This is a genomic window from Alcanivorax sp. REN37 (assembly GCF_041102775.1).
GTDB lineage: Bacteria > Pseudomonadota > Gammaproteobacteria > Pseudomonadales > Alcanivoracaceae > Isoalcanivorax > Isoalcanivorax beigongshangi.
In genome coordinates, this window is sequence record NZ_JBGCUO010000002.1 from 154850 (window position 1) to 212520 (window position 57671).

At 65.4% G+C, this 57671-nt stretch carries 50 protein-coding genes (1 of these 50 cut by a window edge); 24 read left to right on the top strand and 26 right to left on the bottom strand.

All coding sequences use genetic code 11. The annotated features are described in order from the left end of the window. From tatB to AB5I84_RS12460, 12 genes are all read right to left on the bottom strand, one after another. A partial coding sequence (gene tatB, locus AB5I84_RS12405) for a Sec-independent protein translocase protein TatB (protein WP_369456224.1) occupies positions 1 to 406 on the bottom strand: 406 nt, incomplete at its 3' end. A 3-nt stretch (positions 407 to 409) separates the two neighbouring features. Further along, positions 410 to 631, bottom strand: coding sequence for a twin-arginine translocase TatA/TatE family subunit (gene tatA / locus AB5I84_RS12410; RefSeq protein ID WP_369456225.1), 222 nt, complete (start codon positions 629 to 631; stop codon positions 410 to 412). A gap of 423 nt (positions 632 to 1054) precedes the next feature. Continuing rightward, the gene (locus AB5I84_RS12415) at positions 1055 to 1390 is read right to left on the bottom strand and encodes a phosphoribosyl-ATP diphosphatase (RefSeq protein WP_369456226.1); all 336 of its coding nucleotides are present in this window, start codon (positions 1388 to 1390) and stop codon (positions 1055 to 1057) included. Between the two features lie 43 nt (positions 1391 to 1433). After that, positions 1434 to 3035, bottom strand: a complete 1602-nt coding sequence (locus AB5I84_RS12420) for an AarF/UbiB family protein (protein ID WP_369456227.1) — start codon at positions 3033 to 3035, stop codon at positions 1434 to 1436. Beyond that, positions 3032 to 3676 carry a ubiquinone biosynthesis accessory factor UbiJ gene (locus AB5I84_RS12425; RefSeq protein ID WP_369456228.1) on the bottom strand — a complete coding sequence of 215 codons (645 nt, stop codon included), beginning with the start codon at positions 3674 to 3676 and terminating at the stop codon, positions 3032 to 3034. Before AB5I84_RS12425 ends, AB5I84_RS12420 begins: the two co-directional genes overlap by 4 nt. A 2-nt stretch (positions 3677 to 3678) precedes the next feature. Then, positions 3679 to 4428 carry a bifunctional demethylmenaquinone methyltransferase/2-methoxy-6-polyprenyl-1,4-benzoquinol methylase UbiE gene (gene ubiE / locus AB5I84_RS12430; RefSeq protein ID WP_369456229.1) on the bottom strand — a complete coding sequence of 250 codons (750 nt, stop codon included), beginning with the start codon at positions 4426 to 4428 and terminating at the stop codon, positions 3679 to 3681. Then, on the bottom strand, positions 4421 to 5149 hold the full coding sequence (locus tag AB5I84_RS12435) for a DUF8198 family protein (protein ID WP_369456230.1): 729 nt from the start codon (positions 5147 to 5149) through the stop codon (positions 4421 to 4423). Before AB5I84_RS12435 ends, ubiE begins: the two co-directional genes overlap by 8 nt. Before the next feature lie 95 nt (positions 5150 to 5244). After that, a complete protein-coding gene (gene hslU, locus AB5I84_RS12440; RefSeq protein ID WP_369456231.1) occupies positions 5245 to 6573 on the bottom strand; it encodes an ATP-dependent protease ATPase subunit HslU in 1329 nt (442 codons plus the stop codon). 5 nt (positions 6574 to 6578) lie between these two features. Beyond that, entirely contained in the window at positions 6579 to 7118 is a 540-nt protein-coding gene (gene hslV / locus AB5I84_RS12445; protein WP_369456232.1) for an ATP-dependent protease subunit HslV, read from the bottom strand. Between the two features lie 116 nt (positions 7119 to 7234). After that, positions 7235 to 7903: an SPOR domain-containing protein gene (locus AB5I84_RS12450; protein WP_369456233.1), complete on the bottom strand. Its 669-nt coding sequence runs from the start codon at positions 7901 to 7903 to the stop codon at positions 7235 to 7237. Beyond that, complete coding sequence (argS, locus tag AB5I84_RS12455) at positions 7903 to 9654, bottom strand: arginine--tRNA ligase (RefSeq protein ID WP_369456234.1); 1752 nt, start codon at positions 9652 to 9654, stop codon at positions 7903 to 7905. The genes AB5I84_RS12450 and argS overlap by 1 nt, the downstream gene beginning before the upstream one ends. Before the next feature lie 73 nt (positions 9655 to 9727). Beyond that, positions 9728 to 11932, bottom strand: coding sequence for a primosomal protein N' (locus AB5I84_RS12460; protein WP_369456235.1), 2205 nt, complete (start codon positions 11930 to 11932; stop codon positions 9728 to 9730). A gap of 200 nt (positions 11933 to 12132) precedes the next feature. On the opposite strand from AB5I84_RS12460, the gene rpmE reads away from it, so the two are divergent. Both rpmE and AB5I84_RS12470 read left to right on the top strand, forming a co-directional pair. Next, on the top strand, positions 12133 to 12354 hold the full coding sequence (gene rpmE / locus AB5I84_RS12465) for a 50S ribosomal protein L31 (RefSeq protein WP_369456236.1): 222 nt from the start codon (positions 12133 to 12135) through the stop codon (positions 12352 to 12354). A gap of 142 nt (positions 12355 to 12496) precedes the next feature. Beyond that, positions 12497 to 13777: a malic enzyme-like NAD(P)-binding protein gene (locus AB5I84_RS12470; protein WP_369456237.1), complete on the top strand. Its 1281-nt coding sequence runs from the start codon at positions 12497 to 12499 to the stop codon at positions 13775 to 13777. A gap of 201 nt (positions 13778 to 13978) precedes the next feature. Here the strand turns inward: AB5I84_RS12470 and AB5I84_RS12475 are convergent, their stop codons facing one another. Next, positions 13979 to 16525 carry a penicillin-binding protein 1A gene (locus AB5I84_RS12475; protein ID WP_369456238.1) on the bottom strand — a complete coding sequence of 849 codons (2547 nt, stop codon included), beginning with the start codon at positions 16523 to 16525 and terminating at the stop codon, positions 13979 to 13981. A 207-nt stretch (positions 16526 to 16732) separates the two neighbouring features. Between AB5I84_RS12475 and AB5I84_RS12480 the strand changes: the two genes are divergently transcribed. The 11 genes from AB5I84_RS12480 (at position 16733) to hemE (ending at position 32421) form a co-directional block, all read left to right on the top strand. Beyond that, complete coding sequence (locus AB5I84_RS12480) at positions 16733 to 17800, top strand: pilus assembly protein PilM (RefSeq protein ID WP_369456239.1); 1068 nt, start codon at positions 16733 to 16735, stop codon at positions 17798 to 17800. Continuing rightward, positions 17797 to 18360 carry a PilN domain-containing protein gene (locus AB5I84_RS12485; protein ID WP_369456240.1) on the top strand — a complete coding sequence of 188 codons (564 nt, stop codon included), beginning with the start codon at positions 17797 to 17799 and terminating at the stop codon, positions 18358 to 18360. The genes AB5I84_RS12480 and AB5I84_RS12485 overlap by 4 nt, the downstream gene beginning before the upstream one ends. Continuing rightward, positions 18357 to 19049 (top strand): type IV pilus inner membrane component PilO, encoded by a 693-nt coding sequence (locus AB5I84_RS12490; RefSeq protein ID WP_369456241.1) that lies wholly within the window; start codon positions 18357 to 18359, stop codon positions 19047 to 19049. Before AB5I84_RS12485 ends, AB5I84_RS12490 begins: the two co-directional genes overlap by 4 nt. 11 nt (positions 19050 to 19060) lie before the next feature. After that, positions 19061 to 19591, top strand: a complete 531-nt coding sequence (locus AB5I84_RS12495; protein ID WP_369456242.1) for a pilus assembly protein PilP — start codon at positions 19061 to 19063, stop codon at positions 19589 to 19591. Positions 19592 to 19612: 21 nt separating this feature from the next. Continuing rightward, the gene (locus AB5I84_RS12500) at positions 19613 to 21724 is read left to right on the top strand and encodes a type IV pilus secretin PilQ (RefSeq protein WP_369456243.1); all 2112 of its coding nucleotides are present in this window, start codon (positions 19613 to 19615) and stop codon (positions 21722 to 21724) included. Positions 21725 to 21733: 9 nt separating this feature from the next. Beyond that, complete coding sequence (gene aroK, locus AB5I84_RS12505) at positions 21734 to 22252, top strand: shikimate kinase AroK (protein ID WP_369456244.1); 519 nt, start codon at positions 21734 to 21736, stop codon at positions 22250 to 22252. 51 nt (positions 22253 to 22303) lie between these two features. Further along, a complete protein-coding gene (aroB, locus tag AB5I84_RS12510; RefSeq protein WP_369456245.1) occupies positions 22304 to 23383 on the top strand; it encodes a 3-dehydroquinate synthase in 1080 nt (359 codons plus the stop codon). Next, on the top strand, positions 23371 to 24984 hold the full coding sequence (locus AB5I84_RS12515) for an AAA family ATPase (RefSeq protein WP_369456246.1): 1614 nt from the start codon (positions 23371 to 23373) through the stop codon (positions 24982 to 24984). The genes aroB and AB5I84_RS12515 overlap by 13 nt, the downstream gene beginning before the upstream one ends. A 363-nt stretch (positions 24985 to 25347) precedes the next feature. Continuing rightward, positions 25348 to 29811, top strand: coding sequence for a glutamate synthase large subunit (gltB, locus tag AB5I84_RS12520; RefSeq protein WP_369456247.1), 4464 nt, complete (start codon positions 25348 to 25350; stop codon positions 29809 to 29811). Between the two features lie 16 nt (positions 29812 to 29827). Beyond that, positions 29828 to 31237 carry an FAD-dependent oxidoreductase gene (locus tag AB5I84_RS12525; protein ID WP_369456248.1) on the top strand — a complete coding sequence of 470 codons (1410 nt, stop codon included), beginning with the start codon at positions 29828 to 29830 and terminating at the stop codon, positions 31235 to 31237. 122 nt (positions 31238 to 31359) lie between these two features. After that, complete coding sequence (hemE, locus tag AB5I84_RS12530) at positions 31360 to 32421, top strand: uroporphyrinogen decarboxylase (protein WP_369456249.1); 1062 nt, start codon at positions 31360 to 31362, stop codon at positions 32419 to 32421. A 30-nt stretch (positions 32422 to 32451) separates the two neighbouring features. On the opposite strand, the gene AB5I84_RS12535 is transcribed toward hemE, so the two are convergent. Continuing rightward, entirely contained in the window at positions 32452 to 32910 is a 459-nt protein-coding gene (locus AB5I84_RS12535) for a YiiD C-terminal domain-containing protein (protein WP_369456250.1), read from the bottom strand. A 95-nt stretch (positions 32911 to 33005) separates the two neighbouring features. Here AB5I84_RS12535 and AB5I84_RS12540 point away from each other — a divergent pair, with 95 nt between their 5' ends. Beyond that, positions 33006 to 34046, top strand: coding sequence for a polysaccharide deacetylase family protein (locus tag AB5I84_RS12540; protein WP_369456251.1), 1041 nt, complete (start codon positions 33006 to 33008; stop codon positions 34044 to 34046). Here AB5I84_RS12540 and AB5I84_RS12545 read toward each other — a convergent pair whose 3' ends face one another. From AB5I84_RS12545 to AB5I84_RS12555, 3 genes are all read right to left on the bottom strand, one after another. After that, positions 34047 to 34832: a glucosaminidase domain-containing protein gene (locus AB5I84_RS12545; protein WP_369456252.1), complete on the bottom strand. Its 786-nt coding sequence runs from the start codon at positions 34830 to 34832 to the stop codon at positions 34047 to 34049. It lies immediately after the preceding gene. Between the two features lie 158 nt (positions 34833 to 34990). Next, complete coding sequence (locus tag AB5I84_RS12550; RefSeq protein WP_369456253.1) at positions 34991 to 35671, bottom strand: 2-phosphosulfolactate phosphatase; 681 nt, start codon at positions 35669 to 35671, stop codon at positions 34991 to 34993. 67 nt (positions 35672 to 35738) lie between these two features. After that, complete coding sequence (locus AB5I84_RS12555) at positions 35739 to 36200, bottom strand: ComF family protein (RefSeq protein ID WP_369456254.1); 462 nt, start codon at positions 36198 to 36200, stop codon at positions 35739 to 35741. Between the two features lie 342 nt (positions 36201 to 36542). Here AB5I84_RS12555 and bioB point away from each other — a divergent pair, with 342 nt between their 5' ends. From bioB to bioD, 5 genes are read left to right on the top strand one after another with little or no spacing between them, the layout of a single operon-like run. Beyond that, on the top strand, positions 36543 to 37625 hold the full coding sequence (bioB, locus tag AB5I84_RS12560; protein WP_369456255.1) for a biotin synthase BioB: 1083 nt from the start codon (positions 36543 to 36545) through the stop codon (positions 37623 to 37625). A gap of 6 nt (positions 37626 to 37631) precedes the next feature. Next, the gene (gene bioF, locus AB5I84_RS12565; RefSeq protein ID WP_369456256.1) at positions 37632 to 38822 is read left to right on the top strand and encodes an 8-amino-7-oxononanoate synthase; all 1191 of its coding nucleotides are present in this window, start codon (positions 37632 to 37634) and stop codon (positions 38820 to 38822) included. Next, positions 38819 to 39625: a pimeloyl-ACP methyl ester esterase BioH gene (gene bioH, locus AB5I84_RS12570; protein WP_369456257.1), complete on the top strand. Its 807-nt coding sequence runs from the start codon at positions 38819 to 38821 to the stop codon at positions 39623 to 39625. Before bioF ends, bioH begins: the two co-directional genes overlap by 4 nt. Positions 39626 to 39676: 51 nt before the next feature. Then, on the top strand, positions 39677 to 40453 hold the full coding sequence (locus AB5I84_RS12575) for a methyltransferase domain-containing protein (RefSeq protein WP_369456258.1): 777 nt from the start codon (positions 39677 to 39679) through the stop codon (positions 40451 to 40453). After that, entirely contained in the window at positions 40447 to 41094 is a 648-nt protein-coding gene (gene bioD, locus AB5I84_RS12580; RefSeq protein WP_369456259.1) for a dethiobiotin synthase, read from the top strand. The genes AB5I84_RS12575 and bioD overlap by 7 nt, the downstream gene beginning before the upstream one ends. Positions 41095 to 41140: 46 nt before the next feature. Here the strand turns inward: bioD and AB5I84_RS12585 are convergent, their stop codons facing one another. From AB5I84_RS12585 to AB5I84_RS12605, 5 genes are all read right to left on the bottom strand, one after another. Further along, positions 41141 to 42289: an alpha/beta fold hydrolase gene (locus AB5I84_RS12585; protein ID WP_369456260.1), complete on the bottom strand. Its 1149-nt coding sequence runs from the start codon at positions 42287 to 42289 to the stop codon at positions 41141 to 41143. Positions 42290 to 42542: 253 nt separating this feature from the next. Next, positions 42543 to 43007, bottom strand: coding sequence for a flavodoxin family protein (locus tag AB5I84_RS12590; protein WP_369456261.1), 465 nt, complete (start codon positions 43005 to 43007; stop codon positions 42543 to 42545). Positions 43008 to 43010: 3 nt separating this feature from the next. Continuing rightward, positions 43011 to 43553, bottom strand: coding sequence for a glutathione peroxidase (locus AB5I84_RS12595; protein WP_369456262.1), 543 nt, complete (start codon positions 43551 to 43553; stop codon positions 43011 to 43013). A gap of 31 nt (positions 43554 to 43584) precedes the next feature. Then, the gene (gene cueR / locus AB5I84_RS12600; RefSeq protein ID WP_369456263.1) at positions 43585 to 44013 is read right to left on the bottom strand and encodes a Cu(I)-responsive transcriptional regulator; all 429 of its coding nucleotides are present in this window, start codon (positions 44011 to 44013) and stop codon (positions 43585 to 43587) included. Next, complete coding sequence (locus tag AB5I84_RS12605) at positions 44010 to 46454, bottom strand: heavy metal translocating P-type ATPase (protein WP_369456264.1); 2445 nt, start codon at positions 46452 to 46454, stop codon at positions 44010 to 44012. Before AB5I84_RS12605 ends, cueR begins: the two co-directional genes overlap by 4 nt. A gap of 138 nt (positions 46455 to 46592) precedes the next feature. Between AB5I84_RS12605 and AB5I84_RS12610 the strand changes: the two genes are divergently transcribed. The 3 genes from AB5I84_RS12610 to AB5I84_RS12620 are packed head-to-tail and all read left to right on the top strand — an operon-like array spanning position 46593 to position 50366. Next, positions 46593 to 46922: a hypothetical protein gene (locus tag AB5I84_RS12610; protein WP_369456265.1), complete on the top strand. Its 330-nt coding sequence runs from the start codon at positions 46593 to 46595 to the stop codon at positions 46920 to 46922. A 41-nt stretch (positions 46923 to 46963) separates the two neighbouring features. Next, positions 46964 to 49075, top strand: a complete 2112-nt coding sequence (locus AB5I84_RS12615) for a TolC family protein (RefSeq protein ID WP_369456266.1) — start codon at positions 46964 to 46966, stop codon at positions 49073 to 49075. Position 49076: 1 nt separating this feature from the next. Continuing rightward, on the top strand, positions 49077 to 50366 hold the full coding sequence (locus tag AB5I84_RS12620; protein ID WP_369456267.1) for a multicopper oxidase family protein: 1290 nt from the start codon (positions 49077 to 49079) through the stop codon (positions 50364 to 50366). A 116-nt stretch (positions 50367 to 50482) separates the two neighbouring features. On the opposite strand, the gene AB5I84_RS12625 is transcribed toward AB5I84_RS12620, so the two are convergent. From AB5I84_RS12625 to AB5I84_RS12635, 3 genes are all read right to left on the bottom strand, one after another. Next, a complete protein-coding gene (locus tag AB5I84_RS12625) occupies positions 50483 to 51769 on the bottom strand; it encodes an HmuY family protein (protein WP_369456268.1) in 1287 nt (428 codons plus the stop codon). Between the two features lie 26 nt (positions 51770 to 51795). Beyond that, entirely contained in the window at positions 51796 to 53814 is a 2019-nt protein-coding gene (locus AB5I84_RS12630; RefSeq protein WP_369456269.1) for a TonB-dependent receptor plug domain-containing protein, read from the bottom strand. Between the two features lie 86 nt (positions 53815 to 53900). Beyond that, entirely contained in the window at positions 53901 to 54389 is a 489-nt protein-coding gene (locus tag AB5I84_RS12635; RefSeq protein WP_369456270.1) for an Lrp/AsnC family transcriptional regulator, read from the bottom strand. Between the two features lie 296 nt (positions 54390 to 54685). On the opposite strand from AB5I84_RS12635, the gene AB5I84_RS12640 reads away from it, so the two are divergent. Next, positions 54686 to 56362 (top strand): 2-isopropylmalate synthase, encoded by a 1677-nt coding sequence (locus AB5I84_RS12640; protein WP_369456271.1) that lies wholly within the window; start codon positions 54686 to 54688, stop codon positions 56360 to 56362. A gap of 32 nt (positions 56363 to 56394) precedes the next feature. On the opposite strand, the gene AB5I84_RS12645 is transcribed toward AB5I84_RS12640, so the two are convergent. Further along, complete coding sequence (locus AB5I84_RS12645; protein WP_369456272.1) at positions 56395 to 57297, bottom strand: LysR family transcriptional regulator; 903 nt, start codon at positions 57295 to 57297, stop codon at positions 56395 to 56397. Positions 57298 to 57426: 129 nt separating this feature from the next. Between AB5I84_RS12645 and AB5I84_RS12650 the strand changes: the two genes are divergently transcribed. Then, on the top strand, positions 57427 to 57671 hold the beginning of the coding sequence (locus AB5I84_RS12650; protein ID WP_369456273.1) for an S-(hydroxymethyl)glutathione dehydrogenase/class III alcohol dehydrogenase. It continues 865 nt past the right edge of the window; only the first 245 of its 1110 coding nucleotides appear in the window; the start codon lies at positions 57427 to 57429; its stop codon lies beyond the right edge, outside the window.

Consider the following 57671-nt stretch of genomic DNA (forward strand, 5'->3'; position numbering starts at 1 on the left):
GAGCAGCCGGAGCAGCCGGAGCAGCCGGAGCAGCCGGAGCAGCCGGAGCAGCCGGAGCAGCCGGAGCAGCCGGAGCAGCCGGAGCAGCCGGAGCAGCCGGAGCAGCGCCTTCAACCGGGCGCGCCGGGTTCACATGGCGGCTGTCGCCAAGCACGCTCTGACGCAGCTCGTCGGCAAACTTTTCCTGGTCTTCCTGCAAGGCAGCGGCGCGCTGGCGGAATTTCTCCTCCATCTCGCGGTTCAGCACCTCGCGGTCCAGTTCCGCCTTGATGTGGTTGAAGGCCGCGCGTGCGCGGCCCATCCACTGCCCGAGGCTACGTGCCGCTTTCGGCAGGCGCTCAGGGCCGAGTACCACCAGCGCGACTACGAACACCAGCGCCAGTTCGGACAGTCCGATATCAAACATGCCTCAGACCTTGTCCTGCTCCCGGGAATTCTGGGTCTGTTCAACGCGGTTGGCGGCGTCCAGTTTGCGTGACTGTTCGTCTTCACCGTCGCGCATGGCGTCTTTGAAGCCTTTCACGGCGCCGCCCATGTCCTTGCCGAGGCCGCGCAATTTCTTGGTGCCGAACAGCAACACGATGATGGCAAGAATGATCAGAAGCTGGGGCATGGAGATGCTGGAAAGCATGGTGTGTCTCCTGGTGGAGGTGCGCCCGGTGACCAACGTAACAGTGGTTCGATCGGGACACGGTTGTAATCAATTGGCGCTTGTCGGTGAAACCACCCATTGAGCGGCACTTGCATGACTGGACAATGAAACCGGCGGCGCCGGCAGCTCGCCCGCGCCGCACCATGTTCCGCGCGACGGGGGGATGCTGTCCATCTTTCCGGTGCCGACCTGGCCAACAGCTGCGTTCGACCAGGTCTCGACAGGCGGTTTCTGTTGTTGTTCGTCAGTGCGCTGGCGAAGTTGCGCTTAGCGTTTCATCGCCCAGCGGAACAGTAGTACACCGAATGCCAGCAGGCCAATCACGATCAGCACTGGCGCGGCAATCATCAGCAGTTGCGGCAGCGAGGGGCCGGTAAGCATGCTACACCTTTAAGTTCGAGTTCAGCGGTCGTTGCCGCGCGCCGCTTTTTCGTCGAGTCCGGACAGACCGAAGCGGCGCTGCAACTCGGTCAGCACCGGCTCTGGGCCGCTGTTGAGCTGGGCCAGCATCACCAGGCTGTGGAACCAGAGGTCGGCGGTCTCGGAGACCAGCGCTTGCAGGTCTCCGCCGGCTTCGGCATCGCGGGCAGCGAGAATGGTTTCCACCGCTTCCTCGCCGACCTTTTCAAGAATCTTGTTCAGCCCTTTGTGGTACAGCGCAGCCACATAAGAGGACTCAGGGGCGGCCTGCTTGCGCTGCTCCAGCACCGCGGCCAATTGCATCAAGACATCGCTCATCGGGAGCTCCTCGGTCAGTGCGCGCAGTCTAGCAGAGTCACGCTCAGCGCCGCAGCGCCCAGGCCAGCAACAGGCCGCCGGCGATGGCTGCGATGACGCTGGCGGCGCCGCTGGTGGCGAGCGGCACCGCCAGCAGGGCTACGGCGGCCACGCCACCTACCACTTTGCGGCGGTGACGCAGTTGGGCGGTGGCCAAGCGGGCTTCCTGTTCGCGTTGCTGGGCCGGCAGAGTGCGCAGGTTTTCCAACGCATCGCGCAGCAGATCCGGCATGTCCGGCAGTCGGGCAGCCCATTCCGGCGCCCGGTCCTGCAGCTTGCGCAGCGTCGCAGCAGGGCCGTATTCCTCCATGAGCCAGGCTTCCAGCAATGGCCGGCCGGTGCTCCAAATATCCAACGCCGGGTAGATGCTGCGGCCCAAGCCTTCAATATGGACGATGGTTTTCATCAGCAAGATGTACTGCACCGGCGCTTCAATATGGAAGCTGCGGGCGGTATCGAACAGGCGCATCACCAGCGGACCGAACTCCAGCTGGTCCAGCGGTTGCGACACCAACGGTTCGAGGATGCCGCGCACCGCCATTTCGAAGTGGTGGCGGTCCACCGGGCCGGTGCTCCAGCCGGCGCGCACGATCACATCCACCAAGCCGGCGTAGTCCTTGCGCATTACTGCCAGCACCATGCGGCCGAGCAGATGCAGGTCATCGCGGCCGAGACGGCCGGCAATGGCACAGTCCACCGCCATGTACTGCGGCGAGTGGGGGTGCTCCGGATTGACGAAAATGTTGCCGGGGTGCATGTCGGCGTGGAAGAAATTGTGGCGGAACACCTGCGCGAAGAAGATTTCCACGCCACGTTCGGCCAGAGCACGCGGGTCGATGCCGGCGGCGCGGATGCGCTCAATGTCATTCACCGGGATGCCGTTGATGCGGTCCATCACCAGCATGCGCGGGGTGGTGTATTGCATGTGGATTGGCGGGATGAACAGCAGCGGGCTGAACAGGAAGTGGCGGCGCATGGTTTCGCTGTTGTGCGCTTCCGACGACAGGTCCAGCTCGGCGAGAATGATGTGGCGGTAGTCCTCCACCACCCGCTGCGGACGCAGATAGCGGGCATCGTCCCACAGCCGCTCCAGCCAGCGGGCGCCGAACGCCATCACGGCCAGGTCTTGGCGCACGGTGCGTTCCAGCCCCGGTCGGCGGATTTTGATCACCACCTCGGTGCCATCCGGCAGCGCGGCGCTGTGTACTTGGGCAATGGACGCTGATGCCATCGGCTCGGCATCAAAACGGGCGAACACCTGTTCGATCGGCTGCCCCAGCTCCGCTTCAATGCGGGCGCGGGCGGCGTCGGCGGGGAACGGCGCCACTTGGTCCTGCAGCCGGGCCAGAGTGAGGGTCCATTCCGGCGGCAGCAGGTCGCGGCGGGTGGCCAGCAGCTGACCGAACTTGATGAAGATCGGCCCCAATGCTTCCAGCGCTGCGCGCAGGCGCTCACCTTCATCCAGGCGTGGACCGAACCAGCTGCTCGGCATCAGCCATTGCAGGACCACCAGCAGGGTGCGGGCCGGGTGCGGTGGCAGCAGCGACAGCACGCGGTAATAGCACAGCACGTGCAACACATAGAGCGAACGACGAACGGGAATCACTGTGCGTTGCCCTCCGGCCGGTCAGTCAGCCGCGCTAAACGCGCTTCCAGCCGTTCGGTGGCCATTTGCAGTTCCACCACTTCGTGGCCGAACTCGCGCAGTTCATGGCGGCTCGGTACCAGACCGCTTTCAAAGCGCAGGTAGTCAGCGCCTTGGCGAGCCAGCCGGCGCAGGCCGTCGCGGGCCCAGCTGAACAGTTGGCGCGCGCCGTGGTCGAGCTGGGCGGCCAGCTCTGGACCGATCACCGGCGCCAGCAATGCGCCCCAGTCCACGTCCAGCTGCTGCGCCAGTGCGGTGAGGCGTTGCAGCAGTTCGCGGTTGCCTTCGATGCGGACCGGCCCACCGATCACCGACGGCGCACTGCGCCAGCCGAGCAATTGGGCGGCCAGATCCAGGGCGTGGCCCTCCACCCGCACATCCGGTTCGGTGACGGCACCCAAATAGCACTCGACGCCGTCCTCGACGATCAGCACGAACAGCGAACGGGCCGGGAACCGCAGGCGGATCTCCAACAGGTGGCCGCTGTCTTCGCCAAGTTGCATCAGCGTCGCCGGATCAGCGCGCAGCGCGGTGTTCAGCGCGCGCTCCAGTGATGCCACCAGGGTGGTTTCGAGCAGCCCGGGTACCGGTGTGTCATCCATGTTCAGGCCTTGAATCCGCGGTGCAGCGCAACGATGCCGCCGGTCATGTTGAAGTAGTCGCAGCGCATGAAGCCGGCCTGTTCCATCATCCCTTTCAGGGTCGGTTGGTCGGGGTGCATGCGGATCGATTCGGCCAGGTACTGGTAGCTCTCGGCATCGCCGGCCACCAGTTTGCCAATGCGTGGCAGCACCGCGAACGAGTACAGGTCGTAGAGTTTTTCCAGCGGCCGGTGCACCGGTTTGGAGAACTCCAGCACCAGCAGGCGGCCACCCGGTTTCAGCACCCGCAGCATCGACGCCAGCGCCTTGTCCTTGTCGGTGACGTTGCGCAGCCCGAAGGCGATGGTGATGGTGTTGAAGGTGTTGTCAGCGAACGGCAAGCATTCGGCGTTCACCTGCACCACCTCGGTATTGTGGGCGCAGCCGGCATCGAACAAACGGTCGCGGCCCACGGACAGCATGGCGTCGTTGATGTCCGCCAGCACCACGGCGCCTTGGTCGCCGACCATGCGCGAGAACTTGATCGCCAGGTCGCCGGTGCCGCCGGCCAGGTCGAGCACTTTATGGCCGGGACGCACCCCGGACAGCTCCAGCGTCAGCCGTTTCCAGGCGCGGTGGATGCCCATCGACATCAGGTCGTTCATGAGATCGTATTTGGGCGCCACCGAGCGGAACACGCCGGCGACGCGGCTGGCCTTGTCCTGCCAAGCCACCTGTTGGTAGCCGAAGTGGGTGGTTTTTTCATCAGCCATGGCACGTCTCCGTGAGCAAGACCGGCCCGAACGGATGCGGGTCGGCGTCAAGCAAGCGTTGCATGATAACCCGTTCGCGGGCGGTGAGGGTGGTCACCAATGCCGCCACATCGGGCACCGGTGCCAGGGCCGCAAAGGCCTGTTGCAGAAACTCGTACAGCGCCGCCAGGCCGGCATTGCGGGCCGGTCGCTCGACCCAGCGGAAGGTGGTGCGCACCACCCGGCTGTGCACCAGCCGGCCGGTGGCGAGACCGGCGCTGGCCAGCAGTTGAAACTGTTGCAGTCGCTGGGCGCGTTGGTCGAGACGGCGGTAGGCCGCAGCGTAATGGGCATCGTCGAGCGGGTCGTCGCCGAGGGCATCGAGCAACGCTTCATCCAGTTCCTGGGTCAGCACTGCGGTGTCGAGCACGTCGGCACTGGTGGCCATCACCCTTTCTGGCAGCAGGCGCAGCGCTTTCGGCAGCGCCCGGCGGATGTCCTGCGCCACCGGTTTCAGGTCGCGGCCGCCGTAGACATCGTGCAGCAGGAAGTTGGCAGCGGCGGCCAGCGCCGGGCCTTGAAACAGGTCAGCGTGACTGCGCAGCAGCCGTTGGCGTTGGTGCTGTTGCAGCTGTGCCAGGCGAGCGCGAAACCCTGCGTCCTGGTGCTGGCGCAGGGCGTCAAAGCGGGCAAGGGTGTGGTGCAGGCGCTGGCCGGCGGGTGGCATGGTGAGCCCCGTCATCGAAAGTGCGGCGATGATAGCAGGCCAACTGCGGTGGCACACGGTCACCACGCACTGCTGACCGGGCGCGTCGGCCCGGTCAGCAGTGGTGAGGATCAGAGGATGTAGCGGCTCAGGTCTTCGTCGCCGGCCAGCTCGCCGAGGTAACGATCCACCGCTTCCGCGTCCAGCACCAGCGGCTGGTCGTGGTACTGGGTGGCGAGGCTGTCGGCATCGAAGCTGATCTCTTCCAGCAGCTTTTCCAGCACCGTGTGCAGGCGCCGGGCGCCGATGTTCTCGACCCGTTCATTGACCTGCCAGGCCACCTCGGCAATGCGTTTAATGCAGGCCGGGGTGAACTCGATCTTCAGCCCTTCGGTGTCCAGCAGCGCTCGGTATTGCTCGGTGAGCGAGGCATTGGGCTCGGTGAGGATGCACTCGAAGTCCGCCACCGATAGCGCTTCCAGCTCTACCCGCAGCGGCAAACGGCCCTGCAGTTCCGGGATTAGATCCGAGGGCTTGCTGAGGTGGAAGGCGCCGGAGGCGATGAACAGGATGTGGTCGGTGTGCACCATGCCGTACTTGGTGTTGACGGTGCAACCTTCAATCAGCGGCAACAAGTCGCGTTGTACGCCCTCGCGGCTGACATCGGTGCCGCTGGTCTCACCCCGACGGGCCACCTTGTCGATTTCGTCGATGAACACGATGCCGTGGTTTTCCACCAGCTCCACCGCGCGCACTTTCAGTTCTTCGTCGTTAATCAGCTTGGCCGCTTCTTCGTCGCGCACCAGCCGGCGCGCTTCCGCCACCTTCATCTTGCGGGTGTTCTGGCGACCGCCGCCCATGCGCGAAAACATCTGCTGCAGTTGGCTGGTCATTTCTTCCATGCCCGGCGGTGCCATGATGTCCATGCCCATCGCCGGTGCCGCCACGTCGATTTCGATGTCGCGGTCGTCCAGCTCGCCCTCGCGCAGTTTCTTGCGAAACACTTGGCGGGTGCTGCTGTCGAGGTTGTTGTCGCTGCCCCGGGCCGGTGGCAGCAGCGCATCGAGGATGCGTTCCTCGGCGGCGTCCTCGGCGCGGTGGGACTGCTTCTGGATCTCTTTTTCACGCAGCAGCTTGATCGCCGTTTCCATCAGGTCGCGGATGATCGACTCTACATCGCGGCCGACATAGCCGACTTCGGTGAACTTGGTCGCTTCCACTTTCAGGAACGGCGCGTCGGCCAGACGGGCCAGGCGGCGGGCGATTTCGGTCTTGCCGACCCCGGTGGGGCCGATCATGAGGATGTTTTTCGGTGACACTTCGCGGCGCAGTTCCGGCGGCAGTTGCATGCGGCGCCAGCGGGTACGCAGCGCCAGCGCCACCGCGCGCTTGGCAGAATGTTGGCCAACGATGTGCTTGTTCAATTCGGCGACGATGTCGCGGGGCGTCAGGGCGGCCATATCGGTTACCAGCTCAGCTCTTCAAAGGAATGATTCAGGTTGGTGTAGATGCAGATGTTGCCGGCGATGGTGAGACTCTTCTCAACGATCTCGCGCGGTGGCAGCTCGGTGTTCTCCAGCAGCGCCAGCGCGGCGGACTGGGCGAAGGGGCCGCCGGAGCCGATCGCGATCAGATCATGTTCCGGTTCAATCACGTCGCCGTTGCCGGTGATGATCAGCGAGGCTTCTTTGTCCGCCACCGCCAGCAGCGCTTCCAAGCGGCGCAGGGCGCGATCGGTGCGCCAGTCCTTAGCCAGCGCCACGGCGGCGCGCACTAAGTGGCCTTGGTGTTGGTCGAGTTTGGCTTCGAAGCGCTCGAACAGGGTGAAGGCGTCGGCGGTGCCGCCGGCGAAACCGGCAATCACCTTGCCGTTGTGCAGGCGGCGCACCTTGCGTGCGTTGCCCTTCATGATGGTATTGCCCAGGCTGACCTGGCCATCGCCACCGATCACCACACTGTTGCCGCGTCGAACCGAGACAATGGTGGTGCCGCGATACTGTTCCATGGAGGCTCCTTGCGCCGTGACTGATGGATGGCGAAGGAATATGGGGGGTGCTGCCGCGAACTCAAGGCGCGGCGGCAAAAACAATCGGCCGGCACCGAACGGTGCCGGCCTCGGGATCAGCCGCCGCGCACGCGGATCGGCAGCGTTTCGATGCCGACGCCGACCAGTTTGTCCTGGGCGCTGTGCATGGCGTTGACGTTGTTGAACGGGCCAATCATGACCCGGTACCAGGTGTCACCGGAATCCAGCGCCACCGGCTGTACGCGCGCCTCGAAGCCCTGCATCGCCAGTTCCGCGCGGCGGCGGTCGGCATCCTGGCTGCGGCGGAACGAGCCGGCCTGCAGCTGGAACTGCTCATTGGAAGCAGCATTGCCCGCCGGCGTGGAGGTGCGGTTGTTGGCGGTGTTATTGGTGCCGGCAGCGGGGGCGGTCGGCCGCGCCGGAATCGCCGGTTCTTCCTTCGGCACGATCACTTCCATCTGCGGCAGCACCGCATAGAAGTCGAAGCGTGGCGCCTGTTCCGCGGGTTTGTCCGCCGGTTTGGCAGGCTGGGTGGTTGCCGGCGGTGGCGCGGTGGCCGGGCGCTGCTGACCGGCTGGCGGCAGCGGTGCGTTGACCACCTGCTCCTTGCGCAGGTTGCCGAGCCCGAACAGGAAGGCAATGAACAAGCCGGCGGCGAGGCCGGCCACCAGCCACACCCAGCCGGGCACGCCGCGGCGCTGGGGGCGACGGGCAGCGGGCTTGCGGCTGGCGCCGCGACGGGGGGCGGCGGGTTTTTTGGCCATTACATGCGCTCCAAGGTCGGAATGCCGAGCAAGTCGAGACCGGTGTGCAACGTGCGTGCGGTGAGTGCCGCCAGTTGCAGGCGGCTGGTGCGCAGCGCGGCATCATCACCGGCCAGGACTGGGCAATTCTCATAGAACGACGAGAACGCCCCGGCCAGATCATAAAGGTAGCTGCACAGCACATGCGGCGTACCTTTATCGGCCACCTGTTGCAGTACTTCCTCGAACCGCACCAGTAGGTTGGCCAGCGTCAGCTCTTGCTCGGCGGACAGCTGCGGCGGGGTATCCGGCAGTTGCTCCGGGCGCAGGCCGGCGCGGCGGAACAGGCTGGCGACGCGGGTATAGGCATACAGCAGGTAGGGCGCGGTATTGCCTTCGAAGCTCAGCATCTGCTCGAAATTGAAGATGTAGTCACTGCTGCGGTGCTTGGACAGGTCGGCGTACTTCACCGCGCTGATGCCCACCACATGGCCGATGTGCAGCAGCTCTTCGGAGTCCAGCTCCGGGTTCTTGTCGCGCACCAGCGCCAGTGCCCGATCTTCTGCTTCAGTGAGCAGATCCACCAGCTTCACGGTGCCGCCGGTGCGGGTCTTGAACGGCTTACCGTCGGCGCCGTTCATGGTGCCAAAGCCCATGTGGCCGAGGTCGGTGTCAGCGCCGACAAAACCAGCTTTACGCGCCACTTCGAATACTTGTTGGAAGTGCAGTGCTTGGCGTTGGTCGACGAAGTAAAGAATACGGTCGGCGCCGAGAGTGCCAGCACGGTAGCGCAGCGCAGCCAGATCGCTGGTGGCGTACAGGTAGCCGCCATCAGCCTTCTGCACGATCACCGGTAGCGGTTCGCCTTCTTTGTTCTTGAAGTCGTCGAGGAACACGCAGCGGGCGCCGTCGCTGTCTTGCAGCAGGCCGGCGTCATCCAGCGCTGCCACCACTTTCGGCAGCTCCGGGTTGTAGGCGCTTTCGCCGCGCACGTCCTGCGGGGTGAGGCTGACGCCGAGTCGTTGGTAGACATCAAAGCAGTGACGCAGCGAGACGTGGTTAAAGTCCTGCCACATCTTCAGGCAGTGCGGGTCGCCGGATTGCAGCGCCACCACCAGCTCGCGGGCGCGCTGAGCGAACTCCGGACTGTCGTCAAACCGCAGTTTGGCGGCGCGATAGAAGGCTTCCAGGTCGGCCAGCTCAGCGGCCAGTTCCGCTTGGTCCTGGTTCTGTTCTTCCAGGTAGGCCAGCAACATGCCGAATTGAGTGCCCCAGTCGCCGACGTGGTTCTGGCGGATCACACGGTGGCCGAGGAATGCCAGCGTGCGCGCCACAGCGTCGCCGATGATGGTGGAACGCAGGTGACCGACGTGCATTTCCTTGGCCAGGTTGGGACCGGAATAGTCCACCACCACGGTGCGTGCCGGGTCCGCCTTACGCACGCCGAGGTGCGCGTCCTGCAGTGCGTGCTGCAGGCGCGTGGCGAGGTAATCGTCGGCCTGAAAAAAGTTGATAAATCCGGGCCCGGCGATGTCCACCTGGCGGATCGCCGGGTGGGCCGGCAGCGCCTCGACGATGGCGGTGGCCAGGTCGCGCGGCTTTAGACCGGCGGGCTTGGCCAGCATCATGGCGATGTTGGTGGCGAAGTCGCCGTGGCTCTTATCGCGGGTGTGTTCCAGCTGCACCGGCGGTTGGGGCTGTTCCGGCAGCACGCCGCGTTGACGCAGCGTGGCCAGGGCGTCTTCGACGCAGGCAATGATCAGGTCTTTCATGGCTCGCTGAGTGTGAGTCCCTGTGAGAGGGCGCGATTGTACGGGAAAACGATGACCACTGCTGCAACGCCCCTTAGAGCATGTCCACCGGGTCCACATCCAGGTGCCAGCGGCATTGGCGGCTGTGGGGGTGTTCTTGCAGTGCCGTGAGCAAGGCCGGCAGCGCACCGTGTAGCGCGGCGCGGGCCGGCGCCAATAGCAGTAATTGAGCGCGGTGGCGGCCCTGGCGACGCTCCATCGGCGCCGGGATCGGTCCCAGGCAGAGCACGCTGCCGTCCGCCGGCAACACCGTGGTGCTGTCTTGCAGCAGCTGCAGAGCCGTCTGAGGCGCCATTGATTCCGCGCGCACCAGCGCCAGGTGACCATAGGGCGGCAGCCCGGTTTGCTGGCGCTCCACCAGCAGGTGTTCGGCAAAGCGGTGGTAGTCGCCGGCGGTCAGCAGTTGCAGCAGCGGGTTGTCAGGCTGGCGGGTCTGGATCAGCAGGGTGCCGGGGTGGCTGCCGCGACCGGTGCGACCCGCCACTTGCAGGATCAATTGCGCGGCGTGCTCCGGGCCACGGAAGTCGGCGCTAAGGAAGCCGCTGTCGGCGTCCAGCATCACCGCCAAGTCGAGACCGCTGAAGTGGTGCCCTTTGGCCAGCATCTGGGTCCCCACCAGCAGCAGCGGGCCGCCTTTTTGGATAGTGGCCAGGGAAGCATCGAGGCTGCCCTTGCGGCGGGTGGTGTCGCGGTCGATACGCAACAGAGGTGTGTCCGGGAACGCCTGGCGCAGCACCTGCTCGAGCTTTTCGGTGCCGGCGCCCATATCACGCAGGTGCTGGGAGCCGCACGACGGGCAGCGCGGGGGCACTGGTTGCTGGTGGTCGCAGTGGTGACAGCGCAGGCTGCGGTCGCTGCGGTGCCAGGTCATATTGGCGTCGCAGCGCGGGCATTCCGACTGCCAATCGCAATCTTGGCACAGCAACATAGGCGCGTAGCCGCGCCGGTTGATGAACACCAACGCCTGGCGGCCCCGTTGCAAGGTGGTGCCGAGTGCCTCCAGGCTGCGCGGGCTAAGCGGCTGATCTGGCCCCAACTGGCGGCAGTCCTCCAGCACAATACGGGGCGGACGGGCGTCGCCGGTGCGCTGGGTCAAACGCAAGGTATCAAAGCGGCCGCTGCGGGTGTTGTGCAGGGTTTCCAGTGACGGCGTGGCGGAGCCGAGCACCACCGGCACGTTCATCAGCTGGGCGCGCCACACCGCCAGATCGCGCGCGGAGTAACGGAAACCGTCCTGCTGTTTAAAGGAGCCATCGTGGGCTTCGTCCACCACCACCAGTCCAGGTTTAGCCAGCGGCGTAAAAATGGCGGAGCGGGTGCCAAGCACAATGCGCGCGCTGCCTTCACGGGCTGCCAACCAAGCGTCCAGACGTTCAGTATCGGTGAGGCCGGAGTGCAGTACCGTCACCGGCACGCTGAAACGGGCGCGGAAGCGGCGGATGGTTTGCGGCGTCAGGCCGATTTCCGGCACCAGCACCAAGACCTGCTCGCCCGCTTCCAGCGCGGCGGCCATGGCCTGTAAGTAGACCTCGGTCTTGCCGCTGCCAGTGATGCCGTCCAGCAGGAACGGCGCGAAGCGGCCGCGCGCGGCTAATAAGGCATCAATGGCGGCGTGCTGTTCGGCGGTGGCAGCCAGCGCCGGCTCCGCCAGCACCGCTGGTCCGGTGAGCGGTGGCGACAGCGGTACGTCGGTGAGTACCAGTTCCGCCCAGCCGCGTTCAGCCAGTGCTTTCAGGGGCGGGTTGCTGAGTCCGAGCGAGGCCAGCATGGCGCGGCTGAGGCCGCCCGGATGTTCGGCCAGTACCGCCAGCGCCTGCTGCTGGCGCGGTGCCCGTTGTAGGGCGGCGGGGTCGGCATGGCGACCGCGGGCGGTCAAACGCCACAGTGGCTCGCCGGGACGTTCCGCCGCGCGCCCCTGGCGCAGCAGCGTCGGCAGCGCGGTATGCAGCACTTCGCCAAGCGGATGGTGGTAGTACTGGGCGGCGCGCTGGCACAGGGCCATCAGGTCGGCATCAAGCACCGGATCGGTGTCGAGCAGTTGCCGCAGCGGGCGCAGTTTATGTGCGCCCGGTTCTGCCTCGCCTACTTCCCAAACAATGCCAATCAGCCGGCGGCGACCGAAATCCACTTCGCAGCGGGTGCCCGGGCGCGGCAGGGGGCTGCCTGCCAGTGGCAGATAGTCGAACAATTGACGCAGCGGCACGGGAACCGCCACCCGGATCACGGTTTGCAGCGCCAAGAAGGAAGGCCTCGATCGATGGGGGATCACCGGAAACGGTGGAAATTAGCTCAGTTCTATCTTGCGCAACGCGCGCAAGCTGGTAGTATTCGCGTTCCCTTTTGCCCGGCGCAAGCCATATGTGTGGTGCCTGACTGTTTCACTGGCCAGGTAAGTCCAGTGAAAACAAGGCTGCGGGTAGCGACACACGGAGTCGAGCCATGAAATCAGACATTCATCCGAATTACCAGAACGTAAGCATCACCTGCTCCTGCGGCAATGTGATTGAGACCCGCTCCACCCGCGCGGAAGATTTCCTGGTGGACGTGTGCTCCAAATGCCACCCGTTCTACACCGGCACCCAGAAAGTGGCTGACACCGGTGGCCAGATCGACAAATTCAAGCAGCGCTTTGGTGTCATCAGCTCGCGTAAGAAGAGCTGAACCGCCCGCTAGCATTTTTAAAGTTAGCTGCAGCTCAAAAAGCACCCTGGCGGGTGCTTTTTGTGTTTAAGGCTTTTGAAATTTTCAAACTTTGGGTCAGAGAGAGTCGTCCGGCCAGTCGGCCGGGTACCAGGAGAGCATGATGTCGGATGAGTTCAAGCAGGCAGCGCTGGATTACCACGCCAAGCCCCGTCCGGGCAAAATCAGCGTGGAAATCACCAAACCCGCCAACACCGGGGCGGACCTGACGCTGGCATACAGCCCGGGGGTCGCCGAACCGGTCCGCGAGATTGCCCGTGAGCCCGAGCTCGCGTACCGCTACACCTCCAAGGGCAACCTGGTGGCGGTGATCAGCGATGGCTCCGCGATCCTGGGCCTGGGTGACCTGGGCGCCTTGGCGTCGAAGCCGGTGATGGAAGGCAAAGGCATTCTGTTCAAGCGCTTCGCCGGCATCGATGTGTTCGACATCGAAGTGGAAGCGGAAGACCCGCAGGCGTTCATCGACACCGTGACCCGTATCCATTGCACCTTCGGTGGCATCAACCTTGAGGACATCAAGGCGCCGGAGTGCTTTGAAATCGAACGTGTGCTGAAGAGCACCTGCGACGTGCCGGTGTTCCACGACGATCAGCACGGTACCGCGATCGTGATCGGCGCCGGTATTTACAACGCGCTGAAGCTGCAGAAAAAGAATATCGAAGACATCGTGGTGGTGTGCGTCGGTGCCGGTGCTGCTGGGGTTGCCTCCGCCAAGTTGCTGATCGAAATGGGCGTGCGCCGCGAAAACGTACTGATGCTGGACCGCAAGGGCGTGATTCACAGCCGCCGCGATGACCTGAACCAGTACAAAGCCGCGTTTGCGGTGAACACGGAAAAACGCACCTTGGCGGATGCCATGGAAGGCGCTGACGTGTTTATCGGCGTATCTGGCCCCGACACCGTGACCCCGGAAATGGTGGCCAGCATGGCGCCCAACCCGGTGATCTTCGCGCTGGCCAACCCGGACCCGGAAATCCGCCCGGAACTGGCTCGCTCGGTGCGCCAGGACATGATCATTGCCACCGGCCGTTCGGATTACCCGAACCAGGTGAACAACGTGCTGTGCTTCCCGTACATCTTCCGTGGTGCGTTGGATGTGCGCGCCACCGCCATCAATGAGCAGATGAAGATTGCGGCGGTGCGTGCCATTGCTTCACTGGTGCACGAGCCGGTACCGGAAGAAGTGGCCCGCGCCTATGGCGGCACCAGCCTCAAGTTCGGCCCGGACTACATTATTCCTAAGCCCACCGATCCGCGCCTGCTCGGTGTGGTGTCGGCGGCGGTGGCGCAGACCGCGGTGGACACCGGTGTGGCCCGCAAGGGTTACCCGTCGCACTACCCGCTGAAAACCGTGGACGACATCTTCCCGGCTGAGCTGGGTTGATCGCCATGCGGTCATAAAAAAGCCGGCCTTGGGCCGGCTTTTTTGTGCCTGAAAATGGGTGGCAGCAACCAGTGGTGCCGCTGTAACGGCCAGCGTCGTCGCGGGTGGTGCAGCGAGGGTGGGCGTTCCGCATCTATGAAAAAGCCGGCGTAGGGCCGGATTTTGCGGTGCTACACCCCGGCGCGGGCGCCGGGGCAGCAATCAGAACAGTTCTTCCGGCAGCACCTGCTCTTCATCACCGCTGTAGCCGGGGATCAGGTCACGGGTGTCCTCGTCCGGCAGGTTTTCTTCGCGGAAATATTCGAAAATCGCGTCGCTGGCACCGGGGGCGGCGCGCAGGCCGGTGGCCGGGTTGATGCGCGCGGAGACGATACCCGGTGGCTGCGGTAGCGGTTTCTCTGGCACCTCTTTGAGCGCGCGGCTCATAAAGTCGATCCAGATCGGCAGCGCCACTTTGCCGCCGTATTCGCCCCAGCCAAGCGTGGACGGTTGATCGAAGCCGACCCAGGAAATCGCCACTAGGCCGCCGGTACTGTAGCCGGAGAACCAAGCGTCAAGGTGATCGTTGGTGCTGCCGGTTTTTCCGGCCAGATCGCGGCGCTGGAGGCTGCGGGCGCCGGCGGCGGTGCCACGATTAACCACGTCTTGCAGCATCGAGTCCATTAGCCAAGCAGTGCGGCCATCCAGCGTGCGCGGGCGCCACACTTCACCGCTGTCACTGCCGCTGAGTCGGGCCGGTGGCTCGGCGTGCGCGTCGGTGGCGATCGGTGAGGAGCTGGGTTCGCGACGTGGGGCAATGTCGGCGCTGAAGTTCATCACATGGCGTTCGCTGCCGCACTCCTGTTCCTCACACAGCACCACCTGTGGCGCCTGCCACAGTAGTTCGCCGTCTTTGTCCTCGATGCGTTGGATGAACCACGGCTCTACCAGATAGCCGCCATTGGCAAACACCGCATAGCCCACCGCCATATCCATCGGGGTTACGGTGGCGCTGCCCAGCGCCAGCGACAGATCGCGGGCGAAACGCTCGGTGGGTAGACCGAACTGACGCAGCGTGGCGAAAGCCTGGTTGAGGCCGATTTGCTGCAGCAGCCGTACTGAGACCAGGTTCAGCGAACGGTAGAGCGCTTCGCGCACCCGCGTGGGGCCGTAGAAACGGCTGCTGGCGCCGGTCGGACGCCAGGCGTTTTCCATATCGGCGCTTTGGAACACTACCGGTGCGTCATTAAAGATGGTGGCCGGGGTAATGCCGGTTTCCAGCCCGGCGGCATAAACAAATGGCTTGAACACCGAGCCGGCCTGGCGGTGGGCTTGAGTGACGCGGTTGTAGTGCGACAGCGAGAAGCTGTAGCCGCCCTGCAGCGCCAGAATGGCGCCGCTGTGCGGGTCGATGCCCACCAGCGCGCCCTGCGCGGCCGGCACTTGCGCCAGCCGCCATACGCTGTGATCGCCGTCTTTGACCGGCCGCAGGCGTACCACATCGCCGACGCTAAGTAGCTGGTTGAGCTGCTCTGGCGCGTTACCGACGCGGCTGGCGGTCTGGTAGGGCCGTGCCCAGCTGGCTTGTTTGAGGTTGAGTACTGCCAAGCGACCGCCGGACAGCACCAGTTGCGCCTGTTCGGCGCCGACCTGCGCCACCACTGCGGCGTCCAGATCGCCAATGCGTGGTCGACCGCGCAGCGCAGCGCGAGCCCAGGTTATTGCCGCTTCGTTAGGCAGTCCGTCGTCAGCGATGCCGCTGCCGAGCGGCGGCAGATCGTCCACGGCAACTTTGGCTTCGGCGCCGCGCCAGCCGTGGCGCTCGTCATAATTTTGCAGGCCATGCTGCAGGCTGCTCACCGCGGCGCGTTGCATGTCGGCGCGCAGAGTGGTGATCACGCGTATGCCGTCGGTATAGATACGCTCGCCAAGCGCGTTGAACAGTTGCTGGCGGGCCATTTCGGCGACGTAGGCGCCGTCGATGTCGAGCTGCGGAGAGTGCACGCTGGCGGTGTTGGGGGCGGCAGTGGCGGCATCGAACTCAGCCTGAGTAATGCGCTCGTGGCGCAGCATGCGACCAAGAATCCAGTTGCGGCGCTCCAACGCCCGGCGCGGGTTGGCAATCGGGTTGAAGGCCGACGGTGCTTTCGGCAAGCCGGCGATCATCACCAGCTCCGGCAGCGTCAGCTCGTCAATGCTGCGGCCGTAGTAGACCTGGGCGGCAGCTTCGATGCCGTAGGCGCGGTGGCCGAGGAAAATCTTGTTGGCGTACAGCTCGAAGATCTCTTCCTTGGTGAGCAAGTCTTCGATTTGCAGCGCCAGCATGATCTCGTTGAATTTGCGCAGGAAAGTCTGATCGGCACTGAGGAAGAAGTTGCGCGCTACCTGCATGGTGATGGTGGAGCCGCCGGAGCGGATTTGGCGGTAGCGCAGCAGCTCGGTGGCGGCACGGGTGAGGCCCTTGAAGTCGACGCCGCCGTGTTCGAAGAAGCGATCGTCTTCCGCCGAGATCAGTGCATTGACGAACGCCGGCGGGATGTCCTCATAACGCACCGGGGTGCGGCGTTGTTCCCCGTATTCCGCCATCAGCTCACCGTCGGCGGTGTAAATACGCAACGGCACCTGGAAGGTCACTTCCCGCAGTTGGTCGGCGGGCGGCAAATGCGGACCCAGATAAAGGTAGCTGGCGGACAGCAGCATCACCACGGCACTGGCGCCGAGTAGAGCGGCGGCACAGAGCAGGGGGAGCCAGAATTTTAAGAGCCTCATGACATCTCGCGAGTCTAAGATGGAATGCTTAGATGATGACTGGGATTAAATTCCCGTGAAGCGGGTCATCATACCGGGGGGATGCGGTTGTGATCCAACAGGACATCTGTTATTACTGCCGCCTAAAGTGGCCGCCAATGAAGCCACTATGCGCCTCTTGAAGGTCGGGGAATATCATTACAATCACCATCATTCGGGACGACGAACGTGCTGCCTTTGCTACGAAAAAAGGCCCATAGGGTCCTGGGGGTCGACATCAGTACCACGGCCGTCAAGCTGCTGGAACTGAGCAAAAACGGGGACCGGTATCGGGTCGACAGTTACGGCGTCGAACCACTTCCTGCCCACGCCGTGGTCGAGAAGACAGTCCACGACGAAGTCGCTGTGGGCGAAACTCTCTCACGGCTGGTTTCGCGTGCCAAGCCGAGTACCAAGCTGTCTGCAGTGGCGGTGCCGGCGTCTGCGGTGACGGCCAAAGTGCTGGAAATGGACGCCTCCTTGTCGGAAGGCGAGATGGAAGACCAGATCCGTCTGGAAGCGGACCAATACATCCCATTCCCGCTGGACGAGGTGCGGTTGGATTTCAGCGTGCTGGGGCCGCTGGAGAATAACCCCGCCCGCGTCGAAGTGCTGCTGGTGGCGTCACGCACCGAGAACGTGCAGCGGCGGGTGGACTGCATCGAGATCGGCACCCTCAAGGCTGGCGGCGTGGATGTGGAAGCCTACGCCATCGAGCGGGTGTTCCAGCTGCTGCTGCCGCAATTGCCGCATGCCGCCGAGCTGGAAACCGTGGCTATCATCGACATCGGCGCCACCATGACCACGCTGTCGGTATTGCACCGCGGCCGCACCGTCTATACCCGCGAGCAAGTGTTCGGCGGCAAACAGCTGACCGAAGACATCCAGCGCCGCTACGGGCTGTCGGTGGAAGAAGCCGGATTGGCGAAGAAAACTGGCGAACTGCCCGACGATTATGGCCCGGAGGTGCTGCAGCCGTTCATGGACGCGGTGGTGCAGCAAGTGAACCGCTCGCTGCAATTTTTCTATGGCTCCACCCAATTCAACCACGTCGATTACATCCTGCTGGCCGGTGGCACGGCGTCCATTGCCGGTCTTGCTGAGCGGGTGCAGGAGCGGGTCGGCACCAGTTGCTCGGTGGCCAATCCGTTCGCCGGCATGACGCTCTCCAACAAGGTCAGTGCAGCCAGCATCGCCAATGATGCGCCGGCACTGCTGATCGCCTGTGGGCTGGCCTTGAGGAGCTTCGACGCATGAAGACCACCATCATTAACTTGCTGCCGTGGCGTGAGGAACGGCGCAAGAAGCGCCAGCAGGAGTTCATCTTGCTGCTGCTGCTGGCGGCCGGCCTCGGCGCTGCCATTTGGTTCGTCTGGAGTTCGGCGGTGGATGGGCAGATTGCTCACCAAGGCCAGCGCAACCAGATCATCGAAGGCCAAATCCGTGAGCTGAACCAGCAGATCGCTGAAATCGACGAGCTGGAGAAAACCCGCAACGACTTGGTCGAGCGGATGAAGGTGATCCAGGAACTGCAGGGTAACCGCCCCAGTGTGGTGTACGTGTTCGACCAGTTGGTGCGCACACTGCCGGAAGGCGTGTTTTACACCGAGGTCACCCGCCAAGGCAGCCAGTTCACGCTCAAGGGCACCGCTGATTCGCACAGCCACGTGTCGCGCTTGATGCGCAACTTGGATGCGTCGGACTGGTTCAAGAACGCCACCCTGGTGCATATCGCCGCCGAGCGTGAAGGCGAGCGTGGCAACTTCGTACTGCGGGTCAGCCAGAGCACGCCCAAGGCCGAGGAGGACGCCAAATGAAAGCCTCGGAATTGAAGAACATCGATATCGGCGAACTGTTCCAGAAACTGCAGGAACTGGATTTCGAGAACGTTGGCAGCTGGCCGGTGGCGGCCAAGGCCGCGGCTGCGGTGCTGGTGTTGGCGGCAGTGGTATTCCTCGGCTACATGCTGTCGATCACGTCGCTCTATGAAGACTTGGAGCGGGCACAGGACCAAGAGCAGTCGCTGATGACGCAGCTGCGTCAGAAGGCCCACCGCGCCCATTTCCTGCCGCAGTACCGTGAGCAGCTCACCGAAATGAGCGCGTCATTGGAAAGCTTGGTGCAACAGCTACCGAAGGACACCGAGGTGCCGGGCCTGCTGGAAGACATCACCCACACCGGTCTCGGCAGCAGCTTGGAATTCGAGCGCATTGCGCTGGCCGCGGAAGTGGAGAAGGAGTTCTACGTTGAGCTACCGATCCAGATCGAGGTGACCGGCTCCTATCACGGCATGGGCGCGTTCGTCAGCGGTGTGGCGGCGCTGCCGCGCATCGTGACGCTGCACGACTTCAGCATCCTGCCGCAGCCGGCTAGAGGCCGCGACAAGGACGCCCGTGACGCCGCCAGTCAGCCGCTGGTGATGAAAATCACCGCCAAGACCTACCGCTACGCGGAGCGTCCGCCGGCACCGCCGCGCAACACATCGCGCAATAACCGGCGCCGCTGAGGGGGAAAACCATGAATGTGACAACTCTCAAACATGGCGCCGCTGTGGTGCTGCTGGCGACGCTGCTCAGCGGTTGTTCCGAGTCGGCGGACCTTGGCACTTTGCGTGACGAGATCCAACGCATCCGCGCGGATGTGCGGGGGCGCATCGAGCCGCCGCCGGAGTTCAAACCGATCGCCCTCTACACTTACAGCGCCCACTTGCTGCGTGAGCCATTTCGGCTGGCGGTGGAGCCTGAGAAAGAGCAGCAGGACGGCATAGCAGTGGAGCCGGATCTGAACCGGCTGCGCGAGCCGCTGGAGGATTTCAACTTCGACGTGCTGCGTATGGTGGGGTCGATGAACCCGCAGGGCAAACCGATGCAGGCACTGATTCGCGATGGCCTCGGCAATATCAGTCGGGTGCAGGTGGGACATTTTCTGGGGAAAAACCACGGCCGCATTACAGCGCTGGATGAAGGCCATGTGGCGGTGACGGAAATCATACCCGACGGGCGGGGCGGCTGGGTGGAGCGGCCCCGCGTGATCATGCTGTCGGAATAAAACAGGCTGGGGAAGGCAGAGATGAAAAGCATGCGCGAGAACAACGGGGTGCGCCGGGCCGCCTTGGCCTGGCTGCTGGGGATCGTCGGCGGTATGCAGGTGATGGCGGCGTCCGCCGTGACCCTGCAGGACGTGCGGCATGTGGAGCTGCCGGGGGGCAAGCTGGAACTGCGACTGCGCTTTGATGAGACGCCGCCGGAAGTGCGCGGTTACACCATTGAGCGGCCGGCGCGCATTGCGCTGGATCTGGTCGGCGCCAAGAGCGAAGTGCGTCAGCGCCATATCAACCTTGGTCAGGGCAATGCCCGCAGCCTGACGGTGGTGGAAGCGGCCGATCGTACCCGCATGATTGTTAGCTTGGCGCAGCCCGGTGGTTACGACACCCGCGCTGATGGCAAGGAATTGGTGGTGACACTGGGCGGGGAGAGCCGACCGGCGTTCTCCGGCGCCGAGACTCCGGCCGCGCCGGCGGCCCGTGGCGATCAAGTGCGTGATGTGGACTTCCGCCGTGGTAATGAAGGCGAAGGCCGCGTGGTGGTACAGCTGGGCAACAGCGCCACCCCGGTGGATGTGCGTGAAGAAGGTGGCCGTATCCAGGTGCGCTTCGTTGGCGCCAAGCTGCCGGACAACCTGCGCCGGCGTTTGGATGTCACCGACTTCGGCACCCCGGTGCGCTTCGTCGACGCCCGCCGCGACGGTGACGGCACGCTGGTAGTGATCGAGCCCACCGGCACCTGGGAATATCTGGCCTACCAAGCCGATAACGAATTCAGCATCAGCGTTAAACCGCTGACCAAGCACGAAGCGGAAACCCGCCGGCGGGAAGCGAACCTGTACACCGGTGATCGCATCTCGATGAACTTCCAGCAAGTGGAAGTGCGTGCGGTGCTGCAGCTGATTGCTGAAGTGACCGATCTCAACGTGGTGGTATCTGACACCGTGGTGGGCAATATCACCCTGCGGCTGGAAAACGTGCCGTGGGACCAAGCGCTTGACCTGATTCTCAAAACCAAAGGCTTGGACAAGCGCCAGGCAGGCAACGTGCTGCTGGTGGCACCGGCCAATGAAATTGCTGCCCAAGAGAAGCTGGAAGCGGAAAACAAAGCGCAATTGGAAACGTTGGCGCCGCTGCGCACCGAGTATGTGCGCATCAACTACGCGCGGGCGACGGACCTGGAGCGCCTGATCCGCAACCAGGGTGGCAGCCAAGCTGATGCCTCGCTGCTGTCGCCGCGCGGCTCGGTGAGCGTTGATGAGCGTACGAACACCCTCATCATTCAGGACACCGAGCGTAAATTGGAAAGCATCCGCGACGTGGTGGAAAAGCTGGATGTGGCGGTGCAGCAGGTGCTGATCGAAGCGCGCATCGTGATCGCCTCCAACGACCTCACCGACGAACTCGGCATCCGCTGGGGGGGGATGGCGTTCACCAACCGTGCGCCCACCAGTGGCCGTGGCTTCGGCTTCACCGGCGGCGCCAGCAACGCGCTTAACTTCGGCACCGGCGTCATGAACGGCGACAAAATCGAAGTGGAAAGCCCCGGCGATATGGTGGTGGACCTGGGCGCCAAGGATGCCCGTGCTACCCGCTTCTCGCTCGGGTTCGTGGATATTTCCAGCGGCATTCTGGAGCTGGAATTGTCGGCGCTGGCGGCGGAAGGGCAGGGCGAGGTAGTGGCCACGCCGAAGGTGCTGACCGCAGACCAGCAGCCGGCGGTGATCGCTTCCGGTACGCAGATTGGCTACCAGGAAGCCTCGTCCAGTGGCGCCACCTCGGTATCGTTCGTGGAAGCTGAGCTGCGTCTGGAAGTGACGCCGCGCATTACTCCAGAAGGCCGCATCATCATGGAGCTGAAGATCAACAATGACTCAGTGGGCAACATCATTGCCGGGGTGCCGAGCATCGACACCAACCGCGTGGAGACCACGGTGCTGGTCAATGATGGAGAAACACTGGTGCTTGGTGGTATCTTCCAGCACGCGCAGACCAAAGGGGTGGACAAGACGCCGTTCCTGGGTGATCTGCCGTGGATCGGACGCCTGTTCCGCCGCGACTACGCGACGGACAAGAAGCAAGAGCTGTTGATCTTCATCACGCCGCGTCTGCTGAAAGAGACCTACGCACAACAGTAACAGGACCGAATGAGCCGCTTGCCCTCGATATTTCTGGTCGGCCCCATGGGAGCCGGAAAAAGCACACTGGGAAAATATCTGGGGCAGCAGCTCGGCTGGCCGTTTCTGGATGCCGACAAGGTGATTGTCGAGCGCACTGGCGCGGACATCCCTTGGATCTTCGACATGGAAGGCGAAGAAGGCTTCCGCCGCCGTGAGGAAGAGGTCATCGACGACCTCACCCAAGAGCCCGGCATCGTGCTGGCCACCGGCGGCGGTGCCGTGCTGCGGGACAGCAATCGGCGCCATTTGCATGAACGCGGGCGGGTGTTCTATCTGTGGACACCGGTGGACGTGCAGCTGGCCCGCACCCGTCATGACCGCAACCGTCCGCTGTTGCAGACCGCCGATCCTGCGGCGGTACTCGAAGCGCTGATGACGGTGCGCGATCCGCTCTATCGCGACGTGGCCCATCACATCATTCCCACCACCTCCGGCAACCTGCGCAAGGTGGCTGAACAGGTATTGGCCTGCCTCGAACCGGCCTGAGCTTTCTTCCGTCTGCCCGGCCATTGATAATGGCCGCTTGCAGGAGGAGCTATGCACACCTTGACCGTGGCGCTCGGCGAGCGCAGTTACCCCATCTATATCGGCCCGGGCCTGCTCGACTCCGGGTTGCTCAAACAGCATGTGCGCGCTAGCCAAGTACTGGTGGTGACCAACGAAACCGTGGCGCCGCTGTATTTGCAGCGGGTGGTGGACAGCCTGTCCGGCCTGCGGGTGGACACGCTGGTGCTGCCGGACGGTGAGCAGCACAAGACACTGGACACTTTGGAACGCATCTTCGACACCCTGATGGCCAAGCGCCATAGCCGCACCACCACCTTGATCGCCCTCGGCGGTGGCGTGGTCGGTGACATGGTTGGCTTCGCTGCCGCCTGTTACCAGCGCGGGGTGGAGTTCCTGCAGGTACCTACTACGCTGCTGGCGCAGGTGGATTCTTCGGTGGGCGGCAAGACCGCCGTCAACCATCCGCGCGGCAAGAACATGATCGGCGCCTTCCACCAGCCGCGTGCGGTATTGATCGATACCGATGTGCTCAGCACCTTGCCAGAACGCGAACTCAGCGCCGGCCTGGCGGAGGTGATCAAGTACGGTCTGATCCGCGATCGGGAATTTTTCCGCTGGTTGCAGTCCAACATCACGGCGTTGATGGCGCGTGATCCGCGCGCGCTGTCGAAAGCGATTCTGGAAAGCTGCCGCAACAAGGCGGACGTGGTGGCAGAAGACGAAACCGAACAAGGCAATCGCGCGCTGCTCAATCTCGGCCACACCTTCGGCCATGCCATTGAGACCGCGACCGGTTATCGTCTGTGGCTGCATGGGGAAGCGGTCGGCGCCGGCATGATGATGGCGGCGCAGATGTCGGAGATGCTGGGTTGGATGCCAGCGGAGCAATTGGCCCCGATTCGGGCACTGCTGGAGCAGGCGCGGCTACCGCTGACGCCGCCCGGGAGCATGACCGCCGCAGACTTCCGCAGTCTGATGGCGCTCGACAAGAAAGTCCTCGATGGACAACTGCGGCTGGTGCTGCTGCAGGGTATTGGTGCAGCGGTGGTGACGGATCAATTCGACGTACAGGTGCTGGAGCGCCTGTTGGAGCAATCGTGTCAGCATTGAAAGCAGATCAGTTCACGTTCTACACCGGCGCTGGCCGCCTTGAGCATTTGGATGCGCTCACTGAGGCCGGACTCAAAGGCGGTCTGGTGCTGGTCACCGGGCCGGAAGGCGCCGGGGTGTCCCGCTTACTGGGCGAAGCCGCCATGGCGCTGGTGGACAATGCCGCAGTGGTGCGCGTGGACGGTGACGAAGTCACCAGCCGCGCGGTGATCATGCGCGCGCTGCTGACCTACTTCGATGTCAGCAAGGAAGATTTCGCCGCCACGCTGGAGCGGACGCTGGCTACCGAGCCGCTGGCGCTGATCATCGATAACGCCCATGCCATGGCGGATGACGCGCTGGACGCCATCACCACTCTGCGTGAGCACCTGGGCAAACACTTTGCGGTGCTGCTGGGCGGTGAGCCGCCGCTGCTGGACCAGGCCGCCGCTGCCAATCTGGCGGTCACTGAACAACTGGCGCTGGCGCCGCTGGATGCCACTGAATGCGCTGATTTTCTCGCCATCGTCACCGGCGAAACCCTGTCTGACGAAGACGCGGAAGCGCGCTGCGCTGCCGCCGAAGGCTGGCCGGGGCGTTTGCTTGAAGACAGTCCGACGGAGGCCGCAGCGGCGCCGTTCGGCTTTGAGGGCGCCTTGGCGGATCGCGCCAAAGCCGGCGCCCTGTGGCTGCGTGGCCGGCGCTGGCCGTGGAAACACTTGGCGGCAGTGGCGGGGTTGGTGGTGCTGGTGGCACTGTTTTGGCCCCGAGGCGGAGACGATGACGCCAGCGGTCCGCGTAGCCAACAACTGACGCTGCCGGAGCGCAACGTGGCCGCCACCGTTGATGCGGCGTCCGCCGACGGCCAGGAGGTGGACGAAGCCGGCCCGGAGCAGCCGCGGGTGGACTTGAACGAGTGGCGCCACCAATCGGATCACCGCACCCGTGAACCGGGCAGTAGTGCCGGCAGCAACAGTACCGGCGCCAGTTCAGCCGCGGCTGCGCGTGAACCGGCCACGACGTCCCCGGCCGCGTCGCCTCGCACTCCGACGCCCGCGCCGACCCAGTCTGCCCCGGACCCGACGCCGGCGCAGCCCGCTCCCGCGCCCGCCCCACGCCAGCCGGCAGCACCCGCCCCTACGCCCGCTCCGGTGACACCGGCGCCGGCCCCGCGTGCGCCTGCAACGCCGGCTCCGACCCCGGCTCCAGCGACGCCGGCACCGGCCGCACCTGAGCGAGCGCCCAGTGCTGCGGCCGAGAGCAGCAGCGAAGACAGCAGCGTGCTGCGGGTGGCGGAGCCGCCCAAGCTCACCGGTCTGGAAGCCGACCTTGGCTACCGTCGCGCCGACTGGCTGATGGCCGTGCCGGCCGACCAGTGGATGCTGCAAGTGTCGTTGGCCGCCACCGAAGACGCGGCCCGCGCGGTGGTCGATCAACTGGGTCTGAAACAGGGCGCTTACTATCGCACCGAGCGTAACGGTCGCACCGTGTTCTTGGTCATGGCCGGGCCCTATGCTGATCGCGCCGCTGCTCTCGATGGTCGTGCCGCGCTGCCAGCGCCGCTGCGTGCCGCCGGGCCGTTCCCGCGTCCGGTGCGTTCCATTCACAGCGAGCTGCGCTGAGATCTCCGGGCCGGACGCCTTGGGTTGCCTGAATCAGGGCGGCCGGGGTGATCCGGCCCGGCCTTTCCTTCAGGTTGTCACCTTCCTGCCCGATGCTGGGCGGCCGCCGTCACCGGCTGCACGCTTTTTTTTGGGGCATGAGCCCGAATCAGGCCCGATATTTGCACCACCCTGGCGTGCCCCCGCAACCGTCGCGGGACTGGGGGCGCCGGCGCGGGCCTGTCTCGGGCGGCTGTCACAGCGCTCGGGGCAGTGTCCGCTCCGCCTCGGCAACGTCAGGTGCACCATCGTGGTGCACGCTGGAGGCCGGGATGCACCGCATTGGCGCATCGGCCCGCCGTACTTTCAAGCGAGGATGGATTCATGCAGCACAGCAACTATGCAGCGGGTCTGGTCGGCCCGCACAGCCAACGGGATAACTGCGGTTTCGGCCTGATCGCCCATTTGCGTGGGGAAGCCAGCCACGAGGTGCTGACCAGCGCGATGGCCGCGTTGGGCTGCATGACCCACCGCGGCGGCATCAATGCCGATGGTCGCACCGGCGATGGTTGTGGGCTGTTGTTGCAGAAACCGGATGCGTTCCTACGCGCTTGTGCCGATGAGCAGGGTATTGCGTTGGGTGACGCCTACGGCGTCGGCATGTTGTTTCTGGATCCGCAGCCGCTGCGGCAGCAACAGCAGCGGCAGGCGGTGTCCGCCGCGCTTGAGCGCGCTGGGCTGCAGCTGCTGGGCTGGCGCGAAGTGCCCACCGATCCAGACTGCCTAGGCCCGATCGCACGCCAAAGTCTGCCAGCATTTGCACAGCTGTGGGCGGCTGCTGATGGCCTCAGTGGGGTGGCGCTGGAGCGCGCGCTGCTGGTGGCACGTCGCTACATGGAGCAAGCGCTGACGGGTGACGAGACCTTCTATGTGTGCTCGCTGTCGAGCCGTGTGCTGAGCTACAAAGGGCTGATGATGCCCGCCGACCTGGCGCGCTTCTACCCGGATCTCGGCGATCCGCGCATGGCTACGGCCATCGTGGTGTTTCACCAGCGCTTTTCCACCAACACCCTGCCGCGCTGGCCGCTGGCGCAGCCGTTCCGGTTGCTGGCCCACAACGGTGAGATCAACACCATCTCTGCCAACCGCAACTGGGCGCGGGCGCGCACGCCGAAACTGGCCAGCGAACTGTTGCCGCCGGTGGCTGAGATGGCGCCGCTGGTGAACCTGGGCGGTTCTGATTCGTCCAGCCTCGACAACATGCTGGAATGGTTGCTGCTGGGCGGCATGGACCTGTTCCGGGCGGCGCGCATGTTGGTGCCGCCGGCGTGGCAGAACGTGGAAACCATGGACGCCGACCTGCGCGCGTTCTACGAATTCAACTCAATGCACATGGAAAGCTGGGACGGCCCGGCCGGGCTGGTGTTCACCGACGGCCGCCACGCGGTGTGCATGCTTGATCGCAACGGTTTGCGTCCGGCGCGTTGGATGATCACCGACGATGATCTGATCACGCTGTCGTCGGAGATTGGCGTGCATCGGGTGGCGCCGGAGCGGGTACGCAGCAAAGGCCGGGTCGGCCCCGGCGAAATGCTGGTGGTGGATACCCTCACCGGCGAACTGCTCGGCACCGAGGCCATCGACAACCGGCTGAAGGCGGCGCAGCCCTACCGCCACTGGCTCAATGATCATGCGCTGCGCATCGAGGCTGACTACGAGCACAGCGGCGTTGCGCGTCCAGACGCCTTGGTTGGCGCCGAGCTGGCGGTGTACCAAAAGCTGTTCCAAGTCAGCCATGAAGAGCGCGACCAGTTGCTGCGGGCGCTGGCGGAAGGCGGCCAAGAAGCGGTGGGGTCGATGGGCGATGACACGCCGATGGCGGTGCTGTCACGCAAACAGCGCCCGCTCACCGACTACCTGCGCCAGCAATTTGCCCAAGTCACCAACCCGCCCATTGATCCCCTGCGTGAAGCGGTGGTGATGTCGCTGGAAACCTGTGTCGGTGCCGAGCGCAATGTGTTCGAGCAAAGCGCCGAACATGCCGATCGCGCGATCCTGTCCACGCCGGTGCTGTCGCAGGCCAAGTTCGCCGCGCTGCTGAGCATTCAGCGGCCCGGCTACCGCCACCAGCGGCTGTCGTTGCATTACTCGCCGTCACTGGGCATGGCGGCCGCGCTGGACGCACTGTGCCAGCAGGCCGAGCAAGCAGTGCGCAGCGGCGAGGTGCTGATGGTGCTGTCTGATCGGGGTGTCAGCCCGGACAAGTACACGCTGCCGGCGGCGCTGGCCACCGGCGCGCTGCACCATCATCTGATCAACGCCGGACTGCGCTGCGATGCCAACCTGATCGTGGAAACCGCCAGCGCCCGCGACCCGCACCACTTCGCGGTGCTGCTCGGCGTTGGTGCCACCGCCATCCATCCGTACCTGGCCTACGACCTGATCGACGACATGCTCGCGCGCGGTGAACTGCTTGGCGACAGCGTGGATTTGCAGCGCAATTTCCGTAAAGGCATCAACAAAGGGCTGCTGAAAATTATGTCCAAGATGGGCATTGCCACTATCGCTTCCTACCGTGGCTCGCAGCTGTTCGAAGCCATCGGTTTGGATGCGGAATTGGTGGCGCGCTGCTTCCCCGGTCTACCGAGCCGTATCGGCGGTGCCGGATTCGAGGATTTCGAAGCGGACTTTGCCGCGCTGCAGCAGCGCGCTTACCGCCCGCGCCAGCCGGTGGCGCCGGGCGGGCTGCTCAAATACATGCCGGGGCAGGAGTATCACGCCTTCAACCCGGACGTCGTCGTGGCCTTGCACCAGGCCGTGAACAGTGGGGATTACCTCGCTTATCAACGCTTCGCGACGTTGGTGAACGAGCGGCCGGTGGCGACCCTGCGCGATTTGCTGGCGGTGCAGCCGGCCCAGCAGCCGCTGCCGCTGGAACAGGTGGAGCCGGAGCGCGACATCCTGTTGCGGTTCGATTCCGCCGGCATGTCGCTGGGTGCGCTGTCGCCGGAAGCCCACGAGGCGATTGCCATCGCCATGAACCAGCTCGGCGGCCGCTCCAACTCTGGCGAGGGCGGCGAAGACCCGGCCCGCCATGGCACCGAGCGCAGTTCCAAGATCAAGCAGATTGCCTCCGGCCGCTTCGGTGTCACGCCGGAGTACCTGGTCAATGCCGAGGTGCTGCAGATCAAGGTGGCGCAGGGCGCCAAGCCCGGCGAGGGCGGTCAGTTGCCGGGCGGCAAGGTCAACGGCTTGATCGCGCGGCTGCGCTACGCGGTGCCGGGGGTGACCTTGATCTCGCCGCCGCCGCACCACGACATCTATTCGATCGAAGACCTGGCGCAGTTGATCTTCGACTTAAAGGAAATCAATCCGCAGGCGTTGGTGTCCGTGAAGTTGGTATCTGAGCCCGGTGTCGGCACCATCGCTGCCGGAGTGGTGAAGGCCTATGCCGACTTGATCACCATCTCCGGCTATGACGGCGGCACCGCGGCATCACCGATCACCTCGATCCGCCATGCCGGTTCGCCGTGGGAGCTGGGGCTGGCCGAGGCGCAGCAGGCGTTGCGTTTGAATGGTTTGCGTCATCGCGTGCGGCTGCAAACCGACGGCGGCCTGAAAACCGGCCTCGATGTGATCAAAGCCGCCATTCTCGGTGCCGAGTCGTTCGGTTTCGGCACCGTGCCGATGATCGTGCTGGGCTGCAAATATCTGCGTATTTGCCATCTGAACAACTGCGCCACCGGCGTCGCCACCCAGCGCGAGGACCTGCGTAGCCAGCACTTCCATGGCGGCCCGGAAGCACTGATGAACTACTTCCGCTTTGTCGCCCGCGACGTGCGTGAGTGGTTGGCGCGGCTGGGTGTGCCGTCGTTGGCGGCGCTGATCGGCCGCACCGATCTGCTGCGGCAACTGCCCGGCGATACGCCGCGCCAAGGCCGCATCGACCTGTCGCCGCTACTCGCCAACGACCACATCCCGCTGGACGCGCCGCAATACTGCCAGACGCCGCGCAACCCGCCGTTCGATGAAGGGCTGCTGGCGGCGCAAATGGTGCAGGAGATGCTGCCGGCGCTGGAGAGCGGCAGCGGCGGCGTGTTCCATTACCGCGTCAGCAACTGTGACCGTTCCATCGGGGCACGGGTGTCCGGCCAGATCGCGCGCCGCTACGGCAATCTGGGTATGGAGTCAGCACCGATCACGGTGCGCTGCGTCGGCACCGCCGGCCAGAGCTTCGGCGTGTTCAACGCCGGCGGCTTGCACCTGTATCTGGAGGGCGACGCCAACGATTACGTCGGCAAAGGCATGGCGGGCGGTAAATTGGTGATCCGGCCGCCGCAGCACAGCGCTTGGCGCAGCAACGAGGCGCCGATTGTTGGCAACACCTGTCTGTACGGTGCCACCGGTGGCCGGCTGTTAGCGGCCGGCCGCGCTGGCGAGCGTTTCGCGGTGCGCAACTCCGGCGCGTTGGCGGTGGTGGAAGGCGCTGGTGATCACTGCTGCGAATACATGACCGGCGGCTGCGTCACCGTGCTGGGGCCCACCGGCTACAACTTCGGTGCCGGCATGACCGGCGGCTTCGCCTACGTGCTGGATTTGGACAACAGCTTCTTCAACCGCATCAACCCGGAGCTGATCGAGTTGCACCGCATCAGCACCGAACCGATGGAAGGTTATCGCTCGCACCTGCGCACCATCCTGCGCGAGTTCGTGGCGGAAACCGACAGCAGCTGGGGCCGCCAACTGCTGGGCGACTTCGACGCCATGAGCCGCAAAGTGTGGCTGGTGACACCGAAAGCCGCGCAGCTGGCGCAACTGCTGAAAAGCACCCACGCCAACCCGGCCTGACAGGAGGACAACGGCGATGCAACGACTCAATAACCCGTTCCAGTTCCTCGACCTGCCGCGGCAGGACCCGGCCAAGCAAAGCGCTGACACCCGGCGCCAGGTGTACGCGGAAATCTACGCGCCGCTGGCGCCGCAGCAGGCCGCGGGCCAGGCCCACCGCTGTCTGGCCTGCGGTAATCCGTATTGCGAGTGGAAGTGCCCGGTGCACAACTACATTCCCGACTGGCTGAAGTTGGTGGCAGAGGGCAGCTTGCTGGCGGCGGTGGAGCTGTCGCACCAGACCAACTCGCTGCCGGAAGTGTGCGGCCGCGTGTGCCCGCAAGACCGGCTGTGCGAAGGCGCCTGCACCCTCAACAGTGGTTTCGGCGCGGTCACCATCGGTGCGGTGGAGAAGTACATCACCGACACCGCGCTGGCGATGGGTTGGGCGCCGGACTTGTCCAACGTGGTGTGGACCGACAAACGTGTGGCGGTGGTGGGCGCCGGCCCGGCCGGTCTCGCCTGCGCCGATGTGCTGATCCGCAATGGCGTGCGGCCGACGGTATTTGATCGCCAGCCGGAAATCGGCGGCCTGCTGACCTTTGGCATCCCCGAATTCAAGCTGGAAAAAGGCGTCATGCGCCGCCGCCGCGAGTTGTTTGAAGGCATGGGCGTGCGTTTCGAGTTGGGCGTGGAGATCGGCACCGACCGCAGTTTTGCCAGCCTGCTGGAGGAATTTGATGCGGTGTTCCTCGGCCTTGGGACCTACCGCTCCATGACCGGCGGTTTTCCCGGTGAGGACGCCGAGGGCGTGCATTTGGCGTTGCCTTACTTGGTGTCCAATGTGCGCCGTAACCTCGGCTTCGACCAGCGTTGCACCGATCTGGCCGGTCAGCGCGTGGTGGTACTGGGTGGCGGTGACACCGCCATGGACTGCACCCGTACCGCGATCCGCCAGGGCGCTGACAGCGTGCTGTGTGCCTACCGTCGTGATGCCGACAACATGCCGGGGTCGCGCCGTGAAGTGGCCAATGCCCGCGAGGAAGGCGTCGAGTTTCTGTTCAACCGCCAGCCGGTGGAAGTGGTCACTGAAAGCGGTCGAGTGGTCGGCGTCAAGGTGGTGCAAACCCAGCTGGGCGCGCCGGACGCGGCCGGTCGCCGGCGGCCTGAACCGGTGCCCGGCTCCGAGGAGATCCTGCCGGCAGATGCGGTGATTCTGGCATTTGGTTTCCGTCCCAGCCCAGCGCCGTGGTGGACCGAACATGGTCTGTCTCTGACCGACGACGGTCGCGTGCTGGCGCCGGCGGAGCAGGCGTTCCCGTTCCAGACCAGCGCCGCCAAGGTGTTTGCCGGCGGCGACATGGTGCGCGGTTCCGACTTGGTGGTGACCGCCATCGACGAGGGCCGGCGTGCGGCGCAGGGCATTCTCGACTTTCTCGACGTCTGACCGATGATCGGCAAGGCCCGCTCTGGCGGGCCTTGTTGTATCATGCCGGGTCCGTACGCCGCAGCGCCCGCCGCTGCGCCCAAGGTGGCCCCCCGACGGGCCCTTGCTTGAGGAATCGATGCATGAGTTTTCCCGAGTTGAAGAACGACCGCTTTCTGCGCGCATTGGCCCGCGAACCGGTGGACATGACCCCGGTGTGGATGATGCGCCAAGCAGGCCGTTACCTGCCGGAATACCGTGCCACCCGTGCCCGCGCCGGCTCCTTCTTGGACCTGTGCAAGAACACCGAGCTGGCCTGTGAGGTCACGCTGCAGCCGCTGGAACGGTTCCCGCTGGATGCGTCCATCCTGTTCTCCGACATCCTTACGGTGCCGGATGCCATGGGGCTGGGGCTGTACTTCGAAGAGGGCGAAGGCCCGCGCTTCCGCAAAGTGGTGCGCACCGAAGCGGACATCGCCGCACTGCCGTCACCGAAGGTGGAGAGCGATCTCGACTACGTGATGCGGGCAGTGTCCACCATCCGCCGCGAGCTGAACGGCCGCGTGCCGCTGATCGGCTTCTCCGGCAGCCCGTGGACGTTGGCCACCTACATGGTGGAAGGCGGTTCCTCCAAGGACTTCCGCCACCTCAAGGACATGATCTACAGCACCCCGGAGCTGGCCCACGCGCTGCTCGGCAAGCTGGCGGATACCGTCACCGAGTACCTCAATGCACAAATCCGTGCTGGTGCCCAGGCGGTGCAGATCTTCGACAGCTGGGGCGGTGCGCTCGGCTGGCGCGCCTATGAAGAGTTCTCGCTGCGTTACATGCAGCAGATCGTCGACGGTCTGATCCGCGAGCACGACGGGCGCCGGGTGCCGGTGATTCTGTTCACCAAAGGCGGCGGCCTGTGGCTGGAATCCATGGCTGCCACCGGTTGTGACGCGCTCGGGCTGGACTGGACCCAGTCGCTGGACCAAGCGCGCCGCCGCGTCGGTGACAAGGTGGCGCTGCAGGGCAACATGGACCCGGCGGTGCTGTACGCCTCGCCGTCTGCCATCCGCGCAGAAGTGAAGCGCATCCTCGATGAGTTTGGCCCGCACCCGGGCCACGTGTTCAACCTCGGCCATGGCATCACCCCGCATGTGAAGCCGGAGCACGCCGGGGCCTTCATCGAAGCCGTGCACGAGTTCAGCGCCCGCTGAACCGGATGCCCGCGCCGTCCGGCGCGGGCGTCAACTGCCGATGCGGCGCAGCTGGTAGAGGTTGCGGGTCAGCGCCACCACTTCGCCGTCGGCATCCTTGAGTTCACATTCCCATTCGTAGTCGCATTTTCCGTCCGCATCAGCGGCGGTTTGGATGCGTGCGATCTCGTCCGCTGCCATGTTCACCTCTACCGTTACATCGCTGCGTGCCGGGCGGCGGAAGCGGATCTGCAGATCCTTGACGATCGGGTAGAAACGCTGAGTATCGAAGCTGGCCAGATAGAGCACGCCACCGGGCAGCTCCGCCAGCGTGAACAAGGCGCCGGCATACATGGTGCCGATGTGGTTGATGTTGGGTGCCAGCGGCATGCGCATGCGGCAATGGCCGAATGCCAGGCTTTCGGTCACCACTTCGCAGCGCGACACAAACGGGAAGAAATTGCCGGCGGCGGCTTTCAGGTGTTCCAGTTGTTCGGGGCTCATCGCCATTGGGGGACTCCTCGGCAAACCATTACAGAAACACCCGATGCTAGCAGCCGTGACGGCGCAGTCGGGTGACCGAAAACGACAAGGGAGACACAACAATGGGACGCGGGTTGGCGGCAGTGCTGGGGTGCGCACTTTGGATTTGGAGCGGTAGCGCTACGGCGGCAGTGATCCTGCTGTATCACCATGTGGCGGAGGACACGCCAGCTGCCACGTCGGTGACGGTGGAGCAGTTCGCCGGGCATCTGGCACAGCTCAAGGCCGAAGGGTTCGACGTGCTGCGGCTGGACCAGCTGGTGGCGGCGGTGCAAGACGGCGCCCCGGCCAGCCGCAAATTGGCGGCCATCACCTTTGATGACGCCTACCAAAGCATCTTTCGTAACGCGCGGCCGCTGCTGGCGGAATACGGCTGGCCGGCGACCGTGTTCGTGGCCACTGATGCGGTGGGTCAGGGGCGGCAGATGATGACGGTAGCCCAACTGCAGCAGCTGCACCGCGAAGGCCACCTGTTGGTCAATCACACCGCCAGCCATCGCCATCTGATTCGCCGCCCGCAGCAGGTCACCGAGGCGGACTGGCGCGCTCTGGTGTGGGCAGACATTGAGCAAGGCCAAGCACAGTTGACGGCGTGGCTCGGCAGCGCGCCGCCACGCTACCTGGCCTATCCCTATGGCGAGCACGACGGCATGGTGCGTGAATTGCTGGCCGAGCACGGCTACCTCGGCTTCGCCCAGCGCAGCGGTGCACTGGATGCCGGTGTCGATTGGCAGGATGTGCCGCGTATCCCGGTCAACCGCCACTACGCCGGTTGGTCATCGCTGGGGGACAAGGTGCGAGCGCTGCCGTGGATGGTGTCGGTGGTTGCGCCGGCATCGCCGGTCACTGACGTGGCGCGGCCAGAACTGGTGCTGACGTTGCCGCGTGCGTGGCAGGGCCGAGTGCAGTGCTTCGCCGGCAACGCCATGGAGCAGCGCTGGCAGTTAGACGGCGAGCGGGTGCAGCTGCGGGCCACGCCGGCTGCTGATCTGCCGGCCGGCCGCACTTTGGTCAACTGCACCGCGGCGGCCGGTGGCGGCCGCTTCCACTGGCACTCGCACCTGTGGCTGCGCCGCAGCGGCGGCCAGTGGCCGGCGGAGTGATCAGAAGTCTGGGTAGTCTTCGAAATGGTTGGCGCGGATCACCAGGCGAATCTGGGTGACATAGTCGGCGCCGATTTCGGCATAACGTGACAGCCCTTCTGCCAGCTGCCGGCCCGACAGTGGTTCGCCGGCGGCCCGCAGCGCCGCGCGTTGAGCGCGCAATTCGGCGTACCCCGGGTGGCTATTGAGGTTGAGCATGTAACGCCGCACCGCTTCATCACGCGATGGGAATCGCTCCACCTCGTAATGCGCCCCCGCCGGACGCTGGGCCGGCACCATGCCGCAGCCGGGGCTGAAGCACCATTGGCCGAAGAAGTTGTTGCCCTCCAGCGCAAACCGCGACTGGCCCCAGCCGGATTCCAGCGCGCTCTGTGCCAACGCCAGTGAGGCGGGGATGATATCCAACCGTTGCAGCAGGGCGGCAAACCACTCTGAGTTGGGGCCACTGTCTGGCAGTTCCAGCCGATAGGCTTCGCCCCATTGTTGCAGCTGCGTCAGTTCGTGACGGCGCAGGCGCTTGCCGCGTGCGTGGCGAGCAGCGAGCGCTTCAAGTTGGCTACGTTGGTGGTGGAGGGCGGCGTTATTGGCCTGGATCGCTGGCAGCATCTGCTCGATGAATTGGCTTTTGCGTAGCGCCACCGCATCAGTGGGCGGGGCGACCGGCTCGGTGGCCGGGGGCGGCGGTGCTAAACTGGCGCGATGCAACACAATCGGCAGCAACGCCCAGGTCAGCACCAGCGCAGCCGCCAGCAGCAGCGCCAGCGCGCGGGACAGCAACAGGGTCATGGTGGACAGCCTCAAATCAACAAACCGGCAGCGCCGGCAAGCGCAAGATGCGCGGTGGCCCTTGGGGCCTGTTTTACTGCATGGCGCCATCCCCCGACGGCGCCATGGCAGGCATCATAACACCGCTCCGGCGGGCGCCGGGAGCGGGGGGCGACGGTTCAAGCGGAGCGTGGCTCCGGCAGAATCTGCAGCGGATCGCCGCTGTGCACACGCAGCGCAAAGGCGGTCTCCACCGGGGTTGCGGCCAGCTCGATGTCGGCCGCCCGCAAACGCGGGTGGTCGCCAGACAGGAATTTGCGTGCGGCGCGGGCGTCGCGGGTGCGCTGCACCGCTTCATCGAGGCTGATGCCGTCACCGCCGAGGCGGCCGCGCAGGTACTGGGCGCAGGCCAGATCCTCATCACCGGTCGGGTGGGATGCCACCAGCACCACTTGATCGACACCGAGCGCGGCGATGGCCTCCGCGGTGGCATCGGCGTTCACCAGCCCGGCCACAAACAGGTGGGCGCAAGGGAACGCATTGAGCGTGGCGATCACGCCGTTGGTGGTGCGCAGGATCAGCGGCCGGCCGGCCAGGTCGGCGTGCTGCATTTCCCACGGTGAGTTGCCGAAATCAAAACCAGCAATTGGCAATGCGTCGATTTCGCCGGCCAGCAGGGCGTCGGGATGGTCGGCCTTGAGATCAAAGGCGGCTTCCGGGGTGGCCACCGGGTAGATGGTGCGTACGCCGTTGCAGAACGCGTAGTAGCTGGTGGTGAACGCGCGGATTACGTCGATGACTACGGTGGCGCCGTCAGGGTTGGGCGGGGGGAAGTGCCCTTGCACGATGTCGATGTTCACAGACTCAAACTCGCGGAGTGGCTGTCGATAGCGGGCCATCTTCGCCGGTTACGGCGATGGCTGCCACTCACAGTGTGCGCGCCAGGCACCAGATTGTGACGCTGGTGGCGCCGCCGCGACGTAGCACTTCGGCGCCCGCCCGAGCACTGGCGCCGGTGGTGACCACGTCATCGACCAGGATCACCGGGCCCGACAGTGATCGTCGCAGTGCCAGTGCGCCGGCTAGATTCTGCTGGCGGCGAGCGCGATTGAGGCGGTGTTGGATGGCCAAAGGCCGCCGCAGTAGCAGCGCTGCGCACACCGGCAGGTCATGCTCCGCGGCCGCCCACGCCGCCAACCGCGCCGCCGGGTGGAAGCCCCGGCGCACACTGCGGCGCCAATGTTGCGGCATGGGTACCAGCTGCGCGCCGCAGGGCACCGGCCAGCGCCGCAGCGCTTCCCGCCATGCCTGCTCCAGCGCTGGCTCGGCCGACAGCTGTTGGTGCTGCTTATAACGCTGTAACAGTCGGTCGAGAGGGAAGCGGTACACCAATGCGCTGCGCACCACGGTGAAAGGCGGTGAGGGGCAGCGTTGGCACCAAGGCGCTGACTGCCGGCTGGGCGCTGGCGCCGGGGCCGCCGTCAGTGCCCAGCCGCCGCGGTGAGGCAGGCCGCAGCGACACAGCGCATCCGGTGCCAGTGCCGCCAGTCGCTGACGGCAACTGCGGCACAGGCCCGTGGACCCGGCCAGCGGCTGGCGACAGCTGGGACAGCGCGCGGCAAATAGATCAAATAATATCCTTGTGTAAACTTTTGACATGAGTGCGGCGTTGACAGTGGTTGGGCGGCAGTTTTAGGCTGCGGGCATTCTAGTTGTCCCGGAGAGACCCCGATGTCCGCTTCTGCCGCCGCTGCCCCGGCGTCTTCTGCCCTGCGCCACGACTGGACGCGGGCGCAAATCCAAGCGTTGTTCGAGCTGCCGTTCAACGACCTGCTGTTCCAGGCCGCCAGTGTGCACCGCACCTGGTTCGATCCCAATGCGGTGCAAGTTTCGACGCTGCTGTCGATCAAGACCGGCGCCTGTCCGGAAGACTGCAAGTACTGCTCCCAATCCGGCCACCACAACACGGCGCTGGAGAAAGAAAAGCTGCTGGCGATCGAAAAGGTGCTGGAAGAAGCGCGCGCCGCCCGTGACAAGGGCGCGTCCCGTTTCTGCATGGGCGCCGCTTGGCGCAGCCCGCGTGAGAAGGACATGCCCTATGTGCTGGAGATGGTGCGCCAGGTGAAAGCGCTGGGGCTGGAAACCTGCATGACGCTGGGCATGCTCAGCGGCGATCAGGCCAGCGCGCTGGCCGATGCCGGGCTCGACTACTACAACCACAACCTCGACACCTCGCCGGAATATTATGGCCAGATCATCAGCACCCGCAGCTACGATCAGCGCCTGGACACGCTGGCCCACGTGCGCGATGCCGGCATGAAAATCTGCGCCGGCGGCATCGTTGGCCTCGGTGAGCAGCGCGCCGACCGCATCGGGCTGCTGCAACAGCTGGCCAACCTGCCGCAGCACCCGGAATCGGTGCCGATCAACATGCTGGTGAAGATCGAGGGCACGCCGCTGGCGGACACTGAAGACCTCGACCCATTTGAATTCGTGCGCACCATCGCGGTGGCGCGCATTCTGATGCCGGCGTCCTATGTGCGCCTGTCCGCCGGCCGCCAGGAAATGAACGACCAAACCCAGGCGCTGTGCTTCATGGCCGGAGCCAACTCGATCTTCTACGGCGATCGGTTGCTGACCACCGACAACCCGGAAGCGGACCACGATCAGCGACTGTTCGAACGTCTCGGCATTCACCCGCTCGATCCGCGTGCTGACAGCGAATCGGCGCGCCAGCAACCGGCGCCGGCGCCGCTGTTCTACGATGCGCTGGACAAGCGTCCCGCCAAAGCGGTGATGTCGCCTCGGGCCTAAGTCACGATGGCTGACTTTTCGGAACTGCGCGCCGCCTTGGTGGCGCGCCAGCAGGCGCAGCGCTACCGCACCCGGCTGACGCAGGCGGCGCCCTGCGGCCGCTGGGCCGACGTGGACGGCGAGCGGCTGCTGAACTTCTCCTCCAACGACTACCTCGGCCTCGCCAGCGATGCGCGGGTGCGCACGGCCTTCCAGCGCGGCGTGGCCTGCCACGGTGTCGGCAGCGGTGCCTCGCACCTAGTGTGTGGCCACAGCAGCGTGCACCAAGCGCTAGAGGACGCGTTGGCGGATGCCGTGGGGCAGCCGCGCGCACTGCTGTTTTCGTCCGGCTATATGGCCAACTATGGCGTGCTTACCGCGCTGCTGCGCAGCGGCGATGCGGTGTTCCAGGATCGACTCAACCACGCCTCGCTGCTGGACGGCGGGCTGGCCAGCGGCGCCCGGTTTCGCCGTTACCCGCACAACGACGCCGCCACGCTGGGCGAATGGCTGGCGACATCGTCGGCGCCGCGCCGGCTGGTGGTGACCGACGGCGTATTCAGCATGGATGGCGATGTGGCGCCGCTGGCTGCATTGGCGGCGGCGTCGGAACGCCACAATGCGTGGCTAATGGTGGATGACGCCCACGGTTTCGGTGTGCTCGGCAGCGACGGTGCTGGCAGTGTCGCTGCCGCCGGGGTGGCGCCGCAGCAGGTGGCCGTGCATATGGCCACACTCGGCAAAGCGCTGGGCGTTTATGGGGCGTTCGTGGCCGGTGACGAGGCGCTGATCGATTACCTGATCCAGTTTAGTCGCCCTTATATCTACACCACTGCGCTGCCGCCGGCGCTGGCCAGTGCGGCGTTGACCGCGCTGACGTTGATGCAAACCGAGCCGTGGCGGCGTGATAAGCTGCGCGCCCTCGGTGCGGAGTTCCAGCGCGGACTGGCCGACCTCGGTTTGCCGCCAACCGGTTCCGACACCGCCATCCAGCCCATTGTGCTGGGGGATGATCGGCGCACTTTGCAGGTGGCGCAGCGGCTACGAGCGGCCGGCCTGTTGGTCGGTGCGATTCGGCCGCCAACGGTGCCCGATGGCGCCGCGCGCCTGCGGGTGACACTGAGCGCCAGCCATGAGCTGGCCGACGTGCGGTTATTGCTGACCGCACTGGAGCGCGCACTGGCATCCCCCGGCCCCGCAGCGAGCGAGAGCCGATGACACTGCAGCCATTCCACAACATCTACCGCAGCACCGGCGGCGCCCCCGGCGGCGACTTGGTGCTGCTGCACGGCTGGGGCCTGCATTCGATCGTCTGGGACGAGGTGATGCCGGCGCTGCTGGAGCACTTCCAAGTCACCGTGATCGACCTGCCCGGCATGGGACAAAGCCCGCTGCCGTCCGCACCTTACACGCTGGAATTGCTGGTCGAGCAGGTCAGCGCTGTGATGCCGGCGCAGGCCCATGTGCTGGGCTGGTCGCTGGGCGGCCTGCTGGCGCTGGCGTTGGCGCAGCAGCGGCCGCAGCAGGTGCGCTCGGTACTGACGGTGGGTACTTCAGCGCGCTTCACCGCCGCCGAGCACTGGCCGCACGCCATGGCGCCGGCGTTGCTGGAGCGCTTTGGCGCGCTGCTGGCGGAGGATGAAAATGGCACTCTGATCCGCTTCCTGGCGCTCAACTGCAAAGGCAGTCCGACGGTGCAGGACGATGTGCGCAAGCTGAAAGACATTCTCTACTTCTGTGGACTGCCGGCCGGGCGGGCACTGCGCGGCGGGCTGGAAATTCTCGCTGGCACCGACCTGCGCGCTGTTGTGCCGGCAGTGTCGCAGCCGCTGGGCATGTTGTTTGGCGAGCACGATCATCTGGTGCCGGCCAGCGCTCTGGCGGCGCACCAGACGCTGCGGCCGGATGGCTTCCATGCGCTGTTGGCTGATACCGCCCACGTTCCATTCCTATCCCACCCGACGCTGTTCATGGATGCGGTGTGGGACTTCTATCGCCACGCCGGGGTACGGCTCGACTGAGCCTGCTGGCGGTATGGCGCCGCCCCTGCGTTTGTAGTTCGGGAGAGCCTCATGACCGCCGCCCGCATTGCGGCCCATTTCGGCCGCGCTGCTGCCGATTACGATCACCACGCCCAGGTTCAGCTGGCGGCAGCGCGTACTTTGCTGTCGCTGCTGCCGGAGCAGGCCGCCGGCATCGGCGTCGATCTGGGCGCCGCCACTGGACCCGTGGCAGAGCGGTTGCAGCGGCAGTGCCCGCGCCTGCGCTGGCTGGCGCTGGATCTGTCGTTGCCGATGCTGGAGGAAGGCCGCCAACGCGGCCGTTTCGACGCCGCCTTCACGCCGCTGTGCGCTGATGCTCGCGCGCTGCCACTGGCGGCCGGCTCGGTGCAGCTGCTGTACTCGTCTTTCGCGTTGCAATGGTGCCCGCAGCTGCCGGCGTTGCTGGCGGAGTTGCGCCGGGTGCTGGCGCCGGACGGCTTGTTGGCGCTGTGCGTGCCGGTGGCGGGCAGCCTCGCGGAACTGCAGCAGGCGTGGGCCGCGGTGGATGACGATGTGCATGTGAACCCGCTGCCGAGCCGGGACGATTGGGCCGCGGCGGCTGCCGCCGGCGGCTGGGCGCCGGAACATTGGCATCAGGCGCAGGTGCGCGAGTTCTATCCGTCGGTAGCCGCGGTGGGCCAGCGCCAGCGCGCCACCGGCGCCCACTATGTGCCCGGTCGTGCCCGCGCCGGGCTGCTGCCGCCGTCGCGCTATCGCGCCATGGTAGCGGCCTACGAACAACAGCGTCAGCCACAAGGGCTGCCGCTGACCTGGGAACTGCTCTACACGGTACTGACACCATGCTGACTGCTCGCCCGCTGCCGCTGCACGGCCGTTTTTTTGTCACCGGCACCGACACCGAGGTCGGCAAGACCTGGGTCTGCAGCCAGTGGTTGCAGCGCGCCCGCGCCGCCGGCCAACCGGCGCGTGGCTTCAAGCCGGTGGCGGCCGGTGCTGATGTGGAGGTGGCGCCGGGCCAATGGCGCAACAGTGATGCGCTGGCGCTGCAACAGGCGGCCGGCAATGTGCTCGCTTACGACAGCGTCAATCCGGTGCTGTTGCCGGCGCCGCTGTCGCCCCACCTCGCCGCGGCCGCGATCGGCCGCACTGTGACGGTGGCGCAATTACAGCAGCACTTGGCGGGCCACTTAGCGGTCACCGAGGGGCTGACGCTGGTGGAGGGGGCCGGTGGCTGGCGGGTGCCGCTCAACGACAGCGAGACACTGGCCGATCTCGCGCGGGTGTTGGCGCTGCCGGTGGTGTTGGTGGTGCGGTTGCAGTTGGGCTGCATCAACCATGCGCTGCTCACCGCCGAGGCGATCGCGGCCGATGGGTTAATACTGGCCGGTTGGGTGGCGAACCAAATGCCGGGCACCGCCATGGCGGCGTCGGCGGACAACATCGCCACGCTGCGCGCGCGGCTACCGGCGCCGCAGTGGCATTGGTGAAGAGAGCTTAGTGGGCGAGCGCTCGGTTAGCGCCCGCCCACCCGTGTCAGACCACCTGATTGCTGGCTGGAACGACTTGTTCCGGCAACTGGCTGTGGGCCGCCAGCCAATCGGCCACCGCCGGCCAGATCTGCTGCGGTGCACTGCTGCCGCCGAGAATCCCCATGTGCCCGCCGGGCACCTCCAGCACTTCGACATCGTCACTGCCGACTCGATCGCGGATCGGCAGCGTGCAGTCACGGGTGATGATCACATCGTCCCGACCGATCACCAGCAGTAGCGGCGTCCGCACCTTGCTGAGCCGCTCCGGTTCGCCGCGTACCGGCATGCGGCCGGCCGCCATCACGTTGTCGGTCCATAGGTAGCGCACCACGTCCTGCATGATGCCGCCGGGGTAGGCCACCATGTCGTCCAGAAACGCTGCGTTGGTGGCGTGGGTGCTGACAAACTCCCGGTCGCTGAGGTTGCGCAGCAGCTCCAGGTAGCTCTGCGCGGTGGCCACCGGCGCGGTGAGTTTGAATGCCAGCGCATTGGCCCAGCCCGGTGAGCGCAGCAGCCGGCGTGGGGCGCGGTGGATGTGCCAGCCGGTGCGCTGCTGCAACCAGCGCAGGGTGCGGCTGAGGCGCTGATAGTGCTGCCCCAGCGGGCCGTTGGCGTGGTAATCGCACGGCGCACCAAGCAGTGCCAGTCCCCGCAAGTCCGGGTCGCCGCTGAGGGCAGCGTAAGCGAGCGAGAACATGGCGCCGAAGCTCCAGCCGTGCAGCGACAGCTGTTGCTGGCCGCTGTGGGCGCGCACCGCGGCCAGCATCTCTGGCATCAGCTCAGACAGATAGGTATCGAAGTGCCAATGGTTCTCGGCGCTGCCGGGACGGCCCCAGTCGATCAGGTACAGCTCGAAGCCGCGGGCGCGCAAGTAGCGTACCAGACTGCGGTGCGGGAACAGGTCGTACAGGCGCATGTTCACGGCCAGCGGCGCCACCAACACCAGCGGGACTGGCAGCGGCTGTTCGGCCACCGCCACCTGAATACCGTCGACATCGATGTGGCGCTCGGCCAGCGGCGGGTAATAGCGCAGGGTGACGCATTGGTGTTGGTGGATGACCTGCCACGGCGTGCGTTCGGCCTGGATCAGGTCCGGGTCGCGGCGCCACCAGGCGCGGCCGTTGTCCCAAGCGTGTCGAAGTGAAGCGGTCATGCTGCGGTCCCCCGAATGAGCAAGCTCGGCAGTGTAGGGTGGCTCTCGGGTGCGACCCTTGGCAGCGGCGACGCCCGTGCGCGCCGGCGTGCCGATGGCAAACCGCCTAACGGCGATGTGGCGGAACCGCGATGGCAGTCGGCTAGGTATGTGGGCGGGGCCGCTGCAATGTCACGCAGCAAAGTAGGGTGCGGTGCGGCGGCACCTGGATGGGGCTTCGGGCAGGGAGGGATCAAGTGCTGCGCGGCGGCGTTCAGTAAATGCCGGCGTCGAGTCCGGCGGCCAGCGTCAGGCCAAGTTCTTCACATTGACTGAGGAATTGGTCGTCCCAGTCGCCGCGGCACAGCAGCGGGGGCTGCACCAATTTCCAGCGTAGCCCGGTAAGGATGCTGTCCAGCGCCCGGCGGGTGCCGGTGCCGTCATGGCCGGCGCGGATGTAGAGCGCGCAGGGCAGCCCTTGGGTGCGTTCCAGCAGCGGGTAATAGCTGCGGTCAAAGAAGTCTTTCAGGGCGCCGCTCATGTAACCGAGGTTCTCGGGGGTGCCGAGCAAAATGCCGTCGGCGGCGAGCACGTCGTCAGGGCCGGCCTCCAGCGGGGACAGCGTGCGCACCTGCACGCTGCCTGCCAGATCCGGGTGGGCCGCGCCGCGCGCGGCGGCGTCACGCAACCGCCGGGTGTTGTCCGACGGCGCGTGGGCGACCACCAGCAGGGTCTTCATGGCTCAGTGGGCGAGCGCACCGTCGATGGCAGCGCGCAGCGCGGCATCGTCGGCAGCGATGTTGGGACCGAAGCGGGCCACCACATCCCCCTGCTTGCCGATCAGGAATTTCTCGAAGTTCCACAGCACGTTGGGGGCCGGCAGGGTGGCAATGCCCATGCCTTCCAAGCGCTCGCGGAACGGTGCCGAACCCTGTGCCTCCGGCAGTGCCGCGGTCAGTGCCTGGTACAGCGGGTGCTGGTCGTCCCCGGCCACTGAGAGCTTGCTGAACAGCGGGAAGCTGACGTCGTACTGGGTTTGGCAGAACGTCTGGATCTCGGCATCGGTGCCGGGTTCCTGTTCCTTGAAGTTGTTGGCCGGGAAGCCCAGCACCACCAAGCCTTGGTCTTTCTTTTCCCGGTACAGCGCTTCGAGGCCTTCGTATTGCGGGGTCAGGCCGCATTTGGAGGCGACGTTGACGATCAGCAGCACCTTGCCGGCGTATTCATTCAAGCGGGTGTCGCGGCCGTCGATGGTGACCAGCGGGATGTCATACAGAGAAGCCATTGCAACCTACTCCTAGCAATGAAGGGGGCGGTCATGGTGACAGCTTTTCGTTGCGGTCGCGAGGCGCCGCAGCGGGCGTCTCCAGCGCGTTCAGGATCGGGCAGCTGGGCGCGTCATTGCCGCTGCAGGCGCGCACCAGCAGGTCCAGCTCGCCGGCCATTTCTTGCAGCTGGCGGATACGTTCGTTCAGTGCCGACAGGTGATCGGCGGCGATGCGACGCACATCGGCACTGGCCCGGTGACGGTCGCGCCACAGCGTCAGCAGTGCCCCGGTTTCCTCCAGCGAGAACCCCAGCGTGCGGCAGCGGCGGATGAAACGCAGCTGCTGCACGTCTTGCTCGGTGTAGTGGCGGTAGCCGGCGCTGCTGCGGGCGGCCGGCGGGATCAGCCCAGCTTGCTCGTAGTAGCGGATCATCTTCGCCGACAGCCCGGCGGCGGCCGCTGCCGCGCCGATGTTCACAGCACAGGCTCCAGCCGCCGCAGCCGCAGCGCGTTGGTGAGTACAAACACGCTCGACAATGCCATAGCACCGGCGGCGAACATCGGTGACAACAGCGTGCCGGTGAGCGGGTACAGCGCCCCGGCCGCCACCGGAATCAACGCAATGTTGTAGGCGAACGCCCAGAACAGGTTCTGGCTGATGTTGCGCAGCGTGGCGCGGGACAGCGCGATGGCGCGGGTGACGCCGGACAATTGCTCTGACAGCAGCACCGCATCAGCACTTTCGATGGCAATGTCGGTGCCGCTGCCGATCGCCAGGCCCACATCCGCCTCGGCCAAGGCCGGGGCATCGTTGATGCCATCGCCGACGAAGATCACCGGACCGTGCTCGGCGCGCAGCTGTTGGATCAGGTCGCGCTTGCCCTCCGGCAGCACGCCGGCGTGCACCTGGTCGATGCCAAGTTGGCGCGCAATGGCCGCAGCGGTGGTCGGGTTGTCGCCGGAAATCATCACTGTGGTCAGTCCCGCACGGTGCAGCGCGGCGATGGTGTCGGCGGCATCGGGCTTAGCGGTGTCGGCCACTGCCACCACGCCGGCGGCGCGGCCGTCTACCGCGATATAGAGCGGCGACTTGCCGTCGTTGGCCCAGCGTTCACCGGTGTCAGCCAAGCTGCCCAACTCGATGCCGTCGGCGGCCATCAAGCGTGGGTTGCCCAGTGTCAGCCGGCGGCCGTCCACGGTGGCGCGGATGCCGTGGCCGCTGAGGGCTTCAAAGTCGGTGGCCGCTGCCAGCGTCAACCCGCGCGCCTGGGCCGCATCGGCGAGCGCTTTCGCCACCGGATGCTCGGACCCCTGCTCGGCGCTGGCGGCCCAGCCCAGCAGCGTGTCGGCGTCAATATCGCCTAGCGGTTGCAGGTCGGTGAGTACCGGGTGCCCTTGGGTCAGGGTGCCGGTTTTGTCGAACGCCACCACTTTGGCGTCGCGCAGCGTTTGCAAGGCGTCGCCCCGGCGCAGCAGCACGCCCATGCGGGCCGCGCGGCCGGTGGCCACCATCACCGATACCGGCGTCGCCAGACCCATGGCGCAGGGGCAGGCAATGATCAGCACCGCCACCGCATTCACCAGCGCGTAGCCGAGGCTCGGGGTGGGACCCAGCCACAGCCACAGGCCGAAGGTGAGCAGTGCCACCGCCAGCACTGCCGGTACGAAGTACAGCGTGACCCGGTCTACCAGCGCCTGCACTGGCAGCCGCGCACCTTGGGCGTCTTCCACCATGTCGATGATGCGTCCGAGCGCGGTGTCCGCGCCGACGTGGGTGGCGCGGTAGATCAGCGTGCCGGTCTGGTTGAGGGTGCCGGCGGCGACCTGGTCGCCGGTCTGTTTCGACACCGGCATCGGCTCGCCAGTGAGCATCGCTTCGTCCACCGTGGAGGCGCCGTCTTCCACCGTGCCATCCACTGCCAGTTTCTCGCCCGGACGCACTTGCAGCAGGTCGCCGACTTGCACCGCGTCCAGCGCCAATTCCTGCCACTGGCCATCGCGCTGAACGCGGGCGGTGGCCGGCTGCAGGTTGACCAAGGCGCGAATGGCGTCGCCGGTGCGGCCACGCGCCAGCGCTTCCAGCCAGCGGCCACAGAGCACCAGCGTCACGATCACGGCGGCGGCTTCGAAGTAAACGTTGTCGGTGCCGTGCGGCAGCCAGTGCGGCATGAAGGTGGTCACGCTGGAGTACAGCCAGGCGGCGCCGGCGCCCAGTGCCACAAGAGAGTTCATGTCCGGAGCGCGGTGCCACAGGCGTGGCAGGCCGTCGACAAAGAAGCGGCGGCCAGGGCCGACCAGCACCAGCGTGGTCAGCACAAACTGCGCCAAGTGGTAGCCGCCGAGGCCAATCTGCATGTTGATCCAGATGCCGATCGGCGGAAACACATGGCTGCCCATCTCGGTGATGAACACCGGCAGCGTCAGCAGTGCGGCAATCAGGGTGTCGCGGCCAAGTCGGCGGCGTTCGGCGCGCTGTTCGGCATCGCGGTCGTGTTTGGCGCGCGGGGTGGCCAATTCGACCCCGTACCCGAGCGGCGCCAGCAGCGCTGCCAGGGCGTCCACACGGGTACCGGGGAGGACGGTCACACGGGCCTGGTGGGTAGCGATGTTCACATCTGCCGCCAGCACGCCGGGAGCCTGTTCTAACTTGTGCTGCACTTTGGCGGCACAGCCGGCGCAGGTCATGCCGCTGATCGCCAGCAGCAGGGTTTCTTGGCGGGCGGGGAAGCCGGCCTGCTGTAGTGCCTGCACCAGGTCGGTCAACGCTGTGCTGGGGTCGTGCTGCACCCGGGCCTGCTCGGTGGCGAGGTTCACTTCCACTTGTTCGACGCCGGCCACGCCGCGCAGTGCGCGTTCCACATGGCCAACGCAGGACGCGCAGCGCATGCCTTCAATATCGAGACGGGTTTCAACGGACATCACTTAGGGCTCCTGCTGTCAACGCATGCCGGCGATGATTAACCTTCCCCTAAGGGCAAGGTCAAGTGCTGCACTGTGGGGTTGACCGCGGCCCGGTGGCGACCGTCATACTGTGCGCCGTGAATGGAGGGACGGGCATTGCTGCGTCGTTTGGGAGTGCAGTTGCTGGCGGTGATCTGGCTCGGCATGGCGCTGAGTGCGGCGGCGATGCCGTGCGCGCCGCTGTGCCTGCCCGCCGACGGCCACAGCGCCATGGCCCACTGCGACGACGGCCAGATGACCCATCACGATGGCCACGATCTGCAATGCGAATTGCAGTGCTTGATGTTGGCGCAGTTGCCGCTGCCCAGCGCGGCGCTGTGGCTGCCGCCCTCGATCCCGGTGTCGGCGCCGTTCGCGCGCCTAGCCCCGCAACCGCTTACGCCCCACCTTGATGCCCTGCTGCGTCCGCCCCGCCTGACTGCCTGATCAGCCGCTTTTTCTCATCCAATTTGATCAGGAGAATCACCATGGTGTGGTCCCACACTGTGGGGCGCCGTCCGCTTGGCGCCCTGGTGCTGGTCCTCTCGCTCGGCGGTTGCACCCTTGCACCGCCCGACGATGGTCCGGCCCGTATCGATGACTTGTTGGCACAGCGCAATGTGCCCACCGCCGCCCCGCAACCGCTGGGCGCCGCCCCGCTCAGCCGCGAGCTGGCGATCATGTATGCCTTGCACCAAGGCGCCCAGGGGCGCGAAGTCCGTGCTGCGCTGGGCAGCGCCGCCGCCGGAGTGCTGGCAGCGGCGCAATGGCAGAACCCCACACTCTCGTTGTCGTTGCTGTTCCCAGATGGCGACGCCAGTCGCGAAACCGGCGTTGGTTTGGCGATGAATGTCAGTGAACTGTTGCTGCGCCCGTCACGGCAGCGGCTGGCGGCCGGTGATTATGAGCAGGCATTGCAGCGCATCAGCCTCGGCCTGCAGGCGTTGGCGTTGGACACCGAGCGCGCGTGGTACCAGCTGGTGGCGGCGCAGCAACAGCAGGCGTTGCAGCAGGTGGCGGATGACCTGGCGGCGCTGCGGCTGACGGTGGCACAGCGCCATCGCGACGCGGGTAATCTGACGCCGCTGGAGTGGGCGCAGGTGCAGCGTGACCGTAGCCAGTCAGCGCTGGCGTTGGCGCGCAATGGGCAGCAACTGCTGCGCGCGCGGCTGCAATTGGCCGCCCTCACCGGCCTGCCGGCGCAGGGCAACTGGACGGTGCCGGAGTGGCTACCGCAACCGGCCGGTCAGCTGCCGGCCGCTGCCGAGTTGAGTGGCGCGGCATTGGTGTCACGGTTGGACCTGCTGTGGTTCCAGCAGGCACGCGTGCAGCAGCAGGAACAGTTGCAGCAAGTGCAGCGGTTCCGCTGGCTCGGCAACCTGTCGCTGGGCGCCGAACACGAGTGGACCGAAGGCGGCGGGCGTCAGTACGGGCCGTCGGTGTCGTGGGGCATTCCGCTGTTCCACCGCAACCAAGCGGCGCGCGCCCGTGCGGCAGCGGAACTGGAGCGTGCCGAGATCGCCTTGGCGGCGCGCACTGAGGCGGCTGAACGTGAGGTGCAGCTGGCTAGCGGCCTGCTGGACAGTCAGCGCACTCAGCTCGATCAATGGCAGCACACCATGCTGCCCGCACTGGCAGCGGTGACGCTGGCACGCCAACAGCGCGTCAACTTCATGCTCGATGGGGTGTTCGACCTGTTCGATGCGCGCGCAGCGGAACTGGCCGGCTGGCAGCAGTGGAGCACACTGCTGGCGGACTACTGGGACCTGCAACTTGAATTGGCCGCTGCCGTGGGCCAGCGGTTGGAGGTGGCGCAGACCGCAGGCGTGATGCCGGCGCCGGTGGCGCAAGCGCGCGGTGAAGGCAGTGCTGGTCATAGTGGCCACGGGTCTCACGGTGCTCACGGTGGCCATGGGATGGCTGCGGGGGCGGCGCATGCTGGCCACGCTGAGACCGGGCAGGCTGAAGCCGCGGCCTCCGGCGCGGGGCGCGGTGTGGGGGACCATGCGGGTCACTCGAATTCTGATCATGCGCATCACGCCGATCATTCGGACCCTTCAGATCGCTCGGCTCATTCGGACCATTCGGCCCATTCGGCTCATCCGGCTCATCCGGCTCATTCGGACCATTCGGACCATTCGGACCATTCGGATCATTCGGATCATTCGGATCATTCGGATCATTCGGACCATTCGGACCATTCGGATCATTCGGACCATTCGGATCACTCGGATCATTCGGATCATTCGGATCACTCGAACCATTCCGGGGGCTCCGAACACGTCAGCCATCCCGACCATTCGGCGCCGCTGAACTCTGGTGGCGATCCAGATCAATCCAGGCGGTCTGCTAGCCCAGGCTACCCAGCCGCTGTGATCAGCCCTGGCCGTAGCGCCGAGGCCGATGGCGGTCAGCCGACCGCGTCAGTCACCGGCAAAGCGGTCGACCACCACAGCGGTGGCGGCGCGCCACATCCTGCTGACGACGCATCCCGCTCCGGTGATGGCGTCGTCGCCGATCATGCACACCACGTAGCGCCGGCGGCGCCGGGCCAACCCGGTCACAGCCGTCCAGCTGCCCACCACCAGGGAGCACATTGAGATGAAACGTCGTGATTTTTTGTTGTCGGCGGGCGCCTGGGTGTCTGCCGGCGCCGCCTTGTCCTCGGTAACCGCAGCGGCGGTGGCTGCGCCGGCGTCCGCAGGTCGCGCGGCGCCGGGGCCGTCAGTACCGGTGATCACGCCCAACGGCTGGAGCTTGCCGTCACGCTGGGTCAAGGGCGCGCGCGAGTTCCATCTGGTGGCGGAGGAAGTGCGCCATGAGTTCGGTCCCGGCAGTGTGGCCCGCTGTTGGGGGTACAACGGCGGCACGCCGGGGCCGACGCTGGAAGCCATCCAAGGTGAAACCGTGCGCCTGTATGTCACCAACAAACTGCCGGAGCCGACCACGGTGCATTGGCACGGGCTGCGCTTGCCGTGTGGCATGGATGGCGTGGCGGGGCTGACGCAGCCGGCGATCCCGCCCGGCGCCACCTTCGTGTACGAGTTCGAGCTGAGCGATGCCGGCACCTTCATGTACCACCCGCACGCCAATGAAATGACGCAGATGGCGCTCGGGCTGATGGGCATGTTCATTGTCCATCCGCAGGGCGGCGATCCGGCGCCGGTGGACCGCGATTACGTGTTTCTGCTGCATAACTGGGCGTTGCCGCCGGGCAGTGAGCGGCCGGACCCGTCAGTGATGACCGACTTTGATCTGTGGACCATGAACGGCAAGGTGTTCCCGTCCATTGATCCAGTGGTGGCGGCCACCGGTGAGCGGGTGCGCATCCGCCTTGGCAACCTGTCGATGTGGAACCATCCGATGCACATGCACGGTGTGCACTTCGACGTGACCGGCAACGAAGCCGGGCGCTGGCCGTCGGCGCAGTGGCGGCGGGAGGTCACCGAGATCGTGGCGGTGGGGCAAACCCGTGATCTGGAGTTCGATGCGGTGGCCGGCGACTGGGCGTTCCACTGCCACATGTCGCATCACACCATGAACGCCATGGGCCACGAGATCACCAACCCGGTGGGTGTGCAGCAGCAGGACCTGCAAGGCCAGTTCGACCGCCTGCTGCCGGGACACATGGCGATGGGTGATGGCGGCATGATCGAGCACCAGCAGCACGTGGAGGCCGGACACATGCCAGGGCCACCCAATACGCTGGCAATGATGGCCGGTCACGGCCAGTTCGGCGCCATTGGTATGGGCGGCATGATGACGGTGGTGAAGGTGCGTGATGGGTTGCCGAAAGGCAGCACCGCCGATCCTGGACACTACCGCCATCCGGCTGGGACGGTGGCGCGGGCGGTGCAGCAGGCGCCGCCGTTGGTGCGCCGCCCGCAGTGACGGTTCGGCGCACTGTGTGGCGTCAGAACGCGCACTAACAGTGTTGGGTTTGGTGCCATCAAAAAACCCGCAGCGGTAGACCGCTGCGGGCTTTTTTTAGTGTGAGGCGCGGTGACTTACTCGGCCGGCTGCACCTCGAATTGCAGCGTCCAGGTTTGCGCACTGGTGGCCACCTGCGGGTCGCTGTAGGCCACCTCGGTGAGGTGGAAGCGCGCGTAGCTGCTGCCGTCGGCACCGCGAATCAAGGCCGCGCCGTCCGGGTTGGCTTTGATCATGTGCTTGACGACGCCCGCTTCTGCCGCGGCAGCGTCGGTGGAGTAGTAGGTGAACCAGCCGAAGTTGAGCGGTGCCGGGTAGGTGCCGCGGTAAGGACTGTTGAGGCGGGATTCGGCGCTGTCTTTGATCCAGCCACTGGCGTTGGTCGGCACCGCGAACTGGTTGTTGGTCAAGTCGGCGCGGGTCAGGTCGGCGTTGTTCGGGCGACGGAAGACGCTCGCCACCGGTTTGCCGTTGGCGTCATAGAAACCTGCCGGCGTGGCGCCAATGAAGCCGCCGGCGTTGCCGGTGCCAGAGATGCCGGCGTTCAGCTTGATGCTGTTGCGGCGCAATGCCACGTGCCAGTCGGCTTGCTCGGGAGCATCCACCACGGCGCCGGTGTCGAGGTTGAAATGCACCCACTGGGTCTCGCTGGACGCGTCGATGGTTTCTTCGCGCAGGGTTTGGTTGCCCTGGTCAGAGCTGCGCTCGAACCAGCGCAGCGTTGGCCAGCCGGACGCGGTGCCGCTGGGGCCGCCGTAATAGCCCACCACCTGCAGCGCGAACACTTTGTTGTCGTTGCCGGACAGCGCGTCGGCGTTGGAGGCGTTGTCGGTGATCAGGAACACGCGGTAGTTGGGGTACAGGTTGTGGTCGCTGCTACCGCCGAGCCCGTACTCGAACACGGAACTCTGGATCATGTTGTCGCCGACGAACACGCTCTTGGCGAAATCCGCCACATACAGGGTGCTGGGCAGCTGACCGACTTTGGGGTCGGTGGTGGCGTTCTGCCACTGGCTGAGTTCGCTCCAGCTGTAATCGAAGGGACCATTGAAGGCGCCGCCTTGGCCGTCGGCGGTGACGCCGCTATGGGTCCAGAAGCTGGCGTAGCTGCCGGTGCTGAGTACTTTCAAATCCCAGTCGTTGCCGCTGCAGTCGGGTACTTCGCGGTTGGCATTGAAATCGAAGCACAGGCTGTCGCCTTTGGCTGGCAGCTCAAAGCGCCATTCGGCTGAGCCGGAAAAGCGATTGCCATCACCGGGGCCTGGGCCTGGGTTCGGGGTGGAGTTGGAACTGGAGCTGCTGCCGCAGCCGGCCAGCAGCGCGGCGCTGAGGCCGAGGGTCAGAGTCAGGATCGACGATCGCATGGGGGTGTGCTCCTTGCTGGGTGGGGTCAGCGCTGCCATTGGTAGCGGGCGCCGAGGTAAACGTAACGACCGGCCACGGGGCCGAAGTCCGGGATTTCAGATGGGTCGGTGCTGTCGATGAACTTGCGCTGCCGGTCGAACAGGTTGTCGATGCCGGCAAACAGACGCAGGGCCGGGGTGGCATCGTGGTTCAGGCGCACATCCCAGGTGTACCAAGACGGCGAGTAGTCGCCTTGGCCGGTGTCGGTCAGTTCCCGCGACTGGCCGCGGGCGCGCAGGCTCAGGGTGGTGCGCTGGTTGGGCAGGGTCAGATCGCTGTTGAGGCGCAGAATGTGGCGCGGTCGGCGGGTCAGGCGCGCGCCGGTGTCGAGGTCTTCGGTGTGGGTCCAGGTCCAAGAGCCGCCCACGGTCAGCGGTGTCAGCGGCTTCCACTGCACGCCGGTTTCCACGCCCCAAGTGGCGGCGCGAGCGATGTTCTCGTAGGTGTAGGTGGTCACGCCCCCGCCACCAGTGACCGGCTGGCTCATGTCGATTTGGATCAGGTCGGTGATGCGGTTGTAGAAGGCGTTCACATCCAGCGTCAGCTGGTCCTGCCAGCGCAGGCTGGTGCCGAGCTGCACGCTGTTGGATGACTCCGGCTTCAGGTCGGGGCGGCCGATGACTTTGTAGCCAAGCGCGGAATGGTCGAACAGGAAATGGCGTTCTTTGAGGTTCGGCACCCGGTAACCCTGACCGACACTGGCGCGCATTTCGCCTTGCCAAGCGTCACCCTGCAGGTAGTCGTAGCGCAACGCGGCCTTGGGGGCGGTATGGCTGCCGAAGTCGGAGTCGTACTGGTAGCGGGCGCCGAGCACCAATTCCAAGCGCTCACTCAGGAACACATCGTTTTGCAGGAACAGCTCCTGGCTGTCGCGCTGGGCGCGGCCGACGCTGAGCTCGGAATGGCCGTTGGCGCTTTGCCACAGCTGCTCATCATGCAGGTCGACGCCCACTTGCCACAGCTGGCCGGCCCAGGGCGGCAGGTCCAGTTGCAGAGTCAGGTGGCTTTGCTCCACCTTCGCATCGCGCTGGGTGACCAAGCTGTGCTGCGACAGTGCCAGTGAGTCGCTGCGGTAGCGCTCAGTGACGCCTTTGGCTTCCAGCGACAGGCCGTTGTCGGCGCTCCAGCGGGCGCCGCCACTGAGCCGGTCACGGCGAATGTGTTCGTCTTTTTGCTGGGGCACCAGCACCGACGGCACGTAGCGTAAATAGCGTTGGCGGGCGTCTTCTTCGTAGCGCTGCACCTCGCCCCAGGCGCGCAGCGGGCCGTCCGGTTGCCAGCGCGCCATGGCGCTGTACTGGCTGCGCTCAACGGCGTCCCCGCGTCGGGTCCATGCCAGCGGTTTATCGGAGAAGCCGTCGTCCTGCTGCTGGTCGGCACCGAGGCTCCAGCGCCAATCTTGATTGCCGCCGTCCACCTGCAACTGTCCGTGGCGCTTGTTGGCGTCGATGCGGCGGGCGCTGTCGTTGCGGGTGCCGTAGCTGCCCACATCGCCCAGCGCGGTGATGCGCAGGCCAGATTCCGGCACCCGCGTAATGACGTTAATGACACCGCCCATGGCGGCGCTGCCGTACTGTGCTGACGCCGCGCCTTTGATCACCTCAATGCGATCGACTTCGGTGAGTGCGTATTGGCTCAGGTCTACGGTGGAGCCGGTGCTGGCACTGATCGGCAAGCCGTCGATGAGGATCAGCAACTGGTCGGAGGTTAGCCCTTGCAGCGAGGCTTCGAAGCCAGATTTGCCATGGATCTCGCGCAACTGCACGCCGGGCACGTTCTCCATCGCTTCTTTGAGAGTGCGGGCATGGGTGCGATCCAGTTCGGCACGGGTCACCACTTCGGTGCGGATCGGTGCGTCCTGCTGGGTGCGTTCGGTGCGGGTCGCCGTCACCACCACCGGTGACAGGTCGGTGGGCGTAGCGGGGGTGTCAGCGGAGGCCGCTGCCGACAGCAGTACCAAACCGGTGACCGCGAACGACCACCGGGGCGAAAAAAGAGAGGACATCGAAGGGGCTCCGCGCGCAAATGCTAACGCGGATGTTAATGATAATAATTATCATGTCTAGCTTAGGCGGGGCCGCCGCCGCCGAATTAGGTGAGGTAATTCAGCGGCAGGGCGGTGGAATCCACCACCTTGCGCATCACGAAACTGGAGTGCACGCCGCTGACCCCGTCGATGCGGGTCAGTTTGTTGAGCAAGAACTGCTGGTAGCGGTCCATGTCCGGCACCATCACCTTGAGCAGGTAGTCGGCGGATTGGCCGGTGATCAGATAGCACCACTGCACTTCTTCGTAGCCGGCTACGGTTTCCTCGAAATGCTGGAAACGCTCCGGTGTGTGCCGATCCATGCTGATCTGCACCAGAATGGTCAGGTCCAACCCCAGCGCTTTGTGGTGCAGCAGCACCGCCCGCCCCTTGATGACGCCGGCGTCCTCCAGCTTCTGCACCCGGCGTGAGCAGGGCGAGGGCGACAGGCCCACCTGTTCCGCCAATTGCTGGTTGGTGAGGCCGCCGTCGGCCTGTAAAGCGGCCAAAATGCGACGGTCGTAGCGGTCGAGTTTGATGGTGGGCTGGGTCATGGCAATAAATCATCGTGTCTGGCGTTGTTTGGGCAATCTATCACCAAAATAAATCGCTATCGACCGCAATAAGCACGCCGATTGCGCAGGGGGGCGCCTACACTGTGTCCTATCGTCAGTGCCGCCAGCCAAACGCCGACCGGCCCGCACGGGAATCTCCAGACCCCGGAGAGAAAGCCCGCACCACCAGTGCAACGGGTGTAAGATTGGCCCCCTTGGCATGACTGCCAAGCCATTCTCGAAGACGGACCGCACTGCGGTCCGTTTGTTGATCTGAACCACGGAGCAGTCCCGACATGGCGTACGACCACCGCAAATACGTGCCCTTCACCCCAATCCACCGGCCGCAGCGCCGCTGGCCGGATCAAGTCATCACCGAATCCCCGCGCTGGTGCGCCGTGGACCTGCGTGACGGCAACCAGGCACTGGTGAAGCCGATGACGGTGGCGCAAAAAACGGTGCTGTTCCAACTACTGGTGGATGTCGGCTTCAAGGAAATCGAGGTCGGTTTCCCGGCCGCCTCCCAGCCCGATTACGACTTCGTACGCAAGCTGATTGAAGAGAACCTGGTGCCGGACGACGTCACCATTCAGGTGCTCACCCAGGCGCGCGAAGAACTGATCGCGCGCAGCTTTGAAGCGCTCAAGGGCGCGCGCAAAGCCAACGTGCATTTGTACAACTCCACCTCCCGCGTGCAGCGCGAAAAGGTGTTCCGTCTCGATGTGGACGGCATCAAGGCGATCGCCGTGGCCGGCGCCGAAGCGCTGGTGCGCCACGCGCAGGCCAACCCGGCCACTGAGTGGGTGTTCCAGTACTCACCGGAAAGCTTCACCGGTACGGAGCTGGAGGTGGCGGCCGAGGTCACCAACGCGGTGATCGATGTGTGGCAGCCGCAGAACGGCCAAGAGGTGGTGATCAACCTGCCGGCGACGGTGGAAATGAGCACCCCCAACGTGTTCGCCGACATGGTCGAGTGGATGGGCGAGCACCTGCACCACCGCGAGCACCTGTGCATTTCGGTGCACACCCACAACGACCGGGGCTGTGGTGTGGCCGCCGCCGAGCTGGCGGTGATGGGCGGCGCCGACCGTGTGGAAGGGACCTTGATGGGCAACGGCGAGCGCACCGGCAACATGGACATCGTCACCATGGCGATGAACCTGTACAGCCAGGGCGTGGATCCGCTGCTGGATCTGTCTGATGTGAAGCGCATTGCCGAAACGGTGGAGTCGGTGACGGAAATCTCCACCCATCCGCGCCACCCGTACGTGGGCGAGCTGGTGTTTACCGCGTTCTCCGGCAGCCATCAGGACGCTATCCGCAAGTGCCTGAGCACCTACAGCGAAGGCGACAAATGGGAAATTGCCTACCTGCCGATCGACCCGCGTGATCTGGGGCGCCGCTACGAAGAAGTGGTGCGCATCAACTCACAGTCCGGCAAAGGCGGCGTGCTCTATGTGTTGGAGCGTGATTTCGGCATCACCCTGCCGCGCTGGCTGCAAATCGAGTTCTCCCGCGTGGTGCAGGGCTTCGCTGAGAACGAAGAGCGCGAAGTGCAGACCGATGAAATCCACGGTTTGTTCGAACGCCACTTCCTCAGCGTGCCGGCGGATTGGGAAATGCTCGGCTATGAACTGAACCGCGAAGGCGAGGCGGTGGATGTGCGCATCCGTGTCGGCAATGCCAGCGACTCGGAAGTGATCGAAGGCCGCGGTCGCGGCGGCGTGGAAGCGCTGGTGGCGGCGCTGTCCCAGCGCACCGGCGTGGCAATGTCGGTGGAAGCCTACGACGAGTTCGCGCTCAACGAAGGCAGTGATGCTCGTGCGCTGGCCTGCGTGCGCATGCGCGTCGGCGATGAAGTCACCAGCGCGGCGTCGCTGGCGGACGACACCACCTCCGCCACACTGCAGTCGGTGTTGTCTGCGGTGGGCCGCGTCACCGCCGCCACTCAGGCGCAGTTCAAAGCCGGCTGAGGCTGCGCTGCGGAACGACCCAACGGGGTGGCTCAGGCCACCCCGTTTTCGTTGCCGCCCATGGCCAGCGGCAATTGCTCGGCGAGGAAATCCACCAACTGCCGCACGGTGGGCGACAAATGCCGGTGGCGCGGGTACACCGCCCACACCGCGGTATCGGCAAAGCGGAATTCCTCCAGCACCGCCCGCAGTCGCCCGGCTTGGATGTGTTCATCGACGTAGTAATCCGGCAGCTGTGACAGCCCCAGCCCGCGCAGCGTGGCATCCAGCAGCGTCTGCCCGGAGTTGGCTTGCAGGCGGCCGCGCACGCGGATCTCGCGCCGCTGGCCCTGTATCAGAAAACGCCAACTGTCCAACGAACCGAGCAGGCACGGATAACGCACCAAGTCGTTGGGGTGCTGCGGCGCGGGGTGCTGGTTGAACAGCGCCGGGCTGCCCACCACGCGCTCCTGGCGGCCGCATAGACGGCGTGCAATCAGGCTCGAATCCTGCAGTTCGCCGAGCCGGATGGCGACATCGAACCCTTCTTCAATCAGCGCCACGCGGCGGTTGGTGAAATGCATGCGCACTTCCAGCCGTGGGTGCAGCTGCATAAAACGGTTGATCAGCGGTGCCACATGGCGTTCGCCGAAGGTGGTGGAGGCGGTCAGTTTCAGCAGTCCGCGCGGGCTGGCGTGCAGGTCGGCCAGCGCCGCTTCGGCTTCGCGGAAACCGTCCAGCACTTGGCGGCAGTGCTGGTGATACAGCTCGCCCGGCTCAGTGAGGCGAATTTGCCGTGTGGTGCGGTACAGCAGCGGCACGCCGAGCTGCGCCTCTAATTGGCTGACCAGGCGGCTGACGTGGGAGGGCGATACCTTCAGCCGCCGGGCGGCGGCGGAGAACGAACCTTGTCGCACCACTTCGACGAAGGCTTCCACCCGGTCCCAATGCTTCATTGTTGCTCCCTGGCAATGATGTTGTTACGCAAGCCGTATTTATCCGGCAGGGGGCAATAATCTACACTGCCCGCACTGACAAACCCACGCGCGCCGGTACGCCGGTGCGCTGCTGCGAGGAGCTGTTTCATGAAATCACGTGCCGCCATTGCGTTGGAGGCCGGCAAGCCGCTGGTGCTGACCGAGATCGATGTGCAAGGTCCGCAGGCCGGTGAGGTGCTGGTCAAGATCGTGGCCACCAGTGTCTGCCATACCGACGCCTACACCTTGTCTGGCAAAGACCCGGAAGGCCTGTTTCCGGTGGTGCTGGGCCATGAAGGCGCCGGCATCGTGATGGAAGTGGGCGCCGGCGTGACCAGCCTGCAACCGGGTGA

Coding starts and splice junctions, on each gene's coding strand:
- tatA (WP_369456225.1), bottom strand. CDS start 631: ATGCTTTCCAGCATCTCCATGCCCCAGCTTCTGATCATTCTTGCCATC.
- AB5I84_RS12415 (WP_369456226.1), bottom strand. CDS start 1,390: ATGAGCGATGTCTTGATGCAATTGGCCGCGGTGCTGGAGCAGCGCAAG.
- AB5I84_RS12425 (WP_369456228.1), bottom strand. CDS start 3,676: ATGGATGACACACCGGTACCCGGGCTGCTCGAAACCACCCTGGTGGCA.
- ubiE (WP_369456229.1), bottom strand. CDS start 4,428: ATGGCTGATGAAAAAACCACCCACTTCGGCTACCAACAGGTGGCTTGG.
- AB5I84_RS12435 (WP_369456230.1), bottom strand. CDS start 5,149: ATGACGGGGCTCACCATGCCACCCGCCGGCCAGCGCCTGCACCACACC.
- hslU (WP_369456231.1), bottom strand. CDS start 6,573: ATGGCCGCCCTGACGCCCCGCGACATCGTCGCCGAATTGAACAAGCAC.
- hslV (WP_369456232.1), bottom strand. CDS start 7,118: ATGGAACAGTATCGCGGCACCACCATTGTCTCGGTTCGACGCGGCAAC.
- AB5I84_RS12450 (WP_369456233.1), bottom strand. CDS start 7,903: ATGGCCAAAAAACCCGCCGCCCCCCGTCGCGGCGCCAGCCGCAAGCCC.
- argS (WP_369456234.1), bottom strand. CDS start 9,654: ATGAAAGACCTGATCATTGCCTGCGTCGAAGACGCCCTGGCCACGCTG.
- rpmE (WP_369456236.1), top strand. CDS start 12,133: ATGAAATCAGACATTCATCCGAATTACCAGAACGTAAGCATCACCTGC.
- AB5I84_RS12470 (WP_369456237.1), top strand. CDS start 12,497: ATGTCGGATGAGTTCAAGCAGGCAGCGCTGGATTACCACGCCAAGCCC.
- AB5I84_RS12475 (WP_369456238.1), bottom strand. CDS start 16,525: ATGAGGCTCTTAAAATTCTGGCTCCCCCTGCTCTGTGCCGCCGCTCTA.
- AB5I84_RS12485 (WP_369456240.1), top strand. CDS start 17,797: ATGAAGACCACCATCATTAACTTGCTGCCGTGGCGTGAGGAACGGCGC.
- AB5I84_RS12490 (WP_369456241.1), top strand. CDS start 18,357: ATGAAAGCCTCGGAATTGAAGAACATCGATATCGGCGAACTGTTCCAG.
- AB5I84_RS12495 (WP_369456242.1), top strand. CDS start 19,061: ATGAATGTGACAACTCTCAAACATGGCGCCGCTGTGGTGCTGCTGGCG.
- AB5I84_RS12500 (WP_369456243.1), top strand. CDS start 19,613: ATGAAAAGCATGCGCGAGAACAACGGGGTGCGCCGGGCCGCCTTGGCC.
- aroK (WP_369456244.1), top strand. CDS start 21,734: ATGAGCCGCTTGCCCTCGATATTTCTGGTCGGCCCCATGGGAGCCGGA.
- aroB (WP_369456245.1), top strand. CDS start 22,304: ATGCACACCTTGACCGTGGCGCTCGGCGAGCGCAGTTACCCCATCTAT.
- gltB (WP_369456247.1), top strand. CDS start 25,348: ATGCAGCACAGCAACTATGCAGCGGGTCTGGTCGGCCCGCACAGCCAA.
- AB5I84_RS12525 (WP_369456248.1), top strand. CDS start 29,828: ATGCAACGACTCAATAACCCGTTCCAGTTCCTCGACCTGCCGCGGCAG.
- hemE (WP_369456249.1), top strand. CDS start 31,360: ATGAGTTTTCCCGAGTTGAAGAACGACCGCTTTCTGCGCGCATTGGCC.
- AB5I84_RS12535 (WP_369456250.1), bottom strand. CDS start 32,910: ATGGCGATGAGCCCCGAACAACTGGAACACCTGAAAGCCGCCGCCGGC.
- AB5I84_RS12540 (WP_369456251.1), top strand. CDS start 33,006: ATGGGACGCGGGTTGGCGGCAGTGCTGGGGTGCGCACTTTGGATTTGG.
- AB5I84_RS12545 (WP_369456252.1), bottom strand. CDS start 34,832: ATGACCCTGTTGCTGTCCCGCGCGCTGGCGCTGCTGCTGGCGGCTGCG.
- bioB (WP_369456255.1), top strand. CDS start 36,543: ATGTCCGCTTCTGCCGCCGCTGCCCCGGCGTCTTCTGCCCTGCGCCAC.
- bioF (WP_369456256.1), top strand. CDS start 37,632: ATGGCTGACTTTTCGGAACTGCGCGCCGCCTTGGTGGCGCGCCAGCAG.
- bioH (WP_369456257.1), top strand. CDS start 38,819: ATGACACTGCAGCCATTCCACAACATCTACCGCAGCACCGGCGGCGCC.
- AB5I84_RS12575 (WP_369456258.1), top strand. CDS start 39,677: ATGACCGCCGCCCGCATTGCGGCCCATTTCGGCCGCGCTGCTGCCGAT.
- bioD (WP_369456259.1), top strand. CDS start 40,447: ATGCTGACTGCTCGCCCGCTGCCGCTGCACGGCCGTTTTTTTGTCACC.
- AB5I84_RS12585 (WP_369456260.1), bottom strand. CDS start 42,289: ATGACCGCTTCACTTCGACACGCTTGGGACAACGGCCGCGCCTGGTGG.
- AB5I84_RS12590 (WP_369456261.1), bottom strand. CDS start 43,007: ATGAAGACCCTGCTGGTGGTCGCCCACGCGCCGTCGGACAACACCCGG.
- AB5I84_RS12595 (WP_369456262.1), bottom strand. CDS start 43,553: ATGGCTTCTCTGTATGACATCCCGCTGGTCACCATCGACGGCCGCGAC.
- AB5I84_RS12605 (WP_369456264.1), bottom strand. CDS start 46,454: ATGTCCGTTGAAACCCGTCTCGATATTGAAGGCATGCGCTGCGCGTCC.
- AB5I84_RS12615 (WP_369456266.1), top strand. CDS start 46,964: ATGGTGTGGTCCCACACTGTGGGGCGCCGTCCGCTTGGCGCCCTGGTG.
- AB5I84_RS12620 (WP_369456267.1), top strand. CDS start 49,077: ATGAAACGTCGTGATTTTTTGTTGTCGGCGGGCGCCTGGGTGTCTGCC.
- AB5I84_RS12625 (WP_369456268.1), bottom strand. CDS start 51,769: ATGCGATCGTCGATCCTGACTCTGACCCTCGGCCTCAGCGCCGCGCTG.
- AB5I84_RS12630 (WP_369456269.1), bottom strand. CDS start 53,814: ATGTCCTCTCTTTTTTCGCCCCGGTGGTCGTTCGCGGTCACCGGTTTG.
- AB5I84_RS12635 (WP_369456270.1), bottom strand. CDS start 54,389: ATGACCCAGCCCACCATCAAACTCGACCGCTACGACCGTCGCATTTTG.
- AB5I84_RS12640 (WP_369456271.1), top strand. CDS start 54,686: ATGGCGTACGACCACCGCAAATACGTGCCCTTCACCCCAATCCACCGG.
- AB5I84_RS12645 (WP_369456272.1), bottom strand. CDS start 57,297: ATGAAGCATTGGGACCGGGTGGAAGCCTTCGTCGAAGTGGTGCGACAA.